The 57671-nt window shown below is 43.9% G+C and carries 52 protein-coding genes, 1 pseudogene and 1 other annotated feature (2 of these 54 running past the window's edge); of the genes and pseudogenes, 17 read left to right on the forward strand and 36 right to left on the reverse strand.

Annotation, left to right across the window (positions count from 1 at the left end):
- A protein-coding gene (locus AC0YOD_RS21595) for a spore germination protein (RefSeq protein ID WP_475801406.1) crosses the window boundary here: on the reverse strand, window positions 1-1137 show its 5' portion. Its footprint begins 471 nt before the window's first position; only the first 1137 of its 1608 coding nucleotides appear in the window; it begins with the start codon at window positions 1135-1137; its stop codon lies off the left edge, out of view.
- 226 nt (window positions 1138-1363) lie between these two features.
- Here AC0YOD_RS21595 and AC0YOD_RS21600 point away from each other — a divergent pair, with 226 nt between their 5' ends.
- Window positions 1364-2410: a ParB/RepB/Spo0J family partition protein gene (locus AC0YOD_RS21600; protein WP_475801407.1), complete on the forward strand. Its 1047-nt coding sequence runs from the start codon at window positions 1364-1366 to the stop codon at window positions 2408-2410.
- A gap of 64 nt (window positions 2411-2474) precedes the next feature.
- Here AC0YOD_RS21600 and AC0YOD_RS21605 read toward each other — a convergent pair whose 3' ends face one another.
- The 6 genes from AC0YOD_RS21605 to AC0YOD_RS21630 all read right to left on the reverse strand — a co-directional run bounded on the left by AC0YOD_RS21605 (window position 2475) and on the right by AC0YOD_RS21630 (window position 10341).
- The gene (locus tag AC0YOD_RS21605; protein WP_475801408.1) at window positions 2475-4616 is read right to left on the reverse strand and encodes an MMPL family transporter; all 2142 of its coding nucleotides are present in this window, start codon (window positions 4614-4616) and stop codon (window positions 2475-2477) included.
- A gap of 34 nt (window positions 4617-4650) precedes the next feature.
- Window positions 4651-5799, reverse strand: a complete 1149-nt coding sequence (locus tag AC0YOD_RS21610) for an NAD(P)/FAD-dependent oxidoreductase (RefSeq protein WP_475801409.1) — start codon at window positions 5797-5799, stop codon at window positions 4651-4653.
- A gap of 1 nt (window position 5800) precedes the next feature.
- Entirely contained in the window at window positions 5801-6547 is a 747-nt protein-coding gene (locus AC0YOD_RS21615; RefSeq protein ID WP_475801410.1) for a methyltransferase domain-containing protein, read from the reverse strand.
- Complete coding sequence (locus AC0YOD_RS21620) at window positions 6540-7691, reverse strand: type III polyketide synthase (protein ID WP_475801411.1); 1152 nt, start codon at window positions 7689-7691, stop codon at window positions 6540-6542. The genes AC0YOD_RS21615 and AC0YOD_RS21620 overlap by 8 nt, the downstream gene beginning before the upstream one ends.
- 275 nt (window positions 7692-7966) lie before the next feature.
- Window positions 7967-8818 (reverse strand): metallophosphoesterase, encoded by an 852-nt coding sequence (locus tag AC0YOD_RS21625; protein WP_475801412.1) that lies wholly within the window; start codon window positions 8816-8818, stop codon window positions 7967-7969.
- Between the two features lie 23 nt (window positions 8819-8841).
- The gene (locus AC0YOD_RS21630; protein WP_475801413.1) at window positions 8842-10341 is read right to left on the reverse strand and encodes a DUF4153 domain-containing protein; all 1500 of its coding nucleotides are present in this window, start codon (window positions 10339-10341) and stop codon (window positions 8842-8844) included.
- Window positions 10342-10458: 117 nt separating this feature from the next.
- On the opposite strand from AC0YOD_RS21630, the gene AC0YOD_RS21635 reads away from it, so the two are divergent.
- Window positions 10459-12249 carry an ABC transporter substrate-binding protein gene (locus AC0YOD_RS21635; protein WP_475801414.1) on the forward strand — a complete coding sequence of 597 codons (1791 nt, stop codon included), beginning with the start codon at window positions 10459-10461 and terminating at the stop codon, window positions 12247-12249.
- 82 nt (window positions 12250-12331) lie between these two features.
- Here the strand turns inward: AC0YOD_RS21635 and AC0YOD_RS21640 are convergent, their stop codons facing one another.
- The gene (locus tag AC0YOD_RS21640) at window positions 12332-13306 is read right to left on the reverse strand and encodes an aldo/keto reductase (protein ID WP_475801415.1); all 975 of its coding nucleotides are present in this window, start codon (window positions 13304-13306) and stop codon (window positions 12332-12334) included.
- Window positions 13307-13455: 149 nt separating this feature from the next.
- Between AC0YOD_RS21640 and AC0YOD_RS21645 the strand changes: the two genes are divergently transcribed.
- On the forward strand, window positions 13456-16788 hold the full coding sequence (locus tag AC0YOD_RS21645; RefSeq protein ID WP_475801416.1) for a DEAD/DEAH box helicase: 3333 nt from the start codon (window positions 13456-13458) through the stop codon (window positions 16786-16788).
- An 85-nt stretch (window positions 16789-16873) separates the two neighbouring features.
- Here AC0YOD_RS21645 and AC0YOD_RS21650 read toward each other — a convergent pair whose 3' ends face one another.
- Both AC0YOD_RS21650 and AC0YOD_RS21655 read right to left on the reverse strand, forming a co-directional pair.
- Entirely contained in the window at window positions 16874-18277 is a 1404-nt protein-coding gene (locus AC0YOD_RS21650) for an aldehyde dehydrogenase (RefSeq protein ID WP_475801417.1), read from the reverse strand.
- Between the two features lie 22 nt (window positions 18278-18299).
- Complete coding sequence (locus tag AC0YOD_RS21655; protein WP_475801418.1) at window positions 18300-18602, reverse strand: ArsR/SmtB family transcription factor; 303 nt, start codon at window positions 18600-18602, stop codon at window positions 18300-18302.
- Between the two features lie 391 nt (window positions 18603-18993).
- Between AC0YOD_RS21655 and AC0YOD_RS21660 the strand changes: the two genes are divergently transcribed.
- A complete protein-coding gene (locus AC0YOD_RS21660) occupies window positions 18994-20325 on the forward strand; it encodes an ArsB/NhaD family transporter (protein WP_475801419.1) in 1332 nt (443 codons plus the stop codon).
- A gap of 89 nt (window positions 20326-20414) precedes the next feature.
- On the opposite strand, the gene AC0YOD_RS21665 is transcribed toward AC0YOD_RS21660, so the two are convergent.
- Entirely contained in the window at window positions 20415-20975 is a 561-nt protein-coding gene (locus AC0YOD_RS21665; RefSeq protein ID WP_475801420.1) for an NUDIX domain-containing protein, read from the reverse strand.
- Window positions 20976-21280: 305 nt separating this feature from the next.
- Here AC0YOD_RS21665 and AC0YOD_RS21670 point away from each other — a divergent pair, with 305 nt between their 5' ends.
- From AC0YOD_RS21670 to AC0YOD_RS21680, 3 genes are all read left to right on the forward strand, one after another.
- Window positions 21281-22261 carry a peptidoglycan DD-metalloendopeptidase family protein gene (locus tag AC0YOD_RS21670; RefSeq protein ID WP_475801421.1) on the forward strand — a complete coding sequence of 327 codons (981 nt, stop codon included), beginning with the start codon at window positions 21281-21283 and terminating at the stop codon, window positions 22259-22261.
- Window position 22262: 1 nt separating this feature from the next.
- Window positions 22263-22667: a bactofilin family protein gene (locus AC0YOD_RS21675; protein WP_475801422.1), complete on the forward strand. Its 405-nt coding sequence runs from the start codon at window positions 22263-22265 to the stop codon at window positions 22665-22667.
- A gap of 124 nt (window positions 22668-22791) precedes the next feature.
- A complete protein-coding gene (locus tag AC0YOD_RS21680) occupies window positions 22792-23784 on the forward strand; it encodes a lipoate--protein ligase (RefSeq protein ID WP_475801423.1) in 993 nt (330 codons plus the stop codon).
- Between the two features lie 97 nt (window positions 23785-23881).
- Here AC0YOD_RS21680 and AC0YOD_RS21685 read toward each other — a convergent pair whose 3' ends face one another.
- The 3 genes and pseudogenes from AC0YOD_RS21685 to AC0YOD_RS21695 all read right to left on the reverse strand — a co-directional run bounded on the left by AC0YOD_RS21685 (window position 23882) and on the right by AC0YOD_RS21695 (window position 26171).
- The gene (locus AC0YOD_RS21685; RefSeq protein ID WP_475801424.1) at window positions 23882-24841 is read right to left on the reverse strand and encodes an acetylxylan esterase; all 960 of its coding nucleotides are present in this window, start codon (window positions 24839-24841) and stop codon (window positions 23882-23884) included.
- A gap of 416 nt (window positions 24842-25257) precedes the next feature.
- A pseudogene (locus AC0YOD_RS21690) lies at window positions 25258-25342 on the reverse strand (DUF3934 family protein); the annotation flags it as partial.
- A gap of 226 nt (window positions 25343-25568) precedes the next feature.
- The gene (locus AC0YOD_RS21695; RefSeq protein ID WP_475801425.1) at window positions 25569-26171 is read right to left on the reverse strand and encodes a DUF3885 domain-containing protein; all 603 of its coding nucleotides are present in this window, start codon (window positions 26169-26171) and stop codon (window positions 25569-25571) included.
- 65 nt (window positions 26172-26236) lie between these two features.
- On the opposite strand from AC0YOD_RS21695, the gene AC0YOD_RS21700 reads away from it, so the two are divergent.
- Window positions 26237-26380, forward strand: coding sequence for a hypothetical protein (locus AC0YOD_RS21700; protein ID WP_475801426.1), 144 nt, complete (start codon window positions 26237-26239; stop codon window positions 26378-26380).
- Window positions 26381-26519: 139 nt separating this feature from the next.
- Here the strand turns inward: AC0YOD_RS21700 and AC0YOD_RS21705 are convergent, their stop codons facing one another.
- Window positions 26520-27512, reverse strand: coding sequence for a Gfo/Idh/MocA family protein (locus AC0YOD_RS21705; RefSeq protein WP_475801427.1), 993 nt, complete (start codon window positions 27510-27512; stop codon window positions 26520-26522).
- Window positions 27513-27754: 242 nt separating this feature from the next.
- On the opposite strand from AC0YOD_RS21705, the gene AC0YOD_RS21710 reads away from it, so the two are divergent.
- Both AC0YOD_RS21710 and AC0YOD_RS21715 read left to right on the forward strand, forming a co-directional pair.
- Window positions 27755-28051, forward strand: coding sequence for a YjzC family protein (locus tag AC0YOD_RS21710; protein ID WP_475801428.1), 297 nt, complete (start codon window positions 27755-27757; stop codon window positions 28049-28051).
- 162 nt (window positions 28052-28213) lie between these two features.
- Complete coding sequence (locus AC0YOD_RS21715; RefSeq protein ID WP_475801429.1) at window positions 28214-28447, forward strand: hypothetical protein; 234 nt, start codon at window positions 28214-28216, stop codon at window positions 28445-28447.
- A gap of 801 nt (window positions 28448-29248) precedes the next feature.
- On the opposite strand, the gene AC0YOD_RS21720 is transcribed toward AC0YOD_RS21715, so the two are convergent.
- Window positions 29249-29749, reverse strand: a complete 501-nt coding sequence (locus AC0YOD_RS21720) for a hypothetical protein (RefSeq protein WP_475801430.1) — start codon at window positions 29747-29749, stop codon at window positions 29249-29251.
- 328 nt (window positions 29750-30077) lie between these two features.
- Between AC0YOD_RS21720 and AC0YOD_RS21725 the strand changes: the two genes are divergently transcribed.
- Window positions 30078-30926 (forward strand): helix-turn-helix domain-containing protein, encoded by an 849-nt coding sequence (locus AC0YOD_RS21725; protein WP_475801431.1) that lies wholly within the window; start codon window positions 30078-30080, stop codon window positions 30924-30926.
- 79 nt (window positions 30927-31005) lie between these two features.
- On the opposite strand, the gene AC0YOD_RS21730 is transcribed toward AC0YOD_RS21725, so the two are convergent.
- Window positions 31006-31224: a hypothetical protein gene (locus AC0YOD_RS21730; protein WP_475801432.1), complete on the reverse strand. Its 219-nt coding sequence runs from the start codon at window positions 31222-31224 to the stop codon at window positions 31006-31008.
- A 247-nt stretch (window positions 31225-31471) separates the two neighbouring features.
- Between AC0YOD_RS21730 and AC0YOD_RS21735 the strand changes: the two genes are divergently transcribed.
- Both AC0YOD_RS21735 and AC0YOD_RS21740 read left to right on the forward strand, forming a co-directional pair.
- Window positions 31472-31792 (forward strand): heavy metal-binding domain-containing protein, encoded by a 321-nt coding sequence (locus AC0YOD_RS21735; protein WP_475801433.1) that lies wholly within the window; start codon window positions 31472-31474, stop codon window positions 31790-31792.
- A gap of 14 nt (window positions 31793-31806) precedes the next feature.
- Window positions 31807-32034: a hypothetical protein gene (locus AC0YOD_RS21740; protein ID WP_475801434.1), complete on the forward strand. Its 228-nt coding sequence runs from the start codon at window positions 31807-31809 to the stop codon at window positions 32032-32034.
- Between the two features lie 56 nt (window positions 32035-32090).
- Here AC0YOD_RS21740 and pheA read toward each other — a convergent pair whose 3' ends face one another.
- The 4 genes from pheA to AC0YOD_RS21760 form a co-directional block, all read right to left on the reverse strand.
- Window positions 32091-32909, reverse strand: a complete 819-nt coding sequence (gene pheA, locus AC0YOD_RS21745; protein WP_475801435.1) for a prephenate dehydratase — start codon at window positions 32907-32909, stop codon at window positions 32091-32093.
- A gap of 109 nt (window positions 32910-33018) precedes the next feature.
- Window positions 33019-33741 carry an amino acid ABC transporter ATP-binding protein gene (locus tag AC0YOD_RS21750; RefSeq protein WP_475801525.1) on the reverse strand — a complete coding sequence of 241 codons (723 nt, stop codon included), beginning with the start codon at window positions 33739-33741 and terminating at the stop codon, window positions 33019-33021.
- A gap of 11 nt (window positions 33742-33752) precedes the next feature.
- The gene (locus AC0YOD_RS21755) at window positions 33753-34409 is read right to left on the reverse strand and encodes an amino acid ABC transporter permease (protein WP_475801436.1); all 657 of its coding nucleotides are present in this window, start codon (window positions 34407-34409) and stop codon (window positions 33753-33755) included.
- 83 nt (window positions 34410-34492) lie between these two features.
- Window positions 34493-35275, reverse strand: coding sequence for a basic amino acid ABC transporter substrate-binding protein (locus tag AC0YOD_RS21760; protein ID WP_475801437.1), 783 nt, complete (start codon window positions 35273-35275; stop codon window positions 34493-34495).
- A 408-nt stretch (window positions 35276-35683) separates the two neighbouring features.
- Here AC0YOD_RS21760 and AC0YOD_RS21765 point away from each other — a divergent pair, with 408 nt between their 5' ends.
- A complete protein-coding gene (locus AC0YOD_RS21765) occupies window positions 35684-36169 on the forward strand; it encodes a hypothetical protein (RefSeq protein WP_475801438.1) in 486 nt (161 codons plus the stop codon).
- Between the two features lie 87 nt (window positions 36170-36256).
- Here AC0YOD_RS21765 and spoVAE read toward each other — a convergent pair whose 3' ends face one another.
- From spoVAE to AC0YOD_RS21810, 9 genes are all read right to left on the reverse strand, one after another.
- Window positions 36257-36607: a stage V sporulation protein AE gene (gene spoVAE / locus AC0YOD_RS21770; protein WP_475801439.1), complete on the reverse strand. Its 351-nt coding sequence runs from the start codon at window positions 36605-36607 to the stop codon at window positions 36257-36259.
- Window positions 36604-37623 carry a stage V sporulation protein AD gene (spoVAD, locus tag AC0YOD_RS21775; protein WP_475801440.1) on the reverse strand — a complete coding sequence of 340 codons (1020 nt, stop codon included), beginning with the start codon at window positions 37621-37623 and terminating at the stop codon, window positions 36604-36606. The genes spoVAE and spoVAD overlap by 4 nt, the downstream gene beginning before the upstream one ends.
- Window positions 37624-37628: 5 nt before the next feature.
- The gene (gene spoVAC / locus AC0YOD_RS21780; RefSeq protein WP_475801441.1) at window positions 37629-38108 is read right to left on the reverse strand and encodes a stage V sporulation protein AC; all 480 of its coding nucleotides are present in this window, start codon (window positions 38106-38108) and stop codon (window positions 37629-37631) included.
- Between the two features lie 290 nt (window positions 38109-38398).
- Window positions 38399-40639, reverse strand: a complete 2241-nt coding sequence (locus tag AC0YOD_RS21785; protein WP_475801442.1) for an FAD-dependent oxidoreductase — start codon at window positions 40637-40639, stop codon at window positions 38399-38401.
- Window positions 40640-40668: 29 nt separating this feature from the next.
- A complete protein-coding gene (locus AC0YOD_RS21790; protein WP_475801443.1) occupies window positions 40669-41496 on the reverse strand; it encodes a carbohydrate ABC transporter permease in 828 nt (275 codons plus the stop codon).
- A gap of 15 nt (window positions 41497-41511) precedes the next feature.
- Window positions 41512-42396 carry a carbohydrate ABC transporter permease gene (locus tag AC0YOD_RS21795; protein ID WP_475801444.1) on the reverse strand — a complete coding sequence of 295 codons (885 nt, stop codon included), beginning with the start codon at window positions 42394-42396 and terminating at the stop codon, window positions 41512-41514.
- Window positions 42397-42475: 79 nt separating this feature from the next.
- Window positions 42476-43792, reverse strand: a complete 1317-nt coding sequence (locus tag AC0YOD_RS21800; protein WP_475801445.1) for an ABC transporter substrate-binding protein — start codon at window positions 43790-43792, stop codon at window positions 42476-42478.
- Between the two features lie 105 nt (window positions 43793-43897).
- Window positions 43898-44659, reverse strand: a complete 762-nt coding sequence (locus tag AC0YOD_RS21805) for a response regulator transcription factor (RefSeq protein ID WP_475801446.1) — start codon at window positions 44657-44659, stop codon at window positions 43898-43900.
- Entirely contained in the window at window positions 44637-46442 is a 1806-nt protein-coding gene (locus tag AC0YOD_RS21810) for a sensor histidine kinase (protein ID WP_475801447.1), read from the reverse strand. The genes AC0YOD_RS21805 and AC0YOD_RS21810 overlap by 23 nt, the downstream gene beginning before the upstream one ends.
- A 206-nt stretch (window positions 46443-46648) precedes the next feature.
- Between AC0YOD_RS21810 and AC0YOD_RS21815 the strand changes: the two genes are divergently transcribed.
- Complete coding sequence (locus AC0YOD_RS21815; protein ID WP_475801448.1) at window positions 46649-48844, forward strand: heavy metal translocating P-type ATPase; 2196 nt, start codon at window positions 46649-46651, stop codon at window positions 48842-48844.
- Window positions 48845-48898: 54 nt separating this feature from the next.
- Here the strand turns inward: AC0YOD_RS21815 and AC0YOD_RS21820 are convergent, their stop codons facing one another.
- From AC0YOD_RS21820 to AC0YOD_RS21830, 3 genes are read right to left on the reverse strand one after another with little or no spacing between them, the layout of a single operon-like run.
- Window positions 48899-49084, reverse strand: coding sequence for a twin-arginine translocase TatA/TatE family subunit (locus AC0YOD_RS21820; RefSeq protein WP_475801449.1), 186 nt, complete (start codon window positions 49082-49084; stop codon window positions 48899-48901).
- A gap of 31 nt (window positions 49085-49115) precedes the next feature.
- Window positions 49116-50315, reverse strand: a complete 1200-nt coding sequence (locus AC0YOD_RS21825) for a ZIP family metal transporter (RefSeq protein WP_475801450.1) — start codon at window positions 50313-50315, stop codon at window positions 49116-49118.
- 18 nt (window positions 50316-50333) lie between these two features.
- Window positions 50334-51377 carry a multicopper oxidase domain-containing protein gene (locus AC0YOD_RS21830; protein WP_475801451.1) on the reverse strand — a complete coding sequence of 348 codons (1044 nt, stop codon included), beginning with the start codon at window positions 51375-51377 and terminating at the stop codon, window positions 50334-50336.
- A 308-nt stretch (window positions 51378-51685) separates the two neighbouring features.
- Here AC0YOD_RS21830 and AC0YOD_RS21835 point away from each other — a divergent pair, with 308 nt between their 5' ends.
- Together AC0YOD_RS21835 and AC0YOD_RS21840 are read left to right on the forward strand one after the other, a co-directional pair.
- A complete protein-coding gene (locus tag AC0YOD_RS21835; protein ID WP_475801452.1) occupies window positions 51686-52285 on the forward strand; it encodes a TetR/AcrR family transcriptional regulator in 600 nt (199 codons plus the stop codon).
- 183 nt (window positions 52286-52468) lie between these two features.
- Complete coding sequence (locus AC0YOD_RS21840; protein WP_475801453.1) at window positions 52469-53662, forward strand: MFS transporter; 1194 nt, start codon at window positions 52469-52471, stop codon at window positions 53660-53662.
- 135 nt (window positions 53663-53797) lie between these two features.
- Here the strand turns inward: AC0YOD_RS21840 and metG are convergent, their stop codons facing one another.
- The 3 genes from metG to AC0YOD_RS21855 form a co-directional block, all read right to left on the reverse strand.
- On the reverse strand, window positions 53798-55447 hold the full coding sequence (gene metG, locus AC0YOD_RS21845; protein WP_475801454.1) for a methionine--tRNA ligase: 1650 nt from the start codon (window positions 55445-55447) through the stop codon (window positions 53798-53800).
- A gap of 41 nt (window positions 55448-55488) precedes the next feature.
- Window positions 55489-55751, reverse strand: a binding site (T-box leader).
- 56 nt (window positions 55752-55807) lie between these two features.
- Complete coding sequence (locus AC0YOD_RS21850; protein WP_475801455.1) at window positions 55808-56920, reverse strand: hypothetical protein; 1113 nt, start codon at window positions 56918-56920, stop codon at window positions 55808-55810.
- Window position 56921: 1 nt separating this feature from the next.
- Window positions 56922-57671 carry the 3' portion of an ABC transporter ATP-binding protein gene (locus AC0YOD_RS21855; RefSeq protein ID WP_475801456.1) on the reverse strand. Its footprint extends 123 nt past the window's final position, so 750 of the gene's 873 nt are visible here — the last part of the coding sequence; its start codon lies off the right edge, out of view; the stop codon is at window positions 56922-56924.

The following is a 57671-nucleotide window of genomic DNA, read 5'->3' on the forward strand; positions in this document are numbered from 1 at the left end:
CAGCTCCATGAATAAAGCTTCTAGAATGGGCGGGTAAGGTATTTTCTCAACACTACCTTTGATCTGATAGAACAGCTCCATGGGTATAACTTCATAATGAAAGGACACAACCGCAATATAGTAAGCGGGCAGCATGATCGCTATGAAGAAACTGAACAACCTCAATAGTCTGAGGAATGAGCCTGCCAAGGTACGGCTGTTATAATCATCAGGTGACTGGTAAAATGCGAAGAAAGTAACCGGCATAATCAATGCTGCCGGAGTTCCTTCTGTTAAGAGCGCAACTCGTCCTTCCAGCAAGTTACCTGCCACTCTATCTGGCCGTTCTGTCTGTAAAATTTGTGGAAACGGAGAAAAGGATTGGTTCTCCATGTATTCCAGCATCAGATACCCGTTCATTAAATTATCCGCGTCGATTGCTCTTATTTTACGGTCGATCTCCTCGACCAGCTCTGGGCTTGCTAGATCATTCAAATAAACAATCGACGCATCCGTTTTCGTCATCTTTCCAAGCGTATACTTACGTACAACCAGATTTCGGCTGTTGATCTGCTTGCGGACAAGCTGAAGATTAACTTGCATGCTTTCGATAAAACCGTCATGCGCCCCTTGAATCGCTTTCTCGTTCGCTGGCTCGTTCACAGACCTGTTGTTGAGGAAAGTAACTCGAATGACATAACATTGTTGCCAGCCTTCAAGGAAAAGAACCGCATATCCCCGAATCATAAGATCGATTACGTCTTCCATATTGGTATGTTTCTCTACTAATGCGGCCGTCAAATCCTGCTCAGGATTTACTTCCTTCGCCCGGAGCAGCGGTTTCAAGATAACTTCTTGTATTTTTTCTGTATCACAGACGGAATTGAGATAAAGCAGGCAGCCTTGCTCTGTTAAATAGGTGATTGGTCGGCTAACGAGATCTTCGGTATGAAAGAGAGCTTGGTCCACGTATGAAACATTATCTTGAATCGTAGCAGCTACGTTCTTATTCGACGATGAAACTTCTTTCGTTCTAGCTGCACTCTTGCTTACACGGCGATTGTTAGAAAAGATCTGACTAAAGAAACCCATTACCGCACCCCACATTTCTTTTATCCTTGCAGGGTATTGTTTCCAACGAATGAATCTCTTATCCATTAGTTGGCATATGGGCGATTGGTTATCATAGCATTCCGCTGGTTCAGCGCAGCGAACATTCCCTCCATTCCGATCATGTTATATAATAGAGGGACGTCCAGTATCTATACATAATGCCTACACATAGCGAACTAGGGTTTCAATGTCGCACTTCTTATACTGTTATTGCATGTGGTCAAATAAAAGATTTCGGCTTTAAGCCACAAAAGTAAGGAGAATGAATCATATGGAAATCGTTGAAATTATAACGGATTTAATTGATGAGGATACAGATCAGCCGAGGTACCAGTTCGATGAAGAAGCCCTTCAGGAGCTTATGAAGAGCATTGATGAGATTGGTTTGCTCTCGCCAATTAAAGTAAGAACGACTAGTGAGGGTCGTTATAAAATCATTTACGGAAACCGACGCTACAAAGCTAGTAAAATGCTAGGCCGTAAAACCATTCCATGCATCGTTTCAACCCTTACCGATGAGATGGAAATCTATTTGGAGCAAATCGCAGAAAATTTAACACGTGAAGGCTTCTCTCCTATTGAGGAAGCAGAAGCATTCAACAAACTGCTAAATGATCCTAAATTCAGAAGCTCCACCAAATACTTATCTGGAAAGCTGAGTAAGCCAGAGAGCTACATCAAAAACAAATGCGAGCTTCTTAAGTTCGGCAACGCCGTGAAGAAGCTTATCGTGGGCGGTACCGAAATTAAGAAGGACAAACTGACAGAGGATCAGCTGCTGCCTCTGAAGGATTTGCCACTTGAGCATCGTGACCCACTTGCCCTTATCGCAGCTCGGGACGAGCTTCCCGTCAGTGATGTGAAGAAGATAGCCAAGTTGTTTAAGGACAAAACAATCTCGGATAGCACCAAGGATAAGCTTCTCTTCAAAACAGGAAGCGGACTGTTGGAAACCTGGTCGACGCATGAGCAGAACAAAGCAGAGCGTGCCAAGCCTGCTGCGGAGCCGAAGGCACCAGCTGCAAAAGCGGTTAAGCAAGCCCAGCCTGCATCATCGGCGCAATCGCAGCCGTTGCCGCAGCTGACTCAAACAATAATTGAAGAGCATAGAGAAAAGCTTCAAGCTGCGCTTGCTAGTCATAGCCTGTTATCCTCTGCTGCTCTGCAAACGATTCAAGATATACAGCCTAATGAGCAAGAGGCTTTCCAAAGCGAAATCGATGCTCTGATCAACAATCTTGAGCAGCATTTGGCAGATTGGAAAAAGGTACGCGAGCTTACGAGTACCCCTTCTATCCCTGTCGCAATAACGGACTAAATACAAAGAGGGCTGTTCCCGGTATCACTTACCGGGAACAGCCCTCTTTTTCCTTTATACGCATTTAAAACCAGCGCGGCGTCCACCAGTTCCATTTGCCGAGCAAGCTCATAAGCGACGGTACAAGAATCATTCTGACAATGGTGGCATCAATGAAGATCGCTGCCGCAATGCCAATACCAAGCTGCTTCACACCGACAACCTCTCCGAATGCAAACGGTGCTGTAACAGCAATCATAATGGCAGCAGCTGACGTAATGATTTTGCTAGTAGAGGCAAGCCCCCTCCTTACAGCTAACTCATTATTTTGCGTTTTACGATATTCCTCATAAATCCGAGACAGAAGAAACACTCCGTAATCCATACTAATTCCGAATACCAGCCCAAAAATAAACACAGGAATCATAATGGCGATACTGCTTGGCTCTAGGCCAAAGCGTCCGCCCTGGAACAGCCATGCTAAAATACCAAATGAAGCGCCTAAGCTAAGCAAATTCATCAGAATCGTTTTTAAGGCTATTACTACCGAGCGGAAAGCAATGAACAGCACCATGAAATTTGAAATAACCAAGAAGAGAAATACAAAACCTAGATTTTCAAATATTTCATCGAAAACCTCCTGCTGGTATTTTGCTTCTCCTCCGAGCATAAAGGAAAATGAAGCCGATGCCTCTTCTTGCTCCCAGCGCCTAACCCAATCCTTCGCCTCCTTGGAGGTAGGATCACCCTCAATTATTGCCTGTATTAGCATGCGCCCATCTCGAATAAATGGCTGAATCAAAAGTTGGTATTTCTTTTTTTGAAGCGGATTTTGCGACATCTGGTATATCCCCTCAGGCGTCATTCCCGTACTAGAGAATACGGAGAGAACCCCCTTTGCTCCTCTATCCTGCTCCAATCTCTGCACAAGTGCGAAAGCATTGAGCCAATCTCCCTTATCCTGAAATAAACCACTAGCTTCCGCCAATACCCATACCCGCGAAGTTGATGGCATCTCAAAATGCTCCACATAAGCCTCAGCTGCCAATCGAGAAGCGTAGCTTTGCGGCAAGGACGAAGCATCTGGAACGGCAAGCTCTATACCTTTTAAAGGAAGCAAACAGCCCAGCAGCAAAATTGCTGCGATTCCGCCTAGCACAATCGGTCTCTTCATGACAAAGCGAGACAAGGCATGCCAAAATGTCCGCTCATTAGTCGCTTTTGCCCCTCCTGTTCCCTTTTGGATCACCGGTAAAAAACGAGAAAGAAGGGCTGGCAGCAGCGTAAAGGTGAGCAGCACGGATACAAGAAGCACCGTCATAGCACCTATCGCAATGGATGAGAACATGGGGAGCGGAATCCAGACAATGCTCAATAATCCTAGAAAGACGGTGGCTGACGAATAAATAACCGCTCTCCCCGCTGACTTCATCGTTGCTGTGAGTGCGCTGATTGATTCCTTTGATCCCAGCTCTTCATGAAAGCGGCTGACGATCATAAGTGCAAAATCAATGCTGAGAGCTAGTCCAACCATTGGAATAACGTTTAATACAAAATTGGACATATCCATTCTCATACCTATTGCGTATATAATCCCCATCGCAACCGTTACGCCCGTGACACCAATCAGAATCGGAAGAAGCGCAATCATCAGCCTTCTGAACACTAACCATAAAACAAAAAAAGCAAAGGGAAGTCCAATTAACTCTGCTTTTGCAAGATCATAATGGCTGGCGCTGTTCACATCGGCTTGAACCACGGACTTCCCTGTCATTGCAATGGATATATGCGGATGCTGCGGCAATCGCTCCTTCAACTTCTGCAGCGATTCCTCCATCTCATATGTGGGATAGGAGAATGACAGCAGCGCATAAGCGAATTTGCCCGCTCTCATCTCTTCCGTTTCAAGCGGTGATAGGATGTTCATCAACCCATCTATCCCACGCGTTTGCTTCAGAGTTAGTCTAATAAATTGATCAAACTCAGCTTTGCTGGTCAGCTCATCCTTCTCAAAGATCAGCATAATCGGATCTTCTGGCATATCATAATCGGAAGCAAGCAGTTGCTGCACCTTCACATATTGCCCATCTGGATATAAGCCGTGATCCCCCAGAACGGAGTCCAATCTCCATCCATAGGTCCCCATGAATAGGAAAATAATTGTCCAAAAAACGATGATTGGCTTAGGAAATCGAAAAGAGATCAGCGCAAGCTTATACAATCCCATATCGCTTTCCTCCTAATGCCCGATTAACTATTCATCATTTCTCTTGATAAGTCTTCAATCGAGTGGCTCGCACGAGACCCTGCGCCAAACGAGGAGCAATCCGCGCAGCGCTTGGCAGCAGACCGGACACTAGCGGCATTTCGAATAACCGCTGCAGTAAGCTTCCCCATCGTAGCGGCCCCTCAAATTCTTTTTGCAATTCGCTTGCATACGCTTGCTGCCAGCTAGACAAGGAGAGATTGCCTTGTAAATAATGATCTGCGAGTGGAGCGCATATAGCCGCAGAGCGCAGCGCCATCGACATGCCATCACCGCATAGCGGCGGAATCATCGATAGTGCATCACCAGCGAGTGGAATGGTATCCCACGCATGCAATTTCCGATGCAAGTGGACAGGTGCAACAGCCACCTGAGTTCCTTCGACGGGAAGAGCGTCCTTTAGCTTCTCATAAAGCCTTGGATTCCTTTGTGCCGCAGCATCTAGAATGGCTAGTTTCGATTTGCCCATATGAATGAAAGAATCCCGCTTTAACAGTGCGGAAGCATTCACAAGCCCGCCTTCAATCGGACATAGCCCTAAATATCCGCCAGGGAAAAAATACAGCTCAATAACGGGATCCATTTTAATGCCCTGAAAATGCGACTTAACCCCCATGTACGTTTGCTTCTTCTTCCCCTCTTGCCGATAACCTGGCAAATCAGAACGCTGATTCGCTCCCCATGCTGCAATAACAGTCCTCGCTTTCAGCGTGCTGATTTCACCGCCATGCTTCGTTTCGACGAAATAGCCGCCAATAATGGGATGAACAGCCGTGACCATGGTTCCGGTCTGCAACCGAGCACCAGATTGCTGGGCAGCTTGATGAAGCGCTGAATCAAGCGAAAAGCGGCTAATGCCGAATGCAGAGCCGGGCAGCGGCAATTCAATATGAGTCCCATTAGCGAAAATCAATCTCATTCGATCGATGACGGCTGGACGCAGCGCCTTAACCGTTTCCAGTAATCCAAAGGATTGGAGTGTACTCCCCGATTCGGGGGAAAGAAACTCTCCGCATACCTTATGCCGGGGAAAGGAGCTTCGATCGAGCAAGGCGGTTTCCCAGCCCTTCTCCGCTAATGATTTGGCCAAGCTGCTGCCAGCCAGTCCCCCTCCAAGCACCGCCGCATCAACCATTCGCGCCATCTTAATCAACTCCATCGTGAGGCTTAGCTCTTGTCTTGCTGATTACAACGCAATATCGAAACAAGGGTCTCCATGACGTATGCATGCTAGGATTCAGGTGACCCATTCTGCTCCTCAAATCTTCCCAATCCTTCGCACGAAATCCCTTAGCCACCGATAGAGGTGCATCATGCCGAATATAGCGGTTGGTTGAAATCAAGCGAGAGGTCACCCATACCGCCGTCCAAGACATCCAATGTCGATGAATATCATTGATAACGACGCCTAACCGCGACGCTCTCAGCATGCACTGCACAAAGAGTGGCAGCTCATCTGCTGTAAAATGGTGCAGGAACTGCGTTCCTGTTATGATGTCTGCGCTCTTTTCCTCCAGCTTCAATAGATCATCTTGGATGACTTGCACACGAGGCTCATCTTGAAAAAGCGATCTTGCTTCTTCACAAGCCTCCTCAGTCAGATCTACTAATGTAATTGAAAGCGCAACGCCCTGCTGATCTGCCCATTTAAGCAGACGTTTGTTCACATCGCCTGAACCTGCTCCTACATCCAGAATCGATAGACAGGAAGGCTTGCCCGACTCCTCCCATAGCTTTCGAACACCATATAGAGTAGGCGCGGCTGCAACAAATATTCGATTGAGCAGCCGCAGCTTCCGTAATGCCTCGCGAAGCTCCGTTCCGCCGCTTGAGAAATCATCCATAAGCTCAGGAACTACTGCACGCTCGCGAAGCCTTAATCCCCTAGACATAAGCCTCATCAGTAAGCTGTTCTTTTTTCAAAACAGCCGGAACATAATGAAACTGAATCATCTCTGCTGTAAGTCCAGGTCCGAATGCCAAGGCTATGCCGCTGGTACGGCAGCTACCATTCTCCTTAAGCTCGTCCCGCATAGCTTTTAAAACAAAAAGAATGGTAGCCGAGGACATATTCCCATAGTCACGGAGAATGCCGAGGCTTGGCGCTGTTTGCTTATCTGAAAGCTCGAATTTATTTTGCAGCGCCTCTACAATTCCTTTGCCTCCAGGATGAATAGCCCATAAGTCCGGTTTAAACGTTCCACATAGCTCCTTTACCTCTGCTGGGATGAATGCTCCAATCAGCTTTGGAATGTCAGGGGACAGATAGAGATCGAAGCCATGATTGCCAACCTCCCATATCATCTCGTCCGCACAATCTGGCAAGAGCACTGAATGATCTCTGCCCAGCTCAAAAATATCATTATGCAACCCCGTTGAAGCCGAACCCACAACGCAGGCCGAGGCACCATCACCGAAGAAGGAGGCAGCGAACAAGGAATCTCTATCTCCAGAGGGCTGAATATGCAGCGTGCATAGCTCAACACAGACGATTAATACGTTAGCTGCTTTGTTCGCAGATACAATTTGCCGAGAAAGCCCTATCGCTTTCAAACCAGCGGCGCAGCCAAGAAATTGAAGCGGAATCCGAGTTACTCTGGGCGAAAGTTCTAATTGCTTCACCAGAACGGCATCCATCCCTGGTAGAAACTGTCCCGTGCAGCTTACCGTAATCAGATGTGTAATATCGGAAGCCGCAATACCCCCATCGCTGAGAGCATCTCTTGCTGCTTTTAATCCTAGTGGAACGGATTCTCTCTTATATAGACCCATTCGCTCTGCAGTCGAGGGTGCGTCAAGGTTAGATGTGCTCGGTAAATAACGACAATCCGCCGCCTCTGCGAGTAAGTTCGGTTCACATGTATAACGATTCTCTACCCCGCATTGCTTAAAAATCCTTCTTGCCCAGCGCGCCGAGTCAGGCTTGTCGCTTAGCGCCTCTACCAATCTTCGTGACGTATCAGCTTGATTTACAAGGTAGGACGGTACCGCCGTCCCTATTCCTAATATTGCAATGCATGAATCGATAGGTTCCATCTAACGACATCCATCCTCTCTGGTTAAACGGGACAAGTTTAATCCTTTAAACATATATACTCCCCAATCCGTACCAATATGACGAAATCGCACGGAAATCATATCTATTAGCGTTTTATTACAGGAACTGGGCATTAATTGTAATAAACTTGAAATCTAATTTTCATCTGCTTTTAATGTAAATCTCCTATAATAAAAACAACCCCCTTTTGTATATATAAATGTTGAAGACCCACAGCACCGAATGCTGTGGGTCTCTTTTTGTTCTATTTGACTTAAGGCAATAGCTCAACAAGTACAATCTCTGGGCGGTTAAATAATCTCTGCGGGATAATGCTGTTTCCAAGTCCTCGACTGACAATCATCGTTGATTGCTCTTCTACATATTTGCCCGCATCATATTTGGGCAAGAAGCCCTGGCCTGGCGCAACGAGTCCGCCGACGAAAGGCAGCCTAACCTGCCCCCCATGCGCATGGCCTGAGAACGTAAGGTCCATTCCTTTTTTCTCATATACCGCAAATAACTCTGGACGATGAGAAAGCAGAATCGTAAAGGCATCCTTATCCGCCGTCTCTTGCATAGCTGTTTCAATAAACTGGCTTATTTTATCGACATCACCGTCAGCTTTATTGTTAAAGGTCGGATCATCAACACCTGCTAGTCTAATCTCACCATCGCCAAGCTGGATCATTTCACTTTCGTTACGCATTACATTAACGCCAAGCTTATTCAGCCCTCTCTCAAGTCCTTCGTATTTACCTGAATTGAATTCATGATTCCCCGTTACATAATAGACAGGAGCAAGCTTCCTCATCTCACGCATGAGGGTAAGACTGATCTCCTCGTTATACTTCGTGCTGTCTACCAAATCTCCGGTTACGACAATAATATCTGGCGCCAGCTTCTTCACCTTGCGTACGATTCGTTCCTGATCGCTGCCAAATAACTTGCTGTGAAGATCGGTTAATTGTACGATTCTATAGGAATGGAAGCCCTGCGGAAGCTTTGCAGAGCTCACTTGAAACTTCGTAATGCTGAGTACATTATTCTCATAGTAGAGAAACGCTGCAATAATAAGGATGAGGAGAGGAATGATATATAATAATCGTTTCTTCGTATTGCGCACGGAACCATACTCCTTTCTTTTTCTTACTTCGCTCTATGCTTTGACCAATTCCATGATTGCCATTTGCTATCCGCTCGAGCCTCTTTATGCAGCCTCTCTATAACCTCATTCAGTCCATTCAGGTTAGGATTCTGCGCTTGCAACTTAACCAGTATCGGTGCAGCATCCGTAGACAGGTTTCCTAGATAAGCAACGTCAATGACTCCCGTACGCTCAAAGCGATCCATATTGTAATCAGCAATGCGAGCGTCGAGATTGATATAGTTCATGATTACAAATGCAAGGATGGTTACGCAAATATACGCTTTTCCCATGGAAAAGTTCTCTTTCCATATCCGAACCATTGCAATAAGGAGCAGCACACCAAGAAACCACATAAAACCATGGACCAAAAGCCTCGTCTGCGTAAAACCATAAGCTTCTTCATATAACGATAGGCGGCAATAAGCGGATACCAGCATTACTATCGTACAGCTAATTAGTATGGTTAGTGATATTTTGCGAATGGTTTCAGCCGACTTGCTCGTGCGCTTTATGAGATGAAGTCCGCACATCAGCAAGACAATGTTGATCAGGGAGACGAGAACAAGCTCCGCGAAGCCTCGGCGAGCGTATTCCGCATAAGCCGCACCTTCAGGAAGAAGGCCGTTAGCCGCGCCAAACAAATAAGAAAATTGGACAATTACAAATAAGACATACACGAAATTAATACTGATCAGCAGCGTGCCTGCTGTTACAGGATCATATTGTATCCGTTCCTTTTGCGGTAATGAACCCTCTTGCGGCATACTTGATTGATCCGTTGATTTGTGGAATAGCAGCCCCCATATGTAACAGAACGCATACATCGCAAATAAAAAGGCAATCACCGCTCTAAAAATTCCTTCACCAATAGAGAAGTGCCCAAGCCATAGCGGAATTTCATTCAGCCATGACGAGAAAATTTGATCTGCCGAAGCTAAGAGCGATAAGACCACAATAAGAATAGGCGCGGCAATGGCTAAACCGACCATCACCTTACGAAAATTGCTTTTTGTGGCGTCTCCTCTTTGGCTATCTTTGAGCCGATGATTAAAGAGGCTGAACGGCACTGCAATAAATGCAAAAGGCTTTATCAAGCTAAGGAACAGCATCTCTGTATAAAATAATCCTCTATACCACGGCTTTACACTGCTTCGCGTCAACAGCGCAGTTTGTGCCACAATTAGCGCGAATATCGCAAACACATTCAGCACGCGGAAGAGACTGTTGGCAAACAACACATAAGTTAAGGTTAGCAAAGCAATGGGAATGAACAGCAGCCAGCCTGAGCTCATGCGTCCCTGCCATTTCTCAAATCCACCCATTCTCCCTTTGATCGAATAGAAGAACAGCCCATAAAATCCGAGAACAAACAATAAGGCAGATACCCCCGCATCGGCTCCAATAAATAAATACTGACTCATAACCCCGAACAAAAGGGCTAGAATAAGCATTCTTTCATACCTTTTTTGCCAAGGTGCCGGATCTCTCACTATACTCACTCCATTTTCCAAACTGTATTTGTTAATTTCCTCCTTTTATTGTACCCTAGAAAACAAGAACAAAAAGTGTAAGTTATAATTGGAAAATTTCATATTTTATATAGGGGAGAGTTTTGCATGAAAATACGAAGGCATTACTTAGCCATCAGACGTTCCTTTGCCAGTATACATGAGGGTATCCCGTTCGAAGTCACGACACAGGAGCTAGCAGATTTGCTTGATTGCACACATCGCAATATGGTACTTCTGTTAAAACGAATGCAGCAGGAGCAATGGTTAACCTGGGAGCCAAAGAGAGGGCGCGGCAATCGCTCCAGTCTCTCCTTCTTGGTCAGCAAGGAGCAAATCGCCCTGCAGGAAGCGCAAGAAATGATGCAAAAGCAGGATTTGCATTCAGCACTGGAGCTGCTAGGACAGCTCGATGAATCGACGAAGCTGAGGGATCAATTCCAAGAATGGATTTCCGGACAATTTGGCTTCCATTCCGAGGTGCAGGGTAAACGGAGAACCGATATTCTACGTTTTCCAATGCCGCAAACGATCTTTACGTTAGATCCAGCAGCTATTCATTTCACTGGTGAGTCTCATCTCGTTAATCAGCTCTTTGATGGACTTGTGCGCCTTGATGCGAAGGGTGAACATATTTTGCCGCAGCTCGCTCATGCATGGGAGGTTGATGAGACACGAACACGCTGGACCTTTTATTTGCGAAAGGGCGTGTTGTTTCATCACGGTCGGGAACTCGATTCCTCAGATGTTAAATATTCGCTGGAGAGACTGCGGTCCTTGGCACCGCAAGGGCTATATAGCTGGGCTTATACCGACATTGCAGCAATGGAAACGCCGGATGATACGACGATACGCATTCAATTAACCCAGCCTAATGAAGCTTTCCTCGCATTCTTGGCAACCAATCGAGCTAGCATCATTCCTCAGGATGCCTGTGAGGCTGCAGGGGAAGCTTTTGGACAGCGACCTATCGGCACAGGCCCCTTCCGTCTGATTGGTCATGAGCATGGTGTATGGATATTGGAAGCCTTTGCGCCTTATTTTCAAGGACGTGCCTTTCTCGATCGGGTTGAAGTGTGGACACTGGCTGACAATGATCAGGCGGCTAGTCGTTCTGAGCTGAAATCCTTTCAAATCATGCATAATGCTCGTTTGTCGGATACGGCGGCTGACCATTGGCAGCAGGTGCGCCAATCCGGTACGACCTGTAAATTTATAACCGTAAATGAACAAAAGGACGGCTTGCTATCCAATCCAATGCTGCGTGAGGCAATCGACCATGCCATCGAGCGGACGGAGCTGCTCCAATTGCTATCGGGCGATGTGATTGAAGCTGTTGACAGCTTCTGGCCAGATGCAGTGGAATCAGATAATGAGAAGAGCGAGGATAAGTCTGATTTTGCAGCGATTAGAAGCCAGTTGTCTGCCTCTGGTTATAAGGGGGAAGCGCTCGTTCTTGCTACCATTCCGCAGTATGAGGCAGATGCTGATAAAATACGGCAAGTATGCGCCTTGTCTGGCATTCCAGTTACGATAAACCTCATTCCTGCTGAGGCATTTAAAGGTACTGCCCGTATGTCCGCTGACCTGCTTCTCTTTGCTATCATGCTGGACGAGCACCGCGAGCTTCGACTGATTGATCTGTACAAAAGCATGCAGCAGCATGCGCTGCCGGACATTCATGACATGCTGGAGCGCAGCATTCATCATATATTATCCCAACCCGATCCAAAGCTTCGAGCAGCTGTTTTCTTGGAAATTGAAGCACAGCTCAAAGAGAGGCACAGCCTGCTGTTCCTCTACCGTAAGCATTTAAAAACCGCCTTTCACCCTTCCGTCAGAGGCATATCACTGGAATCATTGGGATGGGTGAGGTTTAGAGATATTTGGTTTACATGATCAATCATTGATCATGTAAACCTGTAACCCTGTAAACCTATAAAACTTTCGCAAGATCAATTTCAATGCCGGCCCATACCCCTTAAGGCAAGCGATAATAGGCAAACGGATCTCCGCTGCGATATGAGCTGCTGAGTGTATCCAGCTCCTTCAAAACATTCTCGTTCAGCTTTAAGGACACGCTCATTGCGTTCTCCTCCAGCTGCTTGGCACGAGTAGCGCCCACAATAACCGTTGATACAACAGGCTGATGCATAAGCCAAGCTAGAGATAGTGCGCTTGGCGTACAATCTAACTCACTTGCGAGCTTTCCAACCTTTTCGCCGAACGCTATCGTATGTTCATTCAGAAACCGATTGAAACCCGGATCTGTCTGAGCGCGTGATCCCTCTGGTACGCCTTCTGATGAGCTGTATTTGCCGGATAGAATTCCACCAGCCAACGGAAAGTACGGGATAATGCCGACACCCTGATCGAGACACATCGGAACTAGCTCATTCTCCGGTGTTCGATCGGCAAGCGAGTAGCTGGTTTGTGTAGACACAAATCGGTTCAAGCCCAGTCGATCGCTGATCCCGATTGCTTTCATAAGCTCCCAAGCTGCATAGTTGGATGCCCCTATGTAGCGTACCTTACCAGAGCGAACCATATCCTCCAGCGTACGGAGTGTTTCTTCAAGCGGCGTTTCTGGATCAAAGGTATGGATCTGATAAAGATCCACATAGTCGGTTTGCAGCCGTTTAAGACTATGTTCCAGCTCAGTCATCAAATGATAGCGTGACGAACCTCGTTCATTGACTCCAGCGCCCTTCACCAAGCCTGCTTTAGTTGCTAATACGACTTCATGCCTTTTCCCCTGAAGCGCTTCACCGATCATCCTCTCCGATTCCGTACCTGCATATATATTAGCGGTATCTATAAAATTAATTTCATTATGAATGGCGGAATCAATAATCTCCTTAGACGTTTTATAATCCGCCCGTTTCCCAAATGAATTGGTGCCGAGACCTAATAGGGATACTTTTAACCCACTTTGACCGAGACGACGATATTGCAAAACATTCAACTCCTCTTCATCAGAAATATACATACATGAATATTATTATAGCCTTTGTTGTCATTATCCCCTACCCTATAAATTCTGTTATGATAAGGTTAACTATTAATCGGAACAAACGTTTCCGTTCCCTAGGAAGGATTCCAACGATGACTCATCCATTATCCAAACGAATCATCAAAATATTATGCGGCGATACCTTTTATGAACGAGGTGAAGCTTACTATAGCAATGGAAAAGTGACGCTCACAACCGAGAGTCCGAATGGACGCAGCTATCATGCAACCGTTCAAGGCTCAACACGCTATGAGGTTACAGTCGAAATCGACCGTAATGGTGACGTTGATGCAGGCTGCAGTTGTCTGGCATTCAGCAGCTATGATAAATACTGCCAGCATGTGGCGGCTGCACTGCTGCAAATTCAAGAACAGGAAGCGCTCGAGGACAAGAGCCCTCGCGTCTACCCATCGCTCTTGCATCCGGAGGATCAACCGATTGAGGAAGAGGATTATTATGAGGAGCATATCCAGACTCGATTCTCCCAGCATACCGCTTTAGCTAGTGCGGATACCCGCCTTGCAAACGATATACTGGCGCTATTTAAGAGAAAGCCGAATCGTTCTAGCGGAAGCCGCTCCGTAATAGATGCTAGAATTCCACTGGATATGGAAATTACATGCCGCACATACCCATATGGTTACCGAAAGCATATGTTCGGCATAGAACTCAAGATAGGCCCAAAGAGGCTCTACATTGTCCAGCGAATAAGGGATTTTCTATTAAGCGTAGAGCATGGCAATACGTTTGTATTCTCCAAGCATTTTACTTATGATCCAGCCCTTCATCTCTTTCAGCCTGCGGATGACGCAGTCCTAAGACAGCTTAATCAGATACTTAGCAATGAGATATTGTACCGAGATACATCCTCTCGTTCTTTCATGAAGGAGTCTCCCGCCAGCGGTGAGCGCATGCTGCTTATCCCTCCCTTCTCATGGGGAACACTGCTGCCATTGCTAACGGTAGCACCGAACGTGCAGGTTGCCCATCGTAATGACACATTTGCCGGATTCCAGCTTTCAGACGAAGCTCTCCCGCTTCACTTTGCGTTTGATCAATCAACAAGCGACGGTTATCAATTGGATGTACAAGGACTTCAGGGAATGACGATCATGGAGGATTATGAGCTCGTGCTCATGAAGGGCAAGCTGCTGCGGCTGCAGCATGGTCAAGGAAAGCGCCTCGCTGAACTGAAGGATTTGCTGGATACGTCACGTAAGCAGAGCATCCATATTGCACCGGAGCAAATGGAGCCTTTTATGGAGAAGGTTATTCCCAGCTTGATGAAGCTTGGCAGTGTTCACATTGCGGAGACGATCTCTGACCGCGTCCTGCAAACGAAGCTTCGAGCTAAGCTGTATCTCGATCGTATAAGAGATCGGCTTGTTGCAGGTCTGGAATTCCAATATGGCGATATTATCATTAACCCATTGGAAGGCAGCGATACAAAACGCGGCACCGACCGCATTCTGATGCGTGATGGTGAAGCGGAGAGAATGATTCTTGAGCTGATGGATAGCTGCCCTTTTGCAAAGACGGAAGAGGGCTATTTCATGGAGGACGAGGATGCAGAATTTGACTTCCTGCATCATGTTGTTCCGCGGTTGGAGAAACTCCTTCAGGTTTACGCGACTTCAGCGGTCAAAGTCAGAGTTGTAACGAAGCATGCCCCGCCAAAAATCATAGTAGATGTGGATGAACGCACGGACTGGCTGGAATTCAAATTTGAAATGGATGGCATTCCTGAATCGGAAATTCGCAAGCTGTTAAAATCGCTAGAGGTGAAACGTAAATATCACCGACTGCCTGATGGCTCATTGCTGCCGCTTGACGGAGCAGCATTTCTAGAGATCATTACCTTTCTGAATGAGGTTGGGCTGCCTGTCGGAGAGTCACAAGGAAATACATTCCGTATTCCGGCTGTTCGCGGCTTGCTTATGATTGATTCCGATAAGCAAGGCAAGTCTGTGAAGCTAGGCAAAGCATTCCGACGACTGCTCGAAAACATGCGGAACCCGGATAATCTCGATTTCCCTGTACCAGAGAGCTTAGCTCCTGTACTGCGAGATTATCAGAAGTATGGCTACCAGTGGTTAAAGACGCTTGCCCACTATGGCTTCGGCGGTATTCTTGCAGATGATATGGGACTTGGCAAAACGGTTCAAGGCATCTCCTTTATCGTCTCTGTACTGCCCGAAATTAGAAAGCGAGAGCAGCCAGCGTTAATTATCTCGCCAGCATCGCTTGTCTACAACTGGCTGAATGAGCTTAAGAAATTTGCTCCTGAAATAAAGGCTGTCATTGCCGATGGCACCAAACCAGAACGTCTAAGCGTTCTGAGAAAACAAGCAGGAGTCGACGTCATTATAACGTCCTATCCGCTGCTTCGAAGGGATATAGAGCAGTATGCGAAGCAGTCCTTCCATACACTCCTTTTGGATGAGGCGCAGTTTTTCAAAAACCATACTACCCAGACGGCGCAAGCCGTAAAAGCTATTGATGCTCAATATCGATTCGCACTCACAGGAACACCTGTGGAAAATACGCTTGAGGAGCTTTGGTCCATCTTTGGTGCTGTTTTCCCTGAGCTATTCCCGAGCCGTCAATCCTTCCAAGAGCTTTCCAGAGAAACGATCGCTAAGCGAGTCAGGCCTTTCCTGCTGCGCAGATTGAAGAGCGATGTGTTGAAGGAGCTGCCTGAGAAAATTGAATCCATTCAAGCGTCTGAGCTGCTGCCTGAGCAGAAAAAGCTTTACGTTGGATTTCTGGCGAAGCTGCAGCAAGAAACCGTTAAGCATTTGAATGAGGAAGGCTTCCAGAAGAACCGAATCCGGATCTTAGCCGGCATTACTCGACTGCGCCAGCTTTGCTGTCATCCGGCACTGTTTGTCGAAGACTACAAGGGCAGCTCAGCCAAATTCGAGCAGCTTCTGGATATTATTGAGGAATGCCAAAGCGCAGGCAAACGACTGCTTGTTTTCTCACAGTTCACGGAAATGCTCGGCATAATCGGTCGCGAGCTTGGACTGCAGGGAGTGCCATTCTTCTATTTGGACGGGCAGACGCCTGCTTCGGAACGGGTGGAGCTCTGTAATCGATTCAACAATGGCGAGCGCGATTTATTCCTGCTCTCCTTGAAAGCTGGCGGCACCGGGCTTAATCTGACCGGGGCAGACACCGTTATTTTGTACGATTTGTGGTGGAATCCCGCCGTGGAGCAGCAAGCTGCTGATCGGGCGCATCGCATTGGTCAAAAAAATGTCGTACAGGTCATTAGGCTCGTTACCCAAGGAACGGTAGAGGATAAGATGTACGAGCTTCAGGAGCGAAAGAAAAACCTGATCGACGAGATCATACAACCGGGTCAGGAGAAGCTGTCTTCTCTATCCGAGCAAGAAATTCGCGAAATTCTCATGCTTCAATAATGATATTATTCGAAAAAAGAAGGCTGTTTCGACAAGGTGATTTCGGACCTTGCGAGGCAGCCTTCTTCTGTTTATTCATAAAGCATTATTTCATTATTTTTTTCAGCCATTTGATATCCATCTTGTAAGGCGGATAGGCGAGACCCGTATCTATTTTCGTGCTTCTCTTTACGATGCTCTTCTGATGAGAGAAGAGATCAAAGCTCATTTTACCGTGATAAGCACCTATACCCGAATTGCCTACCCCGCCGAACGGCAAGTGAACGCTTGCCACATGCGCGATTGTATCATTCACACAGCCCCCACCGAAGGAGACATGATCAAGCACTAGCTTCTCCACCGCTTTATTTTCCGCGAATAAATACAAAGCGAGCGGCTTCGGACGGGCATTAATATGAGCTATCACCTTATTCAAATCATTGTATGCCATAATGGGCAATATCGGACCGAAGAGCTCCTCCGACATCGTCGCATCATCCCAAGTTATCTCATCTAAGAGCGTAGGCTCGATATACAAGTCATCCTTCTTGGATGCACCGCCAACGATAATCTTTTCTTTATCCTGTTCAAGCAAGGACACCAATCGATTGAATTGACGTTCATTCACAATCCGTCCGTAATCTTGGCTTAAGCTAGCATCACTGCCATAAAAGCTCGTAATGACTTCCTTCATCTTACTAATGAGCGGGGCTTTAACCTCTTCATGCACAAACATATAATCAGGCGCAATGCAGGTTTGCCCTATATTGAGAAGCTTGCCCCAAATAATTCGTTTCGCCGCGACATCCAAATTAGCGGTTCGATCAACGATAACGGGGCTTTTGCCGCCAAGCTCCAACGTAACGGGCACAAGATTTTTCGCAGCTGCTTCCATCACAATCTTCCCAACGGCTACACTGCCTGTGAAGAAAATATAATTAAACGGCGCATGTATCAATAAAGATGTCGCTTCTGTCGCGCCTTCTACAACTCTTATATAGGATGCTGGAAATGTATCATTAATCATATCGCGAATAACCGCGGAGATGTGAGGCGTGCTCTCTGATGGCTTCAGCACTGCACAATTGCCTGCTGCAATGGCTCCAATAAGCGGTTCAATGAGAAGCTGAAAGGGATAATTAAAGGGTCCAATAATGAGTACCGTACCATAAGGCTCGCTTCTAATGTAGCTTTTAGATGGAAAGACATGAATAGGCGACTTGACTCGCTTGGGCTTCATCCACCCTTTGAGATGCTTCATCATATGGCGAATGCTTCCCAGCACAAGTCCAATCTCTGTTGCATACACTTCAAATTCACTTTTTCGCAAATCCTGATATAACGCACTCATAATCTTCTTCTCATCACGCCTAATTACTTCTTGCAGCTTCTTTAGTTGTTCCAATCGGAAAGCAATATCAAGCGTTCGACCCTCATGAAAAAACTGCTTATGCTCCGCAATAATCCGATCTACACGCTCGTTTGTCCAGGCTTCCATCCGGGTATCCATTCCGTCCATTTCCCCCTTCTGCCTAAAGGCAATCACGTTCTAAAGCAACCACTAATTGTTTCAAAAGAGCAACAGAATCCTCCAATGTCACAGAATAAAAACGCTGTGTGCCCTCTTGCTCGACTTTAACCAGCCCTTGCTCCTTTAATAGCCGCAGGTGATGAGAAATGGCTGGACGCGACAGCTTGGAATGATTCGTAATTTCATTCACCGTTAACACTTTATGCTCGGAGAGCAGCAATAATATATCCTGTCGATGCGGATCGCTCAGCGCCATGAAAACGGGCGCGCATTCTCGAAACAGCTTAATCGCTTCTTGCCCCATCCATCCCACTCCTTTTCCATTATTATAAACATTGTTTTGATAGGTTTAAACATTTAAACATTCTATTATCCTCATCTTACTCCCGTCTCCAAAACGAGTCAATTCAGCCTGGGCGGCAGGCTCTTATCCATTCTCGGTAACTATCCTTCCATGGCAAATATCTTGAAGCGGTACTAGCAGATTTTAATAGAGATAGGGATATTGACCAGTACGAACGATCTATCTCGTACGTATACATACATTACATAACGATCATCTTAGCAGTAAGAGAGAGGAGAAATGAAAGAGGTGAGACGATCAACAACCTATTGCTAGAGAACGAGAAATTCAATAAAAAGGAGAGTTGCAACTTACAGAGAAACAACTTCCATCCTGGAAAAGAGGCTAAGCCATGCATGATTTATCAGTTATCGTAACCATATGTACCTTTCTCATGACGATTGGATTCATCTTTTGGCGACCGCAAGTCAATGAAGCGATTCCTGCTACAATTGGTGCCTTTATCGTTATTTTAAGCGGAACCGTATCTCTTGCAGACCTTGGTCAAATAACAGAAACGATAAGCGGAGCGGCTATCACGATCATGGCGACCATCGTTATGGCGATAGTACTCGAAAGCTTTGGTTTCTTTTACTGGGCCGCAGAGATTTTAATTAGAAAAGCTAGAGGATCGGGTGTTCGATTATTCTGGCTGACCAATCTATTCTGTTTTCTTATGACGCTTTTTGTTAATAATGACGGCAGCATCTTAATTACAACGCCTATCCTGCTTCTCCTGCTTCAAAACATGGGACTCAAAAACCATCAGAAGATCCCCTATCTTCTATCCGGAGCGTTAATAGCCACCGCCTCCAGTGCCCCAATCGGGGTTAGCAATATCGTAAACTTAATTGCTTTGAAAATCGTTCATATGGACCTATACATGCACACCGCCATGATGTTCGTTCCCGCTTCGCTCGGGCTCGTCCTGCTTTCCGTTCTTCTATTTGCAACCTTCTATCGGACTTTGCCAAAATCATTGCCGCATGCAGCTAGATGGAGTCTTATACCTGGCAGCCATCCTTTAAAAGAGATCATAACAGCAGACAAGCGCAACGTCTTTATGCGCAACATTCTAATCTTCGTATTTTGTGTCCGATTAAGCTTATTTGCAGCCTCCTATATCCACTTCCCCGTTGCATTGATGGCTGTAATCGGTTCTTCAGTTCTACTCGCGTGGCGCTGGATTTATCTGAAAGTCTCTCCTGCCGATATGATTAAAAAAACACCATGGTATATTCTTCTCTTCGCGTTCAGTATGTACGTCATTATCTATGGTTTGAACAATATCGGTCTGACAGATTATTTGATCCAGCTCTTGCAGCCTATCGTCTCAGGGAGTCTCCTTAACGCAAGCGTTCTTATGGGCGGTCTATTGAGTATTTTATCTAATCTATTTAATAACCATCCCGCTCTAATGGTCGGAACACTAACCTTAATGAGTATGGGACTAGATCCATTGACACTCAAAATTTCTTATCTAGCAAGCGTAATCGGCAGCGATATCGGCTCATTATTATTGCCAATCGGCACGCTTGCAACCATGATGTGGATGCATATTATTCGAAAAGGCGGAGTTAAAATAAGCTGGGGGCAATATTTGAAGGTGACTTCCCTTGTCATTCCTATTACAGTCATTTTCACATTGATTATATTGTCGTATTGGGTTTCGTGGCTATTTTAACAAAAAAAAGACCTTCACGAGGAGGGTCCTTAAAAAAGAGACTATGCACGTTGTATTTTATGTGAGAAAGCTTGAAAATGCATGGGTATTTAAACGCGAAACAGCCCATAACCAGCAAGCGGTATGATCGGATCTACATCTACTGTCAATCCTTGCTTATGTTGTCCATGGTAAGCAACGTCTGCAAGCCAGCGTGTAAAATCAGCTACCGGCATCGTATCCATTTCTTCCAGACTGAAGAAGCCCGCCGCATCCACCTCTACCAGATCTGGTGTCGGCTCTCCTCCAACGTACTCCATCTCGAAGGCAATGTATATATTGTGTATGCCTCTAGGCTGATCGCGCAGTGCCACGACGCTCTTAACAATCGCATTCACTCCGCTCTCCTCCATCACTTCTCTTTGAATCGTTTCTTGTATAGGTTCTAGCTGCTCGATATATCCACCAGGATTTGTCCATTTCCCTTTGCCCGGCTCCTGAGCTCGGCGTACCAACAATAGTTTATCCTCTTTACGGACGAGCGCACCTACACCAATGCTATAGCTGCCCCAATGAACGAAGCTGCAGCTGGTGCACGCCCTTCTCGCTGTACCGTCAATATCACGTACCTCTAACTCATGACCACATTCCATACAAAACTTCGCTGCCATTTCTATCACCCCTGCATTAAGCTCAAGTCTAATCAGAATTATACGAGCAAAATGGTTCACTGCATAGCCATACTCATTTGTTTTTACAATAGAGTTTGGCCTTTTTTGTTGTTTGTATCATTTTTTTAGGAGGAGTTTTCGTGACTTTTGTATGACTATTGTATCGACTTCTTTCAACAAAGACTGGTGAATGGTACATATTAATTATAAATATTTCCATATCATACAGAAAAATAAAGGTTTTTTGTAAGGACACGTCGAATTAGTGTTGTCGGAAAGCGCTTAATGAATATAGGAGGAACGTCATGAAATGGCTCTCAAAAAGATTCACGCTCGTCATCATTCCGGATGCTAATCAGTCCGTTCAACAATATCGCATATCCAGGCTAACCCTTATATTAGTGCCAAGCCTAGTCATCCTTCTAGCTATATTTGCATTATCGTTTCTAGTCCTATTCTCCAGAAATGCATCCTTAACAAGCATGCTGCAAGATCAGCTCACTGCATCATCAGCTCAGTTCCAGCAGCAGCTTAGTGAGAAAGAAGAGAATATCGCGCTGCTGCAATCAGATCTTGTTCAATTATCCCATCAAGCACACACAATGGAAAATAAGATGGTCCAGATTAACCAGCTTGAGATTCAGCTTAAGCAGCTGGCTGGTATTGAAATAGACAATTCTTCTATAGCAACCTCCAAGCTTGTAGCCGAGGAAGGCGGACAAGGCGGCGAGGAAATTCCTCTACCCGAGTCGGACACCGACTCATTCGTAGCTGAGACAAGCCAGTATTATTCGGATATTACACAGAAAATGAACAAGCTAATCCCGCAGCTTCAAGAAACAAAAAAAGAGGTTTTAAAGGTTCAGAAAATGCTCCGCATAACGCCGACCATTTGGCCAACTGATTCTCGCAAGGTTACCTCACTCTTCGGGGTTCGTAAGGATCCATTCACGAGACGAGCTACCTATCATGCTGGTCTCGATATCGGCGGTTCCTACGGCGATCCCGTATATGCAGCGGCAGATGGTGTTGTCACCCTTTCAGAGAGAGACCGCGTCCATGGCAATAACATTTTAATCGACCATGGCCGAGGTATCAGCACCAGATATATGCATTTGAGCAAACTAAGTGTTAATGTTGGCGACAACGTGTTAAAAGGACAAATCATTGGAGAAGTGGGGAGCACAGGACGCAGTACAGGACCGCATCTTCATTATGAAGTATACATAAACGGTGAGAACGTCAATCCCGAGCCTTATATTAAAGAAGACAGAGAGGAGCCCTAACATGTTCAAAAACAAAGCTTCTAAAATCAATCCAGATACAATGGATACACTGATTGGTGAAGGATCTTCCTTTGAAGGGAAGATTAAATCGGATGCCAGTATTCGCGTTGATGGCCATGTAACCGGAGACATCGAATCAAATGGCTTAGTTACTATCGGCGAGAATGGTACAGCGAGCTCTAACATTGTTGCTCGTGATCTTATTCTGGCAGGCAAGCTTACCGGCAATGTTGAAGTAAAGGGAACACTGACGATTCGCTCAACGGGAACACTCATTGGCAATATGACCGCAGGCACTCTTCTCATCGAATCGGGCGGCATATTTCACGGATCGAGTAAAATGGCAGTGAAAGAACAAGTCTCTGCCACTGAAAACAAGATTACAGCTAAAGCTACTTCAGCCTAATTCATAAGAAAGAAGCATGGTTCCGGATCATATCCTAAGGCCATGCTTTTTTTGTTTCGTTTGAAATGCGTGTCCTCCTACGCGTATAATGCCCTTATAAGCAACATACTGGAGGAGATTAACGATGCGTTTTATTAGCAACAATGGTATTAACGATCCATCGCTGAATTTAGCGTTAGAGGAATATATATTGCGGTCACTTCCTGATACAGATGATTACCTGCTATTTTACGTGAATGAGCCATCAATCATTATTGGTAAAAACCAAAATACCGTTGAAGAAATTAATGCGGAGTATGTGGAGCAAAATGGTATACATATTGTTCGCAGACTATCTGGAGGCGGTGCTGTCTATCATGATCTTGGCAACTTGAATTTCAGCTTTATTATGAAAGATGACGGAAAATCATTTCATAACTTCAAGAAATTCACGGAGCCTGTCGTTCGCGCTCTGCAATCGCTTGGCGTCGATGCCGAAATGACCGGACGCAATGATCTTCAGGTCGGTGAAAGGAAAATATCCGGCAATGCTCAGTTTTCAACAAAGGGTAAAATGTTTAGTCACGGAACTCTTCTCTTTGATTCAGAGATAGAAAATGTAGTATCTGCCCTCAAGGCGAACGCTGAGAAATATGTATCGAAATCGACAAAGTCGATTCGCAGCCGTGTAGCTAATATTACTGAATTTTTGAAAGAGCCTATGACCGTCGAACAGTTTAGACAGAGTCTGTTAAAATCGATATTCGAAGGCATGGATGAGATTCCATTTTACGAGCTTACCGAACAGGACTGGGCAAATGTTCATAAACTAGCGGACGAGCGTTACCGCAGCTGGGAATGGAATTACGGCCGCTCCCCTTCTTTTAATGTTCAGCAGAAGAAACGAATCGAAGGCGCTGGAACATTCGACATTCGCTTGCAGGTAGAAGAAGGGATTATCGTGGAAGCAACCATCTATGGCGATTTCTTCGGTCGCGGAGACAGTAATGAGGTGGCTGCTGAGCTGATTGGAACACGCTACGAAGCTTCAGCACTCAAGGAGGTCATCGATCGCATTGACCTGCCATACTACTTCGGTTCAGTTACGAAGGAAGATTGGTTAGCTTTGTTAATCTAACGCTCAGAACAAAAAAAGACTGCCAAGTCCTCTTTCAAAGTGGGCTTGGCGGTCTTTCCTAACTTATGAAAGTGTGATCCTTGTTATGGATTCGCTCCTACTCCCTTAAGAAAAATTGCATGGTCTTGTCTGAGAAACCAGGCAAATCCTCATGGCTGAAGTCAGGATATATCTCCATCTGTTTCTTAGCAGTAATCTTATTATAAGCAGCAAACTGTGTAGAAGGCGGACAAACCGTATCCATCAAGCCTATTCCGAGCATGACCTCTCCCTTAATGCGTGGAGCTAAGTGCTGAATATCAATATAACCGAGCTTCGTGAAGATCTCCTCTTCACGCTTATGCTGCGGATCGAAATTTCGGAAATAGGTACGCAGCTCCGCATATGCATCCTTATCCAGATCCATTTCCCATACTCGTTTGTAATCACTTAAAAAAGGAAAAACAGGCGCGACCTTCTTAATTTTCGGCTCCAGCGATGCGCAAGCAATAGCCAGACCGCCGCCTTGCGACCCGCCCATAGCCATAACCCGCTCAGGATCAACCTCCGGCATGCCCATGGCTATTCCTGCGAGCTGAGCAGTATCAAGGAAGATATGACGGAACAGAAGCTGGTCTGGATGATCATGAAGACCGCGTATAATATGACCGTTATGCGTATTCCCAATTACGCCTCCCGTATCCTCGGATTGACCTCCTTGTCCGCGGCAATCCAATGAGAAAAAAGAAAAGCCTAATGCGGCATAGCCTAATTTATCCTGCCAATGACCAGAATGTCCTGTATAGCCATGAAATTGCAGAACGGCTGGATGAGGCTCTGTTACATTTTTCGGCTTAATGTATTTCGCATGGATGCGTGCTCCGCGTACACCCGTGAAATATAAGTCAAAGCACTCTGCATAGGGAACTTGAAAATCGCTCTTAACAAGCTCGATTTGAGGATCTATTGCTTTCATTTCAGCAATGGCACGATCCCAATAAGCATCGAAATCCGCTGGACGAGGGTTTCTTCCCTCATAACTTTGTAATTGCTCTAAAGGCATATCTATAGTCGGCATTTCTGAACCTCCCTCATATTGTGCAAGCTGCGTTAAACGCCTCATATTCGATGTGAAAGCGTTTAACTCACCCATCCTTTTAGTAGAATAACCCATATGAAGAATAGTGTATAGACTTATGTAAGCATGGTTTATTTGCTAATAAAAAAAGACCGGATGCTTCACTATTAAGTGATGCTTCTCAGTCCGTTTGATCATTGTAATCCTGTTGTTAGCGAAATGTTTGGCTTACTTCGATGGATTTTTCCCTCTAGCCGCGACTCCGCCTTTGAATGCTGTGCTTCCTTTAGACATGTTTGCTCTTTTGGCATCACTAGCTGGGTTGGTGCCTTTAGCTCCGCTTGCAGCATTAGCACCTTTCTCGCCCTCTGCACCTTTAGCTGCTGGGGTTCTGCCGAAAACCTTTTTGGCCATTTTTTTCTTCTCAGCCGCTTGCCAACGATTCCAGCCTTTTTTGCCTGTTCCTCGTCCTGTTCCGCCTTTAGCCTTCGCGTTGCTCATCAAATCACTCCATTGTGCATTCTATGTCGAGTTACCTGTTATACATTTACTTGAAATGTAGCCGCAGCATCTATTCAGATCCCTGTTCCTCGTTATCATTACTAAACAGTATACCATTAATCGAGCGACTTAAGCTTACTAGGCCGATCAAATCGTATAATTTCAAATCATTTACATTTCAGGGTTGGTAATGGATTAATTTGCTGCCGCGCATGTTAAGATGGATTTAGGATAGAAAAACAGCATCAATCGCTTCTCTGTCATAATCCAGTATCCAGTCATTATATTTTAAGTACAGGTGCCGAAGCGCTTCTGTCTGATTAGATACGATGTCTAGACCTCTGCTGTCATAATTATAAAAAATCGTATGCTTGGTGCTGTTAATCAAAAATAAATTATAGTCTGATGCAAGGAAATTTGAGCTTTTAATATCTGAAACTTTACACTTTAGTACATAGCGATATGATTCCCTGCCATCTTCCTCTTCCTCATCCTCAGGCTCATTTATGACACTTGTGCAACTGAGATTTCGTAATATTTTTTTATCCTTAACCATTTGTCTAAACATATTAAATTTACGTGTTTTTGTATATTTTCTATTTAAATATAAGTAAAGCAGAATGTAAATTTCATCATTGGCATCATGTGCTTCCTTGAATAATTGAGTCCTACGCAGCTTTACTTGTTCATAATATGCTTCATCTGATACGGATGGATCGGGATTACCTATCTCAAATCTTATCCCTATATCTGCGTTGTAGAAGAGTGGAGATTCAATTAGTAATGAAGGAAATTGTTCATTTAAATAATGATCAAGTGACAAACTCATCTAAGGCTCCCCTTTATGTTCGACTCATTTTCTAAACCAATTATCAAATAAATGAATGAAAGGCGATGATTATGTTGACTATCATCATTATTATTTTATTACTCGTCATTATCGCACTCCTCCTCAACATTAACTCCAAGTTGCCAGAACGTGACCTAGCAAAAGAAGCAATTGAACGATATGAAAAAGAGAAGTTGAAAGACCATTAAGTGAAAAAGGGAGGAGCTTAAAAGAGTCATAGAAATAATCGATAAAGGACAGCGTCATTAAAATAAAAAAACCAGTTAAAAACGCGAGCATGTACGTGTTTAACTGGTTTTTGTTTAAAGGTAGTGGATAGGATTGAGGTTAGTTCCTATCAGCAGGATAGCTTAATCCCCACTGCTTTCTAATCGTATCTAGTGTAGTCATGATAGCTAGCGTTTCCTCTAGCGGCATTATCACACTCTCTAATTTCCCGTCGCGCAGGCAGTTCATCGCTTCCTCCGCTTCGTATGCGTAGCCTTCCGCTTGTCGATCGCATTGATAGATTTCTGGATCTTCATTCGTTACATGCAAAGAGGTCGATTTGCCAAATAGGAAGTTAGGAATATGAATATGACCTTTCGTTCCATAGATATAGGCATCGCTGACCATACCGAGCTGAACAGCACCATTCAATGCAGCCGTACGTCCACCTTCATACTCGAACAACAAGGAAAATTGCTCATCCACGCCAGTCTTACCAATATGAGCACTGCTCATTATTTTAGTCGGCTGTGTGCCAAATATCATGGAAGCGAAAGAAACGGGATAAATACCGGCATCAAGAAGCGCTCCGCCACCAAGCGCAGGATCTAGCAGCCGACTTTCCGGTGCCCAGCCCATGTTAAAACCAAAGTCCGCTTTTAGCATGCGTACTTCACCGATCTTATCTTCAGCGATCCATTCTCTTACCTGACGAATTGGCGGCAAGTATCGCGTCCACATCGCTTCCATTAGAAACACGCGATTCTCTTTGGCATATTGAATCATCTCTTCCGCCTCAGCCGCGTTCATCGTGAATGGTTTCTCACAAAGTACCGCTTTTCCCGCACGAAGTAATGTTAGCGCATTCTCTTTATGAATAGGATGGAGTGTTCCAATATAAATGATATCAACATCGGGATCAGCCGCCAGCTCTTCGACGCTTCCATGTGCACGAGGAATATGATATTCCTTAGCAAACTTCTCTGCCTTCTCCAAATTTCTACCACCAACAGCAACTACCTCTGCACCCGCTGCAAAGGCTAAATCCTTCGTAAATTTAGAGGAAATCCAACCTGGTCCTAAAATACCCCATTTGATCGTTTGTATCGTCATTTCTTCGTCCACTCCTTTAATTAGGATGCTTCTTCCTTTATTATAAGGAACTTACTCTACATCGTATAGTTTTGCAAGAACTAACCAGCTCAACCTATCTATCATGGCTAATCAACCGTTATGACTAATCAATCATTATGACTAATCAACCATGCAAGAGTTTAACTTTCGCCACATGTGGGTATTATATAGCAGCCCCAACGATAACTTCTGGGAGTATACACAATGAGAGGATGATCAACATGCAAACAAAAACAGATCTTCACCATACGAATGAGACGGTTCCTGAAACAGGAAAATACATTTGTGCTGCAGGAGAGTCAAAGCAATTCCAAGAAGGCAACAAATTTCCTGTATGTCCGGTGACAAATGTTTCTACAACATGGAGACATGCCGATCATGAGCATAAAACCGGTGACAAGGTGACAGAATCAGGTCATTACACGGACAAAGACGGACAACGCATCGAATTGAAGCATGGAGATACTTTCCCTGCCTGTCCGAAATCAGGTAAAGACACCGCTTGGAAGCATTCATAAACATAATTAGTTTGGTGAAATAGTAAGGATAAACACCTCGATGGGTCTGCCTCTGGCTTACCCATCGAGGTGTTTTTAGTTGGTTTATTGGTTTGGGAGGTGGGGGTTGGGGGTTGGGGGTTGGGGGTTGGGGGTTGGGGGTTGGGGGTTGGGGGTTGGGGGTTGGGGCTCGGTGCTTGGTGTTTGGTGTTTGGTGCTTCATGCTTGGTGCTTGGTGCTTGGTGCTTGGTGCTTGGTGCTTCGTGCTTCGTGCTTCGTGCTTGGTGCTTCGTGCTTGGTGCTTGGTGCTTGGTGCTTGGTCTTTGGTTCTCTGTGCTTGGTGCTTGGTGCTTGGTCTTTGCAGTTAAAGGGATCGGATATAGTAGATGCACCTTTAACTATTTAGATGAGACGTAGCTAAGGGACTCAGGAGCCTCTATTTGCTGTATTTGTACTGATTTTGGATGCTATCGGACTTGAGATTCGTTATTTGCACAATAATCACCTAGTAACCACCTTATGATCGAAAATAACGGATCTCATGTCCGTAAATTTTTCAAACTGCACTTATTTTCAAGAATAACGGATCAAGTGTCCGCTAGCCAAACAAGTTAAGCTGGTGAGTGCTTATCCGTCCCTTTTAAGGGATGTAAATAATTTTAGACGCAGCTAAGGGACACAGGAGCCGCTATTTGCTGTATTTGTACTGATTTTGAATGCTATCGGACATGAGATGCGTTATATGCACAATAATCACCTAGTAACCACCTTATGATCGAAAATAACGGATCTCATGTCCGGAAATTTTTCAAACATCATGTATTTGCAAGAATAACGGATCAAGTGTCCGCTAGCCAAACAAGTTAAGCTGCTGAGTGCTTATCCGTCCCTTTCAAGGGATGTAAATAATTTTAGACGCATCTAAGGGACACAGGAGCCGCTATTAGCTGTATTTGTACTGATTTTGGATGCTATCGGACATGAGATGCGTTATATGCACAATAATCACCTAGTAACCACCTTATGATCGAAAATAACGAATCTCATGTCCGGAAATTTTTCAAACATCATGTATTTGCAAGAATAACGGATCGAGTGTCCACTAGCCAAACAAGTTAAGCTGCCGAATACTTATCCATCGCTTTTTCAAGGAATCACAAAAAAGAGACATCCCCTAAAAGGAGATGCCTCTTCGTACAACGTTCATTATAGAGTAGGTTAAGGATAAATATCTGTAGCTCCTGCTTGAATAAGCAGGGCTTCCGCTGTTGCTTCATTTTCTGCATCTGATTCGGTTATAAGTAAGAAACGCCCTGCTTCTACAGCTTCTCCGCACTCTTTGGCAAAACTATCCGGAATGCCGATATTGAGCATGACCTTTTTATTGTCTGATTCATCCTCTAGTTGCAGTCCGCCAACTACAATTCCTCCTGCACCATTTCCTACCCCGGCAACCCCTGTCTCAGAGATTCCACTTGATGCAAAAGGCGTTGCTACCCCAATAGGAGCTACACCACTAACGCCGCTTCGTTCTTGAGCTTTTCGAATCTCATAAACTTCTTCTACAGGAATATCTGATTGTGATGCCAGTATAGGAGCCGATTCCTGATTTTTCACAACAAATCGAAGTCCGCTATCGTCTCCATTCATCGTACGAAGTAATTTGATTGCTTCTAAAGCTTTCTCCTCCGTGTGGAAAATTCCAATAGTCATCGTCATTATGAGCCCTCCTCTTATACATAACACCTGCTATGAGCTTACAGGTATGAATACCCTCTCAGTGAATGTTTGAATCTCGCCAACCGTAATTTGAAAGAAAAGCATTCAAAAATAAAAGGAAATAAAAGGTTACAATTCTTCATTGACGAATCAATAAATAAAACTTCTACGAGGAAGGGAACTAAAAACTATCTATTCAACCACTGGTTGAATGAAGGATGGCACCTCTATTCAACTAATAGCTGATTGGTTTCAATTAGGGCGTATGTTACGTTAAAGAAAGCAAATCGCGCGCTTTGCCAAACAATTTCTAGGAGGCAGCTTATTAATGGATATGCGAAAAATCGGAGCATTCATATCGGAGTTAAGAAAAAATAAGGATTACACACAAGTTGAGTTAGCCACCCATCTTAAAGTAAGCCATCAAGCTGTTTCCAAGTGGGAGCGCGGCGAATCATTGCCGGATATCGGACTTCTACCGAGCTTAGCGAATCGTCTAGACATTACTATTGATGAATTATTGAACGGCGGCTCGGCAAACTTAGCTGTCAGCACATCTCCTTCAACAGAAGAGGGCGAGGCGATAACTAGAACCTCATATACACAGCAAGTGAGCACAAACTTCCATGATGATAAGCAAACGAATCAAATTTCATTAGAACATATCATAAGTCTTGCTCCTTTTTTATCAAAAGAAACGTTGGAGACCATGCTAGACGGAATAGATATTGGACTAAACATGCATATTCTAAACGGATTAGCACCCTTTGTTGGCAGAGCAGCATTGGAGCGTTTAGTTGTGACGTTGCCTGAGGATGAAATAGATATTCGTGCCATTACGGGTCTGGCTCCCTTTTTGGGAACAGAATGTCTAGGACGATTAGCGGATCATGCCTCTACCGAAAATATAGACTGGGATGTCGTCCAAGCATTATCACCTTTCTTAGAGGCTTCAACACTATCCCGAGTGGTACGTAAAATATCTCCAGCCGCTATTCCTGATGCTTCTATAGTAGTCGGATTAGCTCCCTTTCTCGATCAAACGGATTTGGTCGTACTAATCGAACAGTTAGATCGAGAGAGGCTGCTTCCTGTGCATTTGTCTGGAATGGCTCCATTTCTCCCATCTGATTTTTTGAATACGCTGATTCTTCGATTCAAGGTTAACGCTAATTAAACGATCCTCCATCGCCTAACGCTGGCATTCTCTTTATTAATTGATCGGTGTTAGGCGCTTTGTTTATCATCATGTATTTCTATACCGCTTGTCCGATAATAAGGAAATGATAATTTATTACTTTAAGACCCTTAGCCGTTGCGTTTTCTTTGAAAATTTTCTGAACATCATTAAAGCATTTATCCCAAACGATTTCTTTCAGCTTCTGATTTTTCCCAAAACATTTTTTGATTAAAATATCCGCTGGACCCGCCAAGTATTCTATTTCTTCAATAAAGACCTCCATCTGTCCCAGCATGATACAAGCCTATAGCAAATCCATCCCTTTTCATTATTCGATGCTCCTCGCTCATCCCTTTATGAAATAGCCAAGGACCCTTTTTCGTATAAATCAAATTAAAGTGACTATTTATTGGTTATTTTTGGTATACTCGGTAATATGATTCTAATTGATATGATTTCTATATCGCAGGAAAGCTATAATAGTCATTGTATTAAGATAAGAATGTTATGTACTGTGCATGATTAGAATGGGAGGAACCAAAATGTTAGTTGTCACTACAGAAAGTATTCCTGGTTATCGAATCGATAAAGTAATAGGCCACACGTTTGGTGTCGTAGTAAGAAGTCGCGGCCTTGGAGGAAATATTACAGCCTCTGTGCGAAGTTTATTCGGTGGAGAAATAAAGGAATATACTGAAATGATTGAAGATGCTCGTAAGGTCGCTATTGACCGTATGATTCAAAATGCTCATGCCATGGGGGCAAATGCAATCGTGATGATGCGCTTTGACTCTGGTGAAATCGGACAAACGATGTCTGAGATCGTCGCTTATGGCACTGCGGTTGTAGCTGAGAAAAATTAGCTATGTCCTATTTCGTGAGCATATACTTCGGCATTCAAATATTGCTTATTATTATCGCTATTGCTAGTACGTTTATATATCGCCGGAGACGTCTGAAACAACGCGCGCTTCAGCCTCCAGCTGGTTTCGAGAAAACCAGTGAAATATTTATAGATCCAACAACGGGTGTTAAGCAGCAAGTATGGTTTAACCCTAGTACTGGAGAAAGATTTTATGAAAGAACGGATAAAAATAAAAAATAAGCTAATTCACGGTAGCCACAGCTGCCTTGAATTAGCTTATTTTTTTGTAAATTTAATTAGAGAACGGTAGTCGAATAACTGCCTACCAGGTGCACATCATGACCGAGTGTCTCTAATATTTTTATAACTTTACTCATACGAGGGTCGCTCTGAGCAGCCTCTGACTCTATTAAGAAACGATAAGTGCCTAGTTTTTTGCCTGTCGGCCTTGATTCAATCCATGAAAGGTTGATTGCCAGTGCCGAGAACACATTCAATATGGAAGAGAGTACACCAGGAAATTCATCATTAGGTGTAATTAACATCATTGTTTTCGTCTGCTCTGCCTCATTGATTATACCCTTACTTACAACAACAAAACGGGTATGGTTGGCTGAATGATCCTGAATCTCGCTATCGAGTATTTTCAAACCATACTCTTGCGCCACCATTTTAGAGGCAATGACCGCTGCTTCTTTGTCATTTGATTCCTTAATGGCTTGTCCCGCACCTGCCGTACTGTCTGTATATTCAATTTTAAAACCTTTTTGCTTAATGTACGCCCTGCACTGATTAACCGCTGGACTTATGGATCTTACCGTCTTAATATCTTCAATCGTACTCCCTTGATTTCCGCTCAGATGAAGCGAAACGGTAAAGATCAGATCTGCCTCAATATGCAGCTTATGCATCAGCAGACCATCAACGGTCATATGAATATTTCCTGCTATTGAGTTTTCTATTGGCACCATGCACTTATCGGCATCCCCATTACTTACAGCTTCCAAGACATCTGCTATCGATTCATACATGAGCCAGTTCGTTCCTTCAGGGAAAAACTGATGTGCCGCTTCCTCTGAAAAAGTACCTTTAGGTCCTAAATAAGCAACTTTCATCCTATTAACGCTCCTTAACTTTTTATACCATTATACCGTTAACGCTATCCTCATACCATTGCCCATGTAAGGCGATTCCGGAACGTTAGCATTCCTCTTTGCGGAATGGCTATAGTATTTTCGATAAAAAAGCTTGTGTCCGCTCATGCTTTGGATGATCGAACAGCTCAGAAGGCGTCCCCTCCTCCACGATTGAACCTTGCTCCATAAATAGAACGCGATGACCCACTTCACGCGCAAAGCCCATTTCATGCGTCACGATTACCATGGTCATCCCTTCAGATGCCAAACTCTTCATTACGGTAAGCACTTCGCCAACCATTTCCGGATCAAGCGCTGAAGTCGGTTCGTCGAACAGCATGATCGCTGGTCCCATTGCCAGAGCTCTAGCTATCGCTACTCTCTGAGCTTGACCGCCTGAAAGCGAGCTCGGATATTCCTTCGCTTTCTCACTTAAACCAACTTTTCGTAATAATTCATAAGCGATTTGTTCGGCTTTAGCCACTGGCCACTTTCGGACCTGTATGGGTGCGAGCGTTATATTATCAATGACCCTTTTATGTGGAAACAGATTGAACTGTTGAAATACCATGCCCATTTCCGCTCGAATCTCTGTTATTTTTGCTGTCCCACCCCTAATAGAACGGCCATCTACTCTAATCTCCCCACTCTCAGGAAGCTCCAATAAATTCATGCAACGCAGTAATGTAGATTTTCCTGACCCTGAGGGTCCAATTATAACAACAACTTCACCATGCTTTACGTTCATTGTCACATCGCGAAGCACTGTATTCGCACCAAATGATTTATTCAAACCTTCAACTTGAATGATCCATTCGTCACTCATCCCGCAACCCCTTTCTTCTCAAGATAGGCTAGAAGCTTGTTAAGCGAGTAGGTCAAAATTAAATAGATAAGAGCGGCAGTCAATAAGGGCTCCCATATGCGCAAATACTGACCACGCATAACATTGCTCCAATACATCAGTTCAGGGGCCGCAATAATAGCTACTAGTGAGGAATCTTTAACTAATACGATAAACTCATTGCCGAATGCTGGAATCATTCGTTTCACAGCTTGCGGAAGAACAACAAATCGCATCGCCTGCTTCTTAGTCATGCCAAGCGAAAAGGCAGCCTCTGTTTGCCCTTTATCTATGGACTGAATGCCCGCCCGAAAAATCTCTGCGGTATACGCAGCTGAATTGAGCATGAGCGCCGTTATTGCCGCAATAATGGGATGCGTTCCTCCAAGAATGACAGGAATCAATCCGAAATGTACAATTAATATTTGAACATAAAGGGGAGTTCCCCGAAAAAAATGTATGTAACCGTTCATCGGATAGCTAAGATACCACCGGTGTGACATTTTTCCAAAGCTAACCACTAGACCAAGAATAGAACCTAACACAATACCTAATATTGAAATTCCGATCGTTAGTAGAGTTCCTTTTAACAGGAGTGGAGCGTAGTCCACAATGATATCGAATCGAAAATCCAAGGACATTCACCCCCTTAGTTTGAGATGGATATTAAAAGATACGAAAAAGAGACATACGTAAATAAATACGCATGCCCCTCCGTTTATTTTGCTGCAAGGTTTTTCATATCCGGTTCTTCTCCGAACCATTTCTTGTATAGTTCCGTATACGTCCCGTTCTCAAGCACTGCTTTGATGGCAGGCTCCAGCTTCTTCTGAAGCTCACTACCCTTTGGATACAGAATACCGTAATATTCAGAACCAAAGTTAACCGGATCGAGAATGCCTTTGAATTTCTTGGTTGGATTATTTTTCATATATTCACGGACGATAGCAATGTCTGCTACAACAGCATCGACACCCTTGCTATCTAGCTCTAACAGCGCTACTGCATTGCTATCGTAGCGAACGAGCTTCGAATTGTCATTGCCCATTATGCCGGCCATCAGCGTCTCAGCCGTTGTTGAAAGTTGAACAGCGACCTTCTTATCCTTCAAATCGACTGCGCTTGTAATCGTGCTGTCTTCATTAACCAAGATCATATTCGTAGATTCAAAGTATGGGCTTGAGTAATCATAGGTTTCCTTGCGTTCATCGGTGATAGAAATGCTGGAAATGCCTCCATCATAGCTTTTGCCTGACTTTACTTCATTCAGCATTGGATCCCAACCGGTATTACTGATCTCATATTTCAGATTAGCTTCCTTCATAACCGCTGCTAGAAACTCGACATCAAAGCCTGTAATTTTGTCTTTATCCATAAACTCCATCGGTGCATAAGCCGCATCGGTTGCGAACTTGTATACTTTCTCTCCATCTCCAGAGCTGCACCCTGCAGCAGCTATCAATAGTAATGAAATCATAAGAACGGTAGTCCACTTCTTCATACCCTCACCAGCCTTTTCATTAAAAGTCTAGTCATATTGAGTTGCTCATCCCTGCCTTAGCAACTTCCAATTTAACAAGATTTTAACAGGAAAAGAGAAAAGCGACAATATGATTATTCATTTAAATGTAAGTATTAATAACATCATTAGCTTTTTTTATTTCAAAGGAGATAAAACAAAGAAATTATCTCTCATTTTTCTTACTTATAAAGGAATAGTGTTGTAAAATGTCGAAAACTGATTCATGCATAAAGAATGCTTTTGTATGGATAAAAACCATAATGAATGGATCTATAGAGACATGATGAGGATGAAATAAATAAATTGGAGATTTTTAAAAATCAGAAAAAGCATGTTAAACCGATCTTAATAAAAGGATAATTGATTACAATTAAAAGGAGATCTCAAATGAGCGATTACCCTAAAGACATTAGCCGTTTTCTTGCTACGGTAATGCGAATAACAGGAATTAACGAAATAGAAAGCAGCGTAGAAAATCTAGAACCCATAGATAATGAGCTTTTAAAACGATCACAATTTGCACATTTACCTCATGCCGCACTATATCGAACAAATGGCGGGCTTGAAAATGAGGTGTTAATCCAGTTTCAATTTTCTATTGATAAATCTATAGAGGGATTGGATGCATTAGAGTTTATATCGTGGTTTATTAGGGACAGTGCCAGAGGAGGGAATAAAATACAAATATGTCCATTTGCACTTCCGCCTGAAACACCACTAGGCAGACAGCTAGGGACCACGTTGAGCTTTCATATTGATGTATTTATTGATAATGTGTTGGAGTCACTAGAGCCTGCCTTTATGAAAATAAAGGAGATAGACCTTTCATTAAATCAAGCCATACAGTTATATCAAATTCCTGTGAAGACTTAATGTAATAAGCTTTTACTTTCCCTTATTAGAAAACCCAGAGAATGTACACTATAAGAAATGCTGTTCAGTCTCTGGGTACTCTTCGTATCAACCCTTCGGCTTAACTATAAGCGAAGCCAGGAAGGAGAAAATAATCGCAGCGGAAATACCTGCGCTGGTTACTTTAAATATGCCTGTAATAATGCCGATTCCGCCATCCTTTTTCAATTCCGTCAAAGCCCCGTGAACAAGCGCGTTACCGAAGCTTGTAATGGGAACCGATGCACCTGCACCGGCAAATTCAACTAATGGCTCATAAAGACCCACACCATCTGCGATGGCTCCCGCTACAACCAACAGAACCATAGTATGCGCAGGATCGAGCTTAAATACATCAAAACAAATTTGTCCGAATAAACAAATCGCTCCGCCGATAACAAAAGCCCACAAAAAAATCATGCTTGCTTCCCTCCGCTTTCGATCGATACTGCATGCGCGATGCAGGGAATCGTTTCTCCTTGTTGAAAAGACAGGGGTGATAGTAAGGCGCCAGTCGCGACGACTAAAATCCGATTCAGCTCTTTATTTTTAACTTTTTTCAACAAATGCCCATAAGTAACAACAGCAGAACATCCGCAGCCGCTTGCGCCTGACTGAACCGTCTGTTCTTCATAGTTGTAAATCATCATCCCGCAATCCTTATATTCGGTCTGTTGCATCGGGATATTATGTTTTTTAAATAAATCGCAAGCAATTTGATAGCCAATTTTGGAAAGATCTCCAGTTACAATCATGTCATAATGTCCAGGCTGTATTTTCAAATCACGGAAGTGCGCTTGAATGGTATCTACTGCGGCAGGCGCCATCGCTGCTCCCATATTGAAAGGGTCGGTTAAGCCCATGTCAATTACACGGCCGATTGTCGCTGAAGTGACATATGGCCCTTCACCATTACGGGATACTACACTGGCTCCAGCCCCCGTTACTGTAAACTGAGCAGTAGGCGGTTTCTGCGACCCATACTCCGTCGGATAACGAAATTGCTTCTCTACAGATGAGTTATGGCTGGAAGCACTTGATAACGCATATTTGGCTGAGCCCGAATTAACAAGATTGGCTGCTAATGCTAAGCTTTCCATAGAGGTGGAACAGGCTCCAAACATACCGATATAAGGAATCGCCAAGGTTCTTGCAGCAAAGCTCGTGCTGATGATCTGATTCATCAAATCACCGCCGAGATAAAAGTTAATTTCTTCATTCGTCAATCCTGCATTCTCAATGGCTAGCTTGGTCGCTTCCTCGAGCAAAGCTCTTTCTGATTTCTCCCAGCTATCTTCTCCCATTCGTAAATCATCGTGAATTACATCAAAATCCTTCGCAAGCGGGCCTTGTCCTTCAAAAGGACCGACAACGCTTGCGGCTCCAAGAATAGTTGGCCGATTCTCAAAAACCCAGCTTTGATGACCCTTCAGCATATGCGTTACCCTCCCACTGCAGCAGGATTAAATATCCAGTGAAAAATACCTACAAAAAATGCCGCAACCGTACCAAAAACTATAACCGGACCCGCAATTTCAAACATTTTACCGCCAACTCCAAGAACAAAGCCTTCACTTCGATGCTCTAGTGCAGCAGAAGCCATCGAATTGGCAAACCCCGTAACGGGTACTGCGGTGCCTGCTCCAGCCCATTGCGCGATTTTATCATACACACCCAAACTGGTTAGAATAACAGAAATGATGATTAATACCGCAACCGTGGGATCGCTAGCCTTTTTCTCTGCAAAGCCTGCCCAATGAACAAACATCTCTTGAATGATCTGACCAAGGAAACAAATCGCACCTCCAGATATAAAGGCTCGAACACAGTTTTTCCCTACGCTTCTCGAAGGCTCCCGCTTCTTTGCCAGCTCCTGATATTCCTGCTGAGCCGGGGTGAGCTCATTTTTCTTATTTGCCATGTGTAAGTACCTCCTTGACCGTAATAGGCAGAAAACGTGAACGCTGAGAATTTTGTCGTTTTCTACAACAGCACATGAAGATTATGTGTCAAAATGGATGGGATAAACCGGACAATCGTTTCCCTCAATAGGGATGTTTTTGGTTAATTGGTTGCTAGTTGTATAAGCGGAAATCATTGCAGACGCATATTACTAACCATTTGATGGAACATTAAGTCTTAAACAGAAAAACAGCCATGCAGATTTTCTGCACGGCTGTTTTTCTCCCACTTATCTATTTAGCATTTACTTTACTCATAAGCCCGTATTTCAACGATTTCTGCATAAGGGCATCCATTAGTAGCTTCAATTACAACACGTATCTTATTTGTACGGGTAGGCTCCAGCTGATGAGTCCGTTTACGTTTCCTATTGTCCGTCTCATGCAGCAGTACCTTCCACTGCTCATCAACAAAAGCCTCAATCCGATAATCCTTCACCAGCTCAGGAATAACTTCAAATGGTGTCCGATGGTGATGCAAATTTATGAGATCCTCATTCACATCATCATTGAAGGTAATATGGATGTCTGTCAGGCACACGGAGGAATCCCACTCTAAAGAAAGCCACTCTGGCTTATTACTCTCCATTCGATTAGAAACCCATGTATGAGGGCCGGCATAAGGTCTGGTGTAACCATCAATAGCAGATAGCGCTTCATATGCTGCAGTCTCAGGGAATACTTTGAAGCAGAAAGGTGTTCTGTTTAGAGCTTTCATTTGCCAAGCCATGGTCTGCTGCGTATCCGTGAAGCTGGAGAAATCAGCCGATGAATCGATCTTGTTCTCGAAGCACAACACCCCGTAAAGCGGTGTGTCGGACGTATACAATTGCAGCTCTGGGTTCGACTGAATCACAACAAATAAGTTCATCGTTTCTTCCGTCCGATAATCAAGCGCAAAATCAACCCACTGCTTCGTTCCCTGCGTTACTTTCATTGTGTGCTTGGAGATAAGTCCCATTGGAATATAGTTTTCTTTCTTTCCGGTAGAATGAATTTCAATCGTCATTTCTGTATTCGCCAAAGCATCAACAAGCAGAGAAAGCTTATTCAGCTCCACTGTGACTGGGAACGTTATACCCACCGGGTTAAGCAAAGAATAACCCTCACACGCATCATCTATATGCACGTTTCTCATCGTACTTGATGCAGACGCTTTCGCTATTCTCCCTAAATCTCCGGCATCTTCATTTCGAATACCAATAACGGACGCATCTTGTCTAAGCAGTGTTTGCTGCAGCTCCGCAAGATGAGACTGACCTAGCTCTCTTGGCGTAATTCCCTTCCTAGCAGCGAGCGCAGCACCCGTTCCCGCCGCTTCTCCCATTACCGCACAAGTTGCCATTACTCTAGTCGTGCCAAAAGCAACATGCGTCGCACTAACATTTCTGCCTGCGAATAATAAATTATTAACATTGCACGAATATAGCGAACGGAATGGAATGTGATACGTGCCGTCTGCGTGGAAGTGCTTGGAGCCGCTCTCTTCCGCGTACATTCCTTTGGGCGGATGCAAATCGATGGACCAGCCTCCGAATGCTACACGATCCTCGAATTGCTCTTGCGCTACGATATCATTCTGATTGAGAATATAATCACCGACAAATCTCCTGTATTCCCGTTTGCCAGGAAGAGAACCTACCCATTCCAAAGTCATATTATCCGCTTCAAACTTTCCTGAGTTCTTAATATAATCCCAGATTCCATAAATAACGGACCATAGCTCATCACGTATTCTCTCATTCTCATGAACGGTATCCAGCTCTCCGCCCCATTCAATCCACCAGTAATGACAGCCCGAATCTCCGCTTCGCATCACCCGACGTACCGGTATGGAGGTTTGGGAGATATCTTTGGCGAAGCTCGGCGGGATATATTTGACTGGATGGCCTGCATCCTTTGTATAAAATAAAATCGTGCTACCGAGTGTAATGTCATCCGCAACCTCAGGAGCCCAATCCTCCTTGAATTCATACTGCGCTTCACGGCCAATTCGATACTTTGCCCCTGCTAGAAAACCTACCAAACCGTCCCCGGTACAATCAAGAAACATTTTGCTCTCAAAGCGAATTTTGCGTTCAGATCCCATCATCCAACCTGTCACGGAATGAATTTGACGATCCTCCTCTGAACCTGTTGCCTCAACCTCATGAACATCCGTATTGAGGAATAGCTCAATATTTTCCTCCGCTTTAACGGCTTCTAATAGGATTAGATCCCAAAGATAAGGATTGCCATCAGGATTGCGATACTGATTCTCTACGAACAATTCACCCATAATACCCGTTTCTCTGGCATAACGATTCACACCATGCCCTGTAGCCCCGCATACCCAAACGCGCACCTCGCTGCTGGAGTTTCCGCCCAACACAGTCCGGTTCTGAACCAAGGATACGGTCTGTCCCAGTCTTGCCGCAGCAATGGCAGCGCAAACGCCAGCTAGCCCGCCTCCAATGACGGTTACTTCTGTCTTGATGTTCTCAGATCGCATGTCATCACGCTCCTATTCTGTATGAGTGGTCAGCCCTTAACTGCCGAGCCGGATATGCCCTGAATAATATATTTTTGACCTATTATAAAGATCAGGATCATAGGGATGATCGCAGCGGTTGCAGCAGCCATCATGCCATTGTAATCGACGTTATTTTCCAATATGAAATTTTGCAAGCCAAGTGGAATCGTATACAAATTCGGGCTGGATAAAAATACGAGCGCATTCTCAAAGTCATTCCAATGCCACGAGAAATCGATAATCGTAAAGGTAGCTAGTGCTGGCTTTGCTAAAGGCAGAACAAGCTTAAAGAAAATACGAAAATGACCGGCACCATCTATAAAAGCAGATTCTGTAATTTCCTTCGGAATGCTCATAAAAAATTGCCTTAGCATAAACACGCCAAAAATCGAGAACAAGCCCGGCAGTATAAGCGCCCAATGAGTGTTGTAAATATGCATCCAGTTAAACATGATAAACTTAGGAACGAAAATAACCTGTGGCGGTATCATCATCATGGACAAGTAGACGAGGAACATTGCATTCCTGCCTCTAAACTCTATCCTTGCAAAACCGTATGCAGCGAAAGCGGACAGAAACACTGCTCCGGCTGTGCTGATAATGGAGATTTTAAGAGAGTTCAAATAATAGGTAATGAAGTTATAGTTACCTGTCCAAATCCGTTCATGGCTTCTCCAATCAAGCTTAGAGGGCAGCCATCTCGTAAATACTTCGCTTGGACTCTGCAGGGACGTGCTGACCATCCATAGAAACGGAAGTATCATGAACACGCCGCAAACGAGCATGAGTACAGTTAACGGCATCTTGGTTTTAACAGAGCTGGCTAGATTGTTCATTGAAAACTCCCCTTTCTAATAGTGGACCCAGCGCTTCTGACTGATCCATTGAATGACGGTTATCCCCATAATGATGGCAAATAAGAACCATGAAATCGCCGAGGCATAACCCATCTCATAATAGCTGAAGGCTGTTTTGTAAATGTATAGCGACAAAATCGTCGTACTGCCGCTAGGGCCGCCTTGTGTGATCGCTTGAATTAAGGAGAATGATTTCATCGTCATGATTAAGCCCGTAATGAGCAGCATAAATGTAGTCGGACTAACAAGCGGCCATACAATACGCCACGTTATGGTCCTGCTCTTTGCTCCGTCTATCTTTGCTGCTTCCAGCAGCTCCGGCGATACTTCTTGAAGGGCAGCAAGATAAATAATCATGTTGTAGCCTAACAAGAACCATATCTGTATGATGTCGATCGCATACATCGCAGTTTCGGTATCTGCGAACCAGCCTGGCGGCGATACAATGCCTATCCAGCGGAGAATTTCATTGATCGGTCCTTGAGAGGGTTGAAACAACAGCATCCAAACAAATGCAACAGCTACCCCGCTAGAAATGTAAGGGAGAAAAAACATCCCCCGCAGCAGCCCTTTCAAATAAACATTCTTATTCAGAACGAGGGCGACGACAAAGGCCAGTCCAAGCGATACTGGAACGGAAAGAAGGAATATTGCCGTATTCTTTATGGCGTTATAAAACTGTTCATCCTGGAACATTCGCTTAATATTGTCCATGCCCGTGAACGAAACATTGGGATTCGAGAATTGATAATCGGTAAAAATCAGTCCAAAAGAGAACAATGCAGGCACGACGAAAAATAACAATACTCCCAGCATATTCGGAAGAATAAACACATACCCCAACCAGCTTTGCTTGCGCAGCCAGCTTGTTTTATTCATAACAACCCGCCTTTCTTAGTTCACCGATAAAAAAAAGTAAGAAGGACTAGGCCGCTCCTTCTTACTCTCTTTGCGCAGCTTATTTCTTGATGAATTGGTTGTGCCGCTCTGCCATGTTTTTCAACGTCGTGTCGATATCTTGCTTGTTAAGAAAATACTTCTCATATTCTTCTTTGCGCGCATCGATAACTTGCTGAGGCACGTTAAGCTGGAATGATTCAAATTGACCGAATACCACTTTATTTAGTGAATCCCGATCATAGTTTTCTTCATATCCTTTTAGGAGCAAATCGATGGCTTCCGTGCTGTCTACACTCTTGGATGATGGAATTCGTCCACCTGGAGCCATAGGCAGCATTCCGCCATCAGCATACCATTTCACAAACTCCCAAGCCGCTTCTTGATTTTTGGATTTCGCATTAACGGAAAGCACGTCGCCCAATCCGCCTGGATATTTGAAGTTTGTTTGATCCTTGGAGATACGCGGAATTGGAGCAAAAGCAATTTTGAAATCATGCGGGAAATCGACTAGATTGTTCGCATTACGGAAAATAAATTCGCCAGCTGTCAGCATTGCTGTCTCGCCTTTTAGGAACATCGTATCAACCGGCATCTTGCTGGTCAGCTGCTCACCATATTCCGGAGTCGATTTATCCTTGAACATCATGTTGTGCAGGATTTCAAACCCCTGCTTCCAGTAAGCATTATCGAAGTTGGATGTGCCGTCTGCTTTCACATACCCGTCTCCGCCAATTGTGCCGTCGAATTGAGCAGTAAATGCAGCCTCATGCTGGAGGAGGCCCCATACATTAGGTTGTTTCAATTTCGCTGCATATTCCTGTACGTCGGACCATGTCCAATCTAGTGAAGGAATAGGCAGACCCGCAGCATCAAGCATATCTTTGTTCAACCAGATGAATGCCATGTTTTTCTTTGTAGGCATGCCGTAATATTTATCATTAATCATCCATTGCTTAGCATCAGGACCCATTTGTTCATCAATGTTATAATCCGTCTTTGCGCTCATATCTACGGCTACACCAGCGTCTATTCTCTTTTGAAGACGAGAGAGGGTGTAGTTCATATAAATATCTGCGTCTTGCCCAGCAATCAAAGCGGTATCCAGCTTTAAGTTGCCTGCATCGTCATTAACGAACCGTACATATTCCACTTGTACGTTTGGATTCTTCGCATTCCATTCATCAACAACCGCTTGAGGTCCCGCTTCAGCAGGTACGCCGCCCCATAACGTAAGCTTAATCTTCTTAGTTGATGTGCCGTTGCCGTCTGTTGGCGTTTCTGAAGCATTATTATTGTTGTTCCCACCGCATCCAGCGATCAGAACCATGACAAGAATAAGAGAAAGTGCACTCATCAACAGTCTGTTTCTTTTCATTTATTTGCCCCCTAGAAACTTGTTTAATTGCTTAGTTAAATCTTATCACCGGGCATTAGGCGGGGTAAGGAACGTTATTTGGCGATTAATGATACATTTTTTGGATCATTTATTTTGCTCTTTGCGATATTCGCTTGGCGTCATGCCGCACCATCGTTTAAATATTTTAATAAAATAGTTGTCATTCTCGAATCCTACTTGCCTCGCAATCTCACCCACCGATTGGCTAGTTTCCACGAGCAGCATCTTTGCTGCCTCAACTCGGCGGTTCTGTACATAGTGAATAAATGTTTGACTCGTTTTTTTCTTAAACAAATCACTCACATAGCTTGCATCCATAGAGATGAGCTCAGCTACACGCTTTAGTGTAATTTCCTCCGAGTAATGCTCCTCAATATGCCTAATAATTTTATTCATTTCAGGATGATCAGTCGGCTCAGACATATTTTTCTTCGGAAACCACTTGGCTGCCTTTCTTAATTGTTCGCGCTGCTCTAGTTCTAGGGCTACCTTCTCCAGCGCCTGCTTCAATCCGCTCACATCCATCGAAAGCTTAAGTAAATAGCTGGACGCCCCGAACTCCAGCGACTGCCTCGCATACTCAAATTCATTCATACAGGTGAGCATGACAAACCGGCAATCAAGCCCTTCTTTCCGCACAGACTTCAGCAGCTCTACTCCGTCCATCACAGGCATATCAATATCGGAAATGACCACGTCTGGCTGTAATTCTCGAATCATCTGCAACGCTTCCTCGCCGTCATTAGCAGTCGCTACAATGTCAAAGGGAAGATTAGCTTTGCTCATCAGCTTGCTGAGACTTGCTCTTGCATGCTGTTCATCATCAACGATCAATACGGTCCACATCACCGTCAGCCTCCTTTAAATAGGGTTTCGATAACAATAGCGGGAGATGCATCATGACCCTGGTTCCCTCATCGGATGATGCAAGAGACAAGCCCGTACTCTGATTTTTGAAGAGCAGCTCCAAGCTTTCTCGGATATTTTGAACACCGATGCTTTTCCGCTTACGGAATACCTTCTTCTCTTTGGCGCGTTCTACACCTACCCCATTGTCCGCCACTTCAAGATACAGAAGATCATGTTTTGCCTCCGCTTTGATTTCAATACGGCCGTCACTCCGTGTCTGGCCAAAGCCATGTATAATCGCATTCTCTACCAGCGGCTGAAGACAGAATTTTGGAATCAGCGCATATTTCAGCTCATCACTTACCTCATAGCTGACTGTAATATGACCGCCGAAGCGCGCGCTTTGTATGCGCATATAGGAATCTATAAGCGCAATCTCATCCTTCAACAAGATAAGATCAACCTCTACATTCAATGTCGTTTCTAATATTTTCCCTAACGAAACACAGATTTCATAAATATCATCCTCATCCTTCTCGAGCGCAATGCTTTTAATAACATTAAGCGTATTCAGGAGAAAATGCGGGTTCATCTGAGATAAGAGAACCTGAAAGCGGACGACCTGCCTCTGCCGTTCCTCTAATTGAAGACGTTCCATTAAACCATTTATATCGTCAATCATTGTATTGAAGCTTCGAGTGAGTGCAAGAATTTCACCACGCCCTTGCTCTGGCAGTTTTACCTTGAGGTTAGTCTTGACCGATATTTCCATCTTCCGCTGCAGCGTTTTTAGAGGGACGGTAATCGTTGAAGAGATAAAATAGGTCATCATGACAAATACGAGCGTAATCAGTCCAAAAATGATAAAAAAGCGTTTTTTCAACGTTTCCACTTCTTCAAACAGCAGTGACAAGGGCACCTTTTTCACGATAAACCCATTTAACTGGGCAATACGGCTGAAGGTATATAATACCTTCTCGTCTTGACTAACAATTGAAGCTGATGCAGAGGGCTCTTTGACGTCGAGCATAGCTGATAAAATCACAGGATCAATCGCTTCATCGGCATCAGATTGCACCATTGATCTTCCTGTATGATCTAATAAATAATAAATGCCTTCGCGCTGCCTATCTCTCATCACCTTGTTGAACCATTGCTCGTAATCGATGCTGATACGGGCATACGCATACTCTTTGAGATTCTCATCGCGGAGCATCTGATAGAGACTAAGCATATTCTGATTGGGTTTAATAACAGTACTTACATAATTGGTATCGCTTGCATTCCAAATGTAGCGTTCCCCTTCATTGGAGGAAAGCTTCTTTACCCATGCTTCGTTGGTAATCGAGGAGTAATTCAGTGGCTCACGAGGAGCAAAGGAGGTATAAGCGTAGCCATGTTTATCTACCAGCGTATAATACACAGTTGCGCCAGTTAGGAAGAAGCTGTTCTCAATGCTTGCGAACTTGTTCTCCACCAGCTCCTTCCGTCTTAACGGATCTTGTTGCTCCGGATTTTTCATAACCGAGCGAATAGTGGCATCCTGCTCTAATAACAGACCTGTCTTCATTACTAGTCCGAGTACATCTAGGAAAGACTTCTCGATATCAAGAAGCTGATCCTGGTTTTTGGCGGAGGCTTCCTCCTGCAGAACTCTTTCCGTTTCACTGAAATTATAGATGACTAATAAAACGAATGGAGCTAACACTAATAGCAAAAAAGCCATCAATATTCTGTTTTTGAACGTTTCTGGAGTTAAGCCTCTAATCCATTTGTTCACGCGATATACCCCCAAGTGCTCTCATCTTTTTAAAAATCGATTTGACATACCTCTCAACATAACGCGAATAGCTCCTAGGAGCAAGCCTGAAAATAGAGCGGATAAATCTCCTTCGTCATGACATAGGCAAATTGTTTGACATAATTGGAAAGATTGCATATCATATGAGCAAGTGTTCATATAACGAAATGGAAGAAGGCTGTTTTATGAATGAATATCGCATAAAAGGTCTTTCATGCGGTGGCTGCGCCCAGCGAATGGAGGAAGAAATTAAACAATTAGAGCATGGCGAGGACGCTAAGCTCAGCTATAACTCAGGAAAGCTAACCGTTAATCCTAAAATTTCCATGACTGCGGTTAACAAAATATTGAAATCTGACCACGCCTATATCGAAAAGAGCTTAGCAGAAAATACAGACCACGCCCATCATAATCATAAGCATGGTCATGAGCACACTCACACTCATAAGCATAATGCTCATGATCACGAGGGACATAGCCATGATGACCATGACGGACATGATCACAGTCATGGCGGCAGCAGCTCGAAGATGTTAACCCTGCTGCTGGCATCCGGGGTCATCTATGTCGCAGCCCTGCTGTTAGATGGTGTGCTCGACAAGCAAGCTACGATACTCCTTTATTTAGCTGCTACTATTATTAGCGGTTATACAACATTCTTTCGAGGCTTGAAAAATTTAATCAAATTAAAGTTTAATATCGATACATTAATGACTATTGCGCTAGCAGGCGCAATCTCGCTTGGCGAGTGGAGGGAAGCTACACTCGTTGCTGTTCTTTTTGGAGTGAATGAGCTGCTTGAAGGTTATGGCATGGAGAAGGCTCGCCGTTCCATGGAGGCATTGCTTCAAGTAGCCCCTAAGGAAGCAGTGAAAGTAGAGAACGGCAGGGAATCAATTGTTCCCATCTCTTCCCTTCAAATCGGTGATTTAGTGAAAATAAAGCCCGGTGAAAAAATCCCTTCAGATGGCGTTGTCTCCGAAGGAAAAAGCTCTGTCAATGAAGCCGCTATTACAGGTGAATCACTCCCCGTTGAGAAATCAGCTGGAGAGCCGGTATATGGCGGAAGCATCAACAACGAAGGACTTCTGTTTGTACGAATAGATAAAGCCTATCAGGATTCATCCTTAGCTAAAATCCTTCATCTCGTTCAGGAAGCGCAAGAAACGAAAACACCAACTGAATTATTTATTAATAAATTTGCTAAGTATTATACACCGCTGATTATGATCGTTGCTGCTCTTGTTATGCTTGTCCCCCCTTTGCTCTTCCAAGGCGATTGGATGACATGGCTTTATCAAGGGTTGGCCGTATTAATTGTGGGATGTCCCTGCGCTCTCATCCTATCTTCACCCATTGCAATCGTATCCGGTATCACAAGAAACGCAAGAAACGGTGTACTAGTCAAGGGCGGGGTGTTTCTAGAGCAGCTTGGGAGAACCGATACGCTTGCTTTTGACAAAACAGGAACATTAACGAAAGGCGAGCCTCATGTGGCTCAGCTTGAAATCTATGATGAGGAACGCTTCTTCATCATTGCAGGAGCTATTGAGAAATCCTCTTCTCACCCGCTCGCGAGAGCCATTATGAAAGAAGTAGATAAAAGAAACTTAAGTGTCCCACAGCCGGATGAAATTCAAACCGTGACAGGCAGCGGGATGAAAGCATTGATTCATGGTGAAGCTTACTGGCTTGGTAATGAAAAAAGCATTCAGCATCTTAACATTCCGGCTCCTATTCAAAGTCGTATTGATGCGTTAAAAGAGGAAGGGCTTACTCTTGTAATCGTTGCAGACCAACATCATGTTCTCGGTATGTTCGGAATTGCAGATGAAATTCGTGAAGAAAGCCGGGCCGTTATTGCAGCCTTGCACAAGCTGGGTATAAAACGTACGGTCATGCTGACAGGCGATCATCAGAAAACAGCAGAGAGAGTCGCTTCAGCTGTTGGCGTTTCTCAATTTTACGGAAATCTGCTTCCTGAGGATAAAGTAAAAAGAATTAAAGAGCTTTCCCTTGATCATCATGTAGCAATGATCGGTGACGGCATTAATGATGCGCCCGCTCTTGCCTCTGCTGGGCTTGGCATTGCGATGGGCAAAGGAACCGACAGCGCCATTGAGACAGCCGATATCGTCTTGATGCAGGATCATTTAGGCAAGCTGCCGGAGGCTGTCTCCATCGCCAAAAAAGTAAATCGTATTATTCGTTTCAATATTAGCGTGTCACTTGGACTCAAGCTGATCGCATTGTTGCTGACTATTCCCGGATGGCTCACCCTATGGATTGCCATTCTCTCCGATATGGGAGCTACCATATTTGTTACGCTGGTTAGTTTGACGATATTGATCAGCAGAAAAAAAGGATTGCATTCACAATAGTTGAATAGCAAAAAAGCCGATAGATTGCTTCTATCGGCTTTTTACTGCTTATCCTTATTCAAGGTTGTTTTCTTTTGTTTTCTCTGCTTTCTCATCCGTCTCCATTAGCCCTTTTGCTCCTTTTCTAAACTCTGCCAACGTTGCACCGATCGCTCTCCCCAATTGAGGCAACTTGGATGGTCCGAATAGCAGCAAGCCTAAAATAACAATTAAAATAATACCCGTTATACCTATATTCATCGGCATCTCATCTCCCCATTCCTGCCTAACTTTAGAAATTCACTAGCAAAGCTGTTACATACATCAGCAGTATTCCAAGCGTTAGACTAGAGAGGTTAAGCCACGAAACCGATGGGGTTCCTGCAACCTTCGCATCTCTAGCAATCATTTTGAAAATAACATAAATAACTTGAACAATGGCACCGGCTCCAATGCCGAAAAATAATGCCGCCAAGGTTTGATTAAATACGAATCCACCGATCCATGTGCCAATAATCGCTGGAGCTCCACCCAAAAGGGCTAAAGCCAAAAAAGTTTTAAACGTCGGCCTGGATTTTAAAAGCGGCGCAGCAATACCAATCCCTTCCGTTATGTTATGAAGGGTAAAGCCAATAATAAGAAATGAACCTAATGCAGCTTCGCCCGCAGCGAAAGCAGCACCAATTGCCAAACCCTCACCTAGATTATGAAGGCCTATTCCTCCGGCTATTTTGAAGGAAACTCTCTTACCATCATTCTCACCTTTTACAGTCTTTTTCGATTTCGTCTGATCGACAGCAAGCAGGAATAAGAAGCTTAATAACGCTCCGAACCATACCAGGCCAGTGCCTTGAAACACACCCGGTGCTTCCGCTCCTAGTTCTAACCCCTCTTGAATGGTATCAACCGTAAGGAAGAATAAAAGCCCCACTGTAAATGCCATGACAGCTTGAATGCCTCTTGAAGAGAAACGCCGCATGAAGGGATACCAGAGCAGCCCCAGACCAACCGGAACCACACCCACATAAAAGCCGATTAACGAATATTGCAAAAAGCGATTGGTATCTGCGGTAGGTGTTTTCATAGCAGCGGCTACATCACCGATAAAAATTAATCCGTTTGAAGTAATAAGCTTAATTTCATGAGGATCCCCCTCCACCCAAGGATAAGGGATATAGATCGTAGAAGTTCCAAATCGTTCAAGGGTTGAACTAGTCGAATAGGAAGCGTTCCAGAAAGAATCATCAACTAGTACTTGTGCTACGGTTAATTCCTTAGGTCCAGAATTAAGAATATGAACCTCAAATCCATCATCCGTCAAAAGGATACGTTCGAAATTGAGAACTTCAATTGGAGCAGCCTGCTGTTCTTTTACACCAGTTCCCCATGTTGAGATAAAAAAAATCAAACCTGCCAGTAGTAGAAGCGGTAATGCGCCTAATAACCAAAGAACTGTTTTATTCGTATTTCCATTCCATTTTTCGGTCTCCACATCATACGCCTCCTCTCGCTACTCGACCTCAAAGAATCCCATCCATCCAAGCTCCGTAAACTCACTTTGGTGAGCGTGGAACATATATTTTCCGGGACTCGGAAATGATACCTCGATAATGCCCCTTTCGCCTTGGCATTGCATAATGGTATCTGTATATTGCGGTCTTGCGTCAGGATCAGCTCCAGTAGGGTAGTAGTGGAAGAAGTTAGCATGCAAATGAAAGGAGTTAATGGGGTCAAATTCTGTAAAATTGCTTAAGTAGATACGAATCATTTCTCCTGTTTTCACCTTGATAGGCCTTGATTGATAAGCAAATGCGTAACCGTTAACGGTATAAATCTCATTCTCACCATCTAAATCCAAATCAAAGCCATTCATAATCATACTGAACTCTTTTGCCGGTTTTCTTGGTTTCTTTGGATCAATGATGACGTGGCCATACAAGCCCTTATGAATATGTCTCGTAAGCGGCGGCACATGACAGTGATAAGGTTGAAGCCCTGCTGGCCTCGCTTCGAACTCATAGATAAATTCTTCCCCCGTTAGAACAGGCTCAAGTCCATCCATATTCGTAGGGTGTATGCCATGGAAATGAATAGAGTGAGGATGCGACGAGCCGTTCCCGAACTTAATGCGTATGATATCTCCTTCTGTGCAGCGTAATGTCGGACCGGGGATCGTACCGTTAAACGTCCAGCCTGGAAATTTAATTCCCTTCGCGATCTCCACCTCAGCATCCCATACTTGTATATCGTAATCTCTAACAGTTCTTCCATCCGAAGCTGTACTGATAACACCGTAGTCGAATGTGGTCAAAGCTTTCACTGCTGCTTCCAGTCCAGTAGTAGACTCCGTTCCCGGGTCGTACCCATGTGCCATTCCATGTTTCATTTGATCCATTAATGTATGATGCGTGTCGTCCTTACCCATTGTTTGTGTAGACTTGCCGAATAGCGTGCTTGGATTGATAAAACTACTTCCGATCACACCTAAAATGCCTGCTGCTCCAAATTTAAGAATGCTTCTCCTTGAAAATGGACGATTAGGATCAATTGCCATTTGTCACACACCCCCTTGTTAATAAGGGAAATATTTTGCCCTTATGCAAAATAATTAATAAAAAATTTTTATTTTCCTTAGGGACAAAAAGTTTACCGAAGGAAACTTTTTGACTTGAATAAAATATATGATACCGTAGGCTCTTTGTAAAGTGTTTTTTACGATGGCATGTCTATCTTGATTTCATATCCATGACGAAATCCTGTTCTTGAAAAACACCTTTGCCTGTGATATCATACAGAACGAACGTTCAGTATTATTTTGCGATGATTAGCTTCATGCTTGACCATAGAATCGGAGTGATGCAAATGAACAAAAAGCAATTACAAAGCGAATCAACCAAAAAAAGAGTTGCCGATGCCGCAAGAGCGTTGTTTGTTCAAAAGGGGTACAAGGCAACCTCCATTGAAGATATAGTAGATGCCACAGGAAGCAGTAAAGGAAACATTTATTATCATTTTAAAAGTAAAGAAGGACTTTTTCTTTATTTAATTGATGAATGGGACCGTGAGTGGGAAATGAACTGGATGGAAAGAGAATCCATGTACAAAACAACAACAGAGAAACTTTACGGCATAGCTGAACAAATGGTTCTTGATGATTTAAGTCATCCGCTCACTAAAGCAGCCGATGAGTTCTTTAATAATGAAGAAAAAACAACAGATGTTCAAGATCGAATTGGCGAGATGGTAATTAGGCATCTTACATTCAATCAAAAACTAATGCAAGAAGGTATTGATAACGGAGAATTCAGGCAAGATAATGCGGAAGGTCTAGCTGTTGTACTTGAAAGCTTAATTATTGGACTCAGCCAAATGACTCGAAAATCAAAGCCGGAAGATATCCTTCAAACCTATAATTTAGCGATCAAAATATTTCTTCACGGAATTGCAAAAAGCTCCGATTGATGAGTAGCGGCGATTAAACTGCTTCTCATTCAGAAGCAGTTATTGCAAGCTCCGATAGTCGTTCCCATTTTATAGAACGAACATTCAGTATATATCTGTAAATCTTTTCCGAGTACTGCTATCTTCGCCCTTTACTCGTCTATCCCTATTATTTTGCTACACTCACTTGAAGGAGCTTACATCATGTCATTATTACTTCGTAACAGGGGCGCAATTCTGCTGCTCATGCTCAACATCTTTTTAGTTTTTACCGGTATTGGGCTTATCATCCCTATCATGCCAACGTATATGAATGAGCTTCATATTACTGGCAGTCTTGTCGGCTTGCTCGTTGCTGCTTTTTCATTAACACAGCTTATTTTCTCTCCAATCGCGGGCAGGCTAAGTGATACCATTGGGCGGAAAAAGATGATTGTTATCGGTATGATCATCTTTGCCGTCTCAGAGCTGCTTTTTGGAGTAGCCTCTGCTCCTATCCTTCTCTTCGCTTCTCGCTTGCTTGGAGGAATCGGTGCTGCTTTCATTATGCCTTCTATCATGGCTTACACAGCAGACGTTACCAGTAACGAAGAGAGAGCCACCGGTATGGGTTATATTAATGCCGCCATCACAACCGGTTTTATAATTGGTCCAGGAATTGGCGGATTTATTGCTGAATACGGCATACGAGTTCCTTTCTTTGCAGCGGCAGTCGCAGGTGCTATTGCTGCACTTATTACCATTTTCATTCTGCCTGAGTCAACCAAATCAGAAACACCGATAATATCCAATGCTACTCCAGTCAAAAAGCAAAGTCTGGTTACACAGCTTCTGCATTCCTATCGTGAGCCTTACTTTTTGAGCTTGATCATTGTGTTTGTCGCATCATTTGGTTTAGCTAACTATGAGACGGTATTTAGTCTCTTCGTCGATCATAAGTTCCAATTCACACCTAGAGATATTGCTTATATCATTACATTTGGTTCCATTGCCGGGGCGGTTGTGCAAGTAACCCTATTCGGTTGGTTATTGAATCGCTTCGGTGAGAAAAAGGTCATTTCCTATTGCTTGATCATCGCCGGGATTTTCGTATTAATGACCATCTTTGTCAATAAATATTGGATGATTTTTGTAGTAACCTTTATCGTGTTCTTGGCGATTGACATTTTACGTCCGGCAATCGGTACGCAGATGTCCAAGATGGCCCAAGACCAGCAAGGATATGTAGCGGGCTTAAACTCGGCATACACCAGTCTTGGGAATATCGCCGGACCTATCGTTGCAGGCTTTCTCTTCGATATCAATATCAACTTCCCGTATATCGCAGCATTCTTCATTTTAGTTTTATGTTACCTGTTATCAAGAAGAGCAAGACGAGTCGTGCAAATTTCTTCCTAAAATGATGAAGATGCTCCTTTTTGAGAATCATTCATTAAAGCCCTAATTCTTATACATCTCAAATGCGAAGTCCCGATAGGATTTTCTTATCGGGACTTCTATTGATCATCATCCGCTGAATCGGGATGGAAATGATTATCCATTCCGATTCAATTTCTTCTCAAGCAAGGCTGTTTCTTCCTCAATCCGACTGATATCCAATCGTTCAAATAATAAAGCCAGATTACAGATTTCTTGTTCCGCACCAACGTAAGACGGATGCCATTGCGGTTGTTCAAGCGACAAGAACCCTCTTATCTTTTCACATGAAAACGGAATAAACGGATTTAATAAATTTGCTGCATTAGCAATGATCTGCACGCATGTATACAACGTCTGACCGCAAGCACTTCTATCTTCTTTCACAGTAATCCAAGGTTTTTGTTCATCAAAATATTTATTAGCCTGCCTTATATAAGAAAAGATAAGCTCAATTGCCTCCTTCATATTTCCTGACTCTATGAGCTTGCCTGACTTTATATATAATGCTTCAATATGGTCCTCCCATTCCACCGAAAGCTCTCCATGGGGTACTTTACTGTCAAATGACTTCACTATAAATGCCAAAGTACGATTTACGAAGTTCCCATATGCGCCAAGCAACTCCCCATTATGGCTATAGATGAACTCTCTCCATGAAAAGTCAGTATCCCGCTTCTCTGGACCATTAGCTATCAGAAAATACCGTATAGAATCTGGATCGTACCGACTAATGATATCAGGAACCCAGACTGCCCAGTTCCGACTCGTCGAGAACTTTTGTCCCTCTAGTGTCATATATTCGCAAGCTATTACTTTATCGGGCAGGTGAAGATCGCCTACTCCCAGAAGAATCCCTGGCCAAATCAATGTATGAAACGGTACGTTATCTTTACCATGAACATAATAAGCAGTTATATTAGCTTGATCCTCCGACCAAAATATCCCCCATTTATTCCCTGTTTCTGCTGCCCACTGCTTACTTGCTGATAAATATCCGCATACTGCTTCAATCCATACGTAGATTTTCTTATCTTCAAATCCATTTATAGGCACATCAATCCCCCACGTTAAATCCCTTGTAGCCGCACGATCTTGAAGCCCTTCTTTTAAATATCGACTGGTCAAATTAACGGCATTTTCTCTCCACCCCGAAGCTTTAGCTGCGAACTGTTCCAATTCTTTTTGAAATTTCGATAAAGCAAGGTAATAATGCTCCGTTGGTCGTTCAACTGGCGTAGTTCCGCATAGCTTACAGCTTCTGTCCAACAAATCGGACGGGTCCAACAAGGTGGAGCAATAATCGCACTGATCCCCTCTTGCACGCTTTCCGCATTTGGGACAGTTGCCTTCTACATATCGGTCTGGTAAAAACCGTTGATCTACCTCGCAATAGGTTTGCAGGATTGTTTTTTTATACAAATGTCCGTTTTCTAGAAGCTTTAAAAAAATTTCTTGCACCACCTCATGATGAAAGGGCTGGTCTGTGCGAGTGTATAAGTCGTAAGAAAATCCTAATTGATTAAAGCAATCTACAAACTCCTGATGATATCGATCTGCGAAATCCCCCGGCGTTATACCTTCTTGGGCTGCTTGAACAGCTACTGGAGTTCCATGACAATCACTTCCAGAAACGTATAATACTTTTTCTCCTTTTGCACGAAAATATCTTGCCAGTACATCCCCAGGCAGCAAGCTTGCCAACCGACCTAGATGCAAGGAGCCGTTAGCATACGGCCAAGCACCCCCGATAAAAATGTTCGCCATCTTTTTTCCTCCTTTTTTAGACAACAAAAAACCCTCATCCCAAAAGGGACGAGAGTTATCTCACGTGTTACCACCCAAATTCATTAATGCCTTACGGCATTGACCTCTTCGGGTACGACGCTGCTTAGCGTTTATACCCTAGCACGTTAACGGATGCGGGTTCCGGCGCAGCCTACAACCTCATGAGGTTTCGATGCGCAGCTCTGAGACCATATTCCCACGGTTATTCTTTACTCCTTTTCAGCTGCCGGAGCTCTCTGTAAAAAGACTTTACCGCGGTACTCTTTCTCTTCTTAGCTTTTCTAAATATTCAAGTTATTGGATATATTACTGAACACTATATACAAAGTCAAGTATAATTTATACCACTTGCTTACGCTTCATGTTCCAATAAAGAAGCATTGTGAAAGCAGCTGACAAGACGATCGTCAATGTAATCGCTGCATATGGATACAAAATAGGTATGCCGAATAGGTTAATTGTTTTGAATGTAGCAAACAAATCATAAACAATCATGATATTGGTGAAGCTGAAGTCAAAAAGGATGTTCCATGATTTAAGATCTATTTTGAAGATGCTATTAATGGCAATTGGCAAGGCAAAGATAAAGCCCGAGATTAAAAATGAGAGAAGTGTATTTCGACATACTGCTGATATTAACAATACGAGCAGAGCAAGACCTAAAGCGGCCAGTGTGTGCATGCCAATTTGTACACCGATAAAGGACAATAAATCAAAATCATAAGGTGAATAGCGATATTGAAACAATTGCTGAAGCGGCGATTTCCATCCCCCATTGCCATAAGCAACAATGCGATACACTGAATTGTATACTACCCATAAACCAATTACGAAGATCACGTAAATGAACGAAGCGATAATTTTTGCTGACACATCTCGCGTTCTCCCGTATTTCGAGCTGAGATGGAACTGATCCATCCCGGTAGCATATTCATTCGAGAAGATGGAAGCTAGGCCCACGAGTATAAGTGCTCCACTGAGCAAAACTCCGAATATCTTTACAAAATCAATCATTTCAGCAGGGGCGCGATTATAGTATAATTTATCGAATTCTAATTGCTCCAGCATGCTGAGCTCAAGCTTCGTTTCACGCTGAGCAACTTGATTTTCACTATTCAGGTGTTGTTTTAATTCCTCCATACTCGCTTGTCGACGCTCTTCTAGCCCTACCAGTTGACTTATATTCTCATAAACGGCCAGCTTACCTTTTTCTTCCTCCGTTAGGCTTGAATGCTCATCCCATTTCTTCATCAACGCAGCATGCTCAGCTTCTGCACGTTCAATCTTCTCTTGGGTCAACTGCCCTTCCCAATCCTTATAATACGAAGAATTATTGGTTATTCGCTGGGCATTTAAGCTTATTGAGATAAGTCCAATTAAGACAATAAGGACAATATAAATACTTTTTTGACCAAAAATCTTTTGCAGCTCAAACTTTAGTAATGACTTCATATCACTTCATTTCCTCCTCGTCAAAATAGTACAAATATAAGTCCTCAAGATTAGGTATCGCCTTTACTGCATCTGCTTCCGGCTTTTGCTCAGACAGGATACGCATTTCGATGTACTCTTCCTTACTGGACATACTGATTATGCGATGTTTCGATTGAAGTGAGCTAACTTCACTTTGCCGAGCAGGAAAGGTCCATACCTTGCCATCTAGACGATCAAGCAGCAGCTGCGGCTTTGATTTCTCAATGAGCATACCCCGCTTCATTATTAACAGTTCCTTCGCAATGATCTCAATGTCCGTTACGATATGCGTGGACAACAATACGATTCGATCATTAGCAATCGTCGACAATAAATTGCGAAATCGAATGCGCTCCTTCGGGTCTAATCCAGCTGTCGGCTCATCGACGATAATTATTTTCGGATCGTTAAGCAGCGCCTGAGCAATTCCAACCCGCTGCTTCATTCCGCCGGACAGCTTGCCCACTTTCGTACGCTTCTCATTCGATAATTGAACTTCATGCAGCAAGCTTTCCACCTTCGCCTCGGCTTCCTGCTTATCAATGCCTTTAAGAGCCGCTATATAAAGCAAAAACTTCTCAACGCTAAAGTTTTTGTAAAAGCCCATATGCTGCGGCAAATAGCCGAGAAGATCCCTGTACCGTTCATTCAATAATTCAATGTCTACACCATCCAGCAGTACTCTGCCAGAGGTCGGTCTAACGACTGCAGCGAGTATGCGCATGAGTGT

The sequence above is a fragment of the Paenibacillus sp. J31P13 genome (assembly GCF_056269295.1).

What these genes read in the sequence shown, in the direction of transcription:
- AC0YOD_RS21600 (WP_475801407.1), top strand. Translation starts at nt 1,364, where the DNA reads ATGGAAATCGTTGAAATTATAACGGATTTAATTGATGAGGATACAGAT.
- AC0YOD_RS21605 (WP_475801408.1), bottom strand. Translation starts at nt 4,616, where the DNA reads ATGGGATTGTATAAGCTTGCGCTGATCTCTTTTCGATTTCCTAAGCCA.
- AC0YOD_RS21610 (WP_475801409.1), bottom strand. Translation starts at nt 5,799, where the DNA reads ATGGCGCGAATGGTTGATGCGGCGGTGCTTGGAGGGGGACTGGCTGGC.
- AC0YOD_RS21615 (WP_475801410.1), bottom strand. Translation starts at nt 6,547, where the DNA reads ATGTCTAGGGGATTAAGGCTTCGCGAGCGTGCAGTAGTTCCTGAGCTT.
- AC0YOD_RS21620 (WP_475801411.1), bottom strand. Translation starts at nt 7,691, where the DNA reads ATGGAACCTATCGATTCATGCATTGCAATATTAGGAATAGGGACGGCG.
- AC0YOD_RS21635 (WP_475801414.1), top strand. Translation starts at nt 10,459, where the DNA reads ATGAAAATACGAAGGCATTACTTAGCCATCAGACGTTCCTTTGCCAGT.
- AC0YOD_RS21645 (WP_475801416.1), top strand. Translation starts at nt 13,456, where the DNA reads ATGACTCATCCATTATCCAAACGAATCATCAAAATATTATGCGGCGAT.
- AC0YOD_RS21650 (WP_475801417.1), bottom strand. Translation starts at nt 18,277, where the DNA reads ATGGATACCCGGATGGAAGCCTGGACAAACGAGCGTGTAGATCGGATT.
- AC0YOD_RS21655 (WP_475801418.1), bottom strand. Translation starts at nt 18,602, where the DNA reads ATGGGGCAAGAAGCGATTAAGCTGTTTCGAGAATGCGCGCCCGTTTTC.
- AC0YOD_RS21660 (WP_475801419.1), top strand. Translation starts at nt 18,994, where the DNA reads ATGCATGATTTATCAGTTATCGTAACCATATGTACCTTTCTCATGACG.
- AC0YOD_RS21665 (WP_475801420.1), bottom strand. Translation starts at nt 20,975, where the DNA reads ATGGCAGCGAAGTTTTGTATGGAATGTGGTCATGAGTTAGAGGTACGT.
- AC0YOD_RS21670 (WP_475801421.1), top strand. Translation starts at nt 21,281, where the DNA reads ATGAAATGGCTCTCAAAAAGATTCACGCTCGTCATCATTCCGGATGCT.
- AC0YOD_RS21675 (WP_475801422.1), top strand. Translation starts at nt 22,263, where the DNA reads ATGTTCAAAAACAAAGCTTCTAAAATCAATCCAGATACAATGGATACA.
- AC0YOD_RS21680 (WP_475801423.1), top strand. Translation starts at nt 22,792, where the DNA reads ATGCGTTTTATTAGCAACAATGGTATTAACGATCCATCGCTGAATTTA.
- AC0YOD_RS21685 (WP_475801424.1), bottom strand. Translation starts at nt 24,841, where the DNA reads ATGCCGACTATAGATATGCCTTTAGAGCAATTACAAAGTTATGAGGGA.
- AC0YOD_RS21695 (WP_475801425.1), bottom strand. Translation starts at nt 26,171, where the DNA reads ATGAGTTTGTCACTTGATCATTATTTAAATGAACAATTTCCTTCATTA.
- AC0YOD_RS21700 (WP_475801426.1), top strand. Translation starts at nt 26,237, where the DNA reads ATGATTATGTTGACTATCATCATTATTATTTTATTACTCGTCATTATC.
- AC0YOD_RS21705 (WP_475801427.1), bottom strand. Translation starts at nt 27,512, where the DNA reads ATGACGATACAAACGATCAAATGGGGTATTTTAGGACCAGGTTGGATT.
- AC0YOD_RS21710 (WP_475801428.1), top strand. Translation starts at nt 27,755, where the DNA reads ATGCAAACAAAAACAGATCTTCACCATACGAATGAGACGGTTCCTGAA.
- AC0YOD_RS21720 (WP_475801430.1), bottom strand. Translation starts at nt 29,749, where the DNA reads ATGACGATGACTATTGGAATTTTCCACACGGAGGAGAAAGCTTTAGAA.
- AC0YOD_RS21725 (WP_475801431.1), top strand. Translation starts at nt 30,078, where the DNA reads ATGGATATGCGAAAAATCGGAGCATTCATATCGGAGTTAAGAAAAAAT.
- AC0YOD_RS21730 (WP_475801432.1), bottom strand. Translation starts at nt 31,224, where the DNA reads ATGCTGGGACAGATGGAGGTCTTTATTGAAGAAATAGAATACTTGGCG.
- AC0YOD_RS21735 (WP_475801433.1), top strand. Translation starts at nt 31,472, where the DNA reads ATGTTAGTTGTCACTACAGAAAGTATTCCTGGTTATCGAATCGATAAA.
- pheA (WP_475801435.1), bottom strand. Translation starts at nt 32,909, where the DNA reads ATGAAAGTTGCTTATTTAGGACCTAAAGGTACTTTTTCAGAGGAAGCG.
- AC0YOD_RS21760 (WP_475801437.1), bottom strand. Translation starts at nt 35,275, where the DNA reads ATGAAGAAGTGGACTACCGTTCTTATGATTTCATTACTATTGATAGCT.
- AC0YOD_RS21765 (WP_475801438.1), top strand. Translation starts at nt 35,684, where the DNA reads ATGAGCGATTACCCTAAAGACATTAGCCGTTTTCTTGCTACGGTAATG.
- spoVAE (WP_475801439.1), bottom strand. Translation starts at nt 36,607, where the DNA reads ATGATTTTTTTGTGGGCTTTTGTTATCGGCGGAGCGATTTGTTTATTC.
- spoVAD (WP_475801440.1), bottom strand. Translation starts at nt 37,623, where the DNA reads ATGCTGAAGGGTCATCAAAGCTGGGTTTTTGAGAATCGGCCAACTATT.
- spoVAC (WP_475801441.1), bottom strand. Translation starts at nt 38,108, where the DNA reads ATGGCAAATAAGAAAAATGAGCTCACCCCGGCTCAGCAGGAATATCAG.
- AC0YOD_RS21785 (WP_475801442.1), bottom strand. Translation starts at nt 40,639, where the DNA reads ATGCGATCTGAGAACATCAAGACAGAAGTAACCGTCATTGGAGGCGGG.
- AC0YOD_RS21790 (WP_475801443.1), bottom strand. Translation starts at nt 41,496, where the DNA reads ATGAACAATCTAGCCAGCTCTGTTAAAACCAAGATGCCGTTAACTGTA.
- AC0YOD_RS21795 (WP_475801444.1), bottom strand. Translation starts at nt 42,396, where the DNA reads ATGAATAAAACAAGCTGGCTGCGCAAGCAAAGCTGGTTGGGGTATGTG.
- AC0YOD_RS21800 (WP_475801445.1), bottom strand. Translation starts at nt 43,792, where the DNA reads ATGAAAAGAAACAGACTGTTGATGAGTGCACTTTCTCTTATTCTTGTC.
- AC0YOD_RS21805 (WP_475801446.1), bottom strand. Translation starts at nt 44,659, where the DNA reads ATGTGGACCGTATTGATCGTTGATGATGAACAGCATGCAAGAGCAAGT.
- AC0YOD_RS21815 (WP_475801448.1), top strand. Translation starts at nt 46,649, where the DNA reads ATGAATGAATATCGCATAAAAGGTCTTTCATGCGGTGGCTGCGCCCAG.
- AC0YOD_RS21820 (WP_475801449.1), bottom strand. Translation starts at nt 49,084, where the DNA reads ATGAATATAGGTATAACGGGTATTATTTTAATTGTTATTTTAGGCTTG.
- AC0YOD_RS21830 (WP_475801451.1), bottom strand. Translation starts at nt 51,377, where the DNA reads ATGGCAATTGATCCTAATCGTCCATTTTCAAGGAGAAGCATTCTTAAA.
- AC0YOD_RS21835 (WP_475801452.1), top strand. Translation starts at nt 51,686, where the DNA reads ATGAACAAAAAGCAATTACAAAGCGAATCAACCAAAAAAAGAGTTGCC.
- AC0YOD_RS21840 (WP_475801453.1), top strand. Translation starts at nt 52,469, where the DNA reads ATGTCATTATTACTTCGTAACAGGGGCGCAATTCTGCTGCTCATGCTC.
- metG (WP_475801454.1), bottom strand. Translation starts at nt 55,447, where the DNA reads ATGGCGAACATTTTTATCGGGGGTGCTTGGCCGTATGCTAACGGCTCC.
- AC0YOD_RS21850 (WP_475801455.1), bottom strand. Translation starts at nt 56,920, where the DNA reads ATGAAGTCATTACTAAAGTTTGAGCTGCAAAAGATTTTTGGTCAAAAA.